Genomic DNA, 48,280 nt, shown 5'->3' with positions numbered 1-48,280 from the left:
CCGTTTTTCCCCCAATGGCGCCGTAGTCGGCGATCAGGCGCAGGGTGGCATCCAGCAGACACCACTCTTCGTCCCGAATAGGGCGCAGGGGCAGAAAGCGAAGAGTGAAGATCTGGCCGGCTTGAATCTGGTTCTGAATGGCTTGGCCGTTTTCTCCCAGAACCATCAGGTTCTGAATGACTTGGCCGTTTTCTGCCAGAACCATCAACCGAAACTTCCGCGCCCAGCCGGTGCAGCCGAAGAGTTCGCAGACAACACAGTGTTTCCCTTCTCTGTCGGGGCACCGAACAGGGGGAGCCGCAGGATCGCACGCCTTGCCTCCCAAGCCCCGCACCAGCACCTCGAACCACCATCGGATGGACCCGATTAGTCCGGTAGGGATAAGACGGTCGCCGCTTTGGTCGGCATCCCCGGTCCATATATCGGTCAGGGCTTTGAGCTTCCATTCTTTCATGTCTTTCATAGTGATCCCTCCAGCTGTTCGGGCTGAATTCGATAATGCTCAATCTTCACGATGGGCTCCCAATTGAGGCGGAGGGGGTCCTGGACCGGGATGAGGCGCGGACGGGTGGCGCAGTCGAAGACCACGTAGAGCCAGTAATCGCCTCGCAACCGTTCGGCCGTCTTGTATTCGTTGGGCGTGAGCGCCACCGGTCCCTCCCCGGCCCGGCCTTTGACCTCAATAAAGCGCACGCTTCCGCTTTCGGGGTGGCGCGAAAGGATGTCAAAGCCCCGATCCTCGGCGGAAACGTCCTCGGGCACCCAGCCCCGTTCCCGCTCGTAGCGCATGGCCTCCTCTATGGCGATGCGTTCCACTTCTTCGTCCCGCACCACGGGCGCGAACTGCTCCCGTTCCGGGTGTGGCAGGACCAGGGCCGAGCCCACGGGTGTGAGGTCGGCGATGGCCAGCTCCCGCTCCCGCCGAAGCTCCTCCCGCCGCCGCTCGAGGCGCGTGTTCAGCTCCTCCAACCGCTTCTCGGCCTCGCTCAGGGCCAGCGCCACGTCCTCCCCTTGTTGCTGCCGCTCCAGAAGTTCGGCGATCTGACGCTGCTGGCGGTCGATAAGGGTAAGCAGGCTCACTTCTACATGCCGGGCGATGAGGTTTAGCTCCTTTTCCCTTTCCTTTCGAACCTCCGCGAGGAAGGATTGAAGCCCCTTTTCCAGCAGAAAACGTTCGACTTCGGTCCGATCCATGGGGAGGGGAGGGGGATCTATCGCCTCAGACCCGGCGGGGATGAGGTCCAGAAAAAGCGTGGGCTGGCGCAGGCGCATCTCCCCTGAAGGCCCCACCTCCACCACGAAGAGCTGCCGATGGAGGGTGTTGCCCCGCCCGTCGGCGATGGACGCCGCATACACCTCAAGACGGGATGGCTCAGCCCGGTGCAGGTCGTAGAAGATGGCGCCTCCCTTCAGGTCCGCCTGGGCTTTCTCCCACACCTCCTCCCGGACGGCCTCGAAGAGCGGGTGGCCTGGAGTGATCCATTCGAGGGTAGGGTCCTCCGTCAGGCGCCGCTTGTCGAAGGTGATCCGTCGATACTCTTGCCCCAGGGGTCCGAAGCGGGGCTTCAGTCGCTCCGCCACGAGCTGCAGGTGGCGCGGGATGCGCCCCACCGTGTAGACGCCGGCGCGGCCCTTCGGCGCAGGGAGGCCGGCGACGGGGGCCGCCTGCAGAAAGAAGGCTTCCACCACCTCCGGCACCAGCCGCCGCTCCTTCGCCTCGGCCGTCCGTCCCAGGATGGCCGAGAGGTTGAGCTCCCGCTTCGCCAGCCCTTCCAGTGTGGACCGGCAGATGCGGGCGAAGCGTTCCCGATCTAGGTCCTGGACAACGCGCTCGAGCGCCGCCTGCGGGGTGAGGCGCCCGGCGTAGAGATCCCGGAACAGCCGCTCCAGGTAATTGGCCGGGATGACCTCGCCCACCACGTCGAAGACCTGGTCGCTACCCAACTCTTGACGGATCTTCTGGAGCCGGTCCAAGAGGCGCTCCAAGACCTGTCCCTCGCGGGTGTTGGCGGCCACGAAGTTGAAGATGAGGCAGTCGCGCTCCTGGCCGTAGCGGTGGATGCGCCCCATGCGCTGCTCCAGACGCATGGGGTTCCAGGGGAGGTCGTAGTTGATCATCAGCCAGCAGAACTGGAGGTTGATGCCCTCGCCGGCGGCTTCTGTGGCGACCATGATCTGGGCTTCCTCTCGGAACTCCCGCTCCGCGTAGAGCCGGGTGCCCGGCGTGTCCCGGTCGCCGATCTTCATGCCGCCGTGGATTTGAGTGACCCGGAATCTCCAGTTCCGGAGGGTGGCCACGAGGTAATCCAGGGTCTCCTTGAACTCAGTGAAGATGAGAAGCTTGGTCCGGTGGTCTTCAAAGAGCCTCTGCTCCACAAGCACTTGCCGCAGTGTGGCCAGCTTGGAGGAGCTGTCGCGCTCCTCCAGGGCCCGCGCCTGCTGCACCAGCGCCCGCAGCGCCTGAATCTCCTGCCGGATCGCCCGGTCCTCGGAGGGCAGAGAGGCCTCTTCCGTTTCCTCTTCAACCTGGACCGCTTCTTCCTCGGGCAGCTCATCCAGGTTCTCTAGGCCGGACAGGTCCACGACCAGCTTGGGTTGGGGGCGGCGCAGACGGTCCTCCAGCTTTTCCAGGCGCCGTTCCAGGCTCCGGCGAACGGCGTGGATGCTGGAGGCAAAGCGGCGCTGGTACATGGCCATGGTGAATCCCAGGGCCCGCCCGCGGGCCGACGGATCGGCGGCGGCGGCGATGGACTGGTCCTGCACGTAGCTGGTCAGGGCGTCATAAAAGGCGAACTCCTCCCCATCCAGATCAAAGCGGACGGTGCGCACCTCCCGGTTGGTAAAGAGCCGGCGGCCCTTCCCCGTTTCAGGGTCGGGAAATGTCACCAGCGCCTCTTTGGTGCGGCGGAGGTAGAAGGGCGCGTGATTGCGCCGCATGGCCTCCTCCAGACTCCGCACGTCCGCATATACGTCTCTGTCCAGTAACTGGAGGAAGATGCAGAAGTTCTCCGGGTCCCCTTTGTGGGGTGTGCCGGTAAGGAGCAGCAGATGATGCGTTCGCTGGGAGAGGAGTTCGCCAAGCCTGTAGCGCTCCGTTTTGTGCTCCGGGTCACTGGCGCTCATCCGGTGGGCCTCGTCTACGATGATCAGGTCCCAGGTGGTGCGCCGGAGGCTCTCGAGCACATCCTCGCGCTTGGCGAAGTCCACTGAGGTGATGACCTGGGGCTTATCCTGCCAGGGATTGACCCCATAGGCGTGTTTCAGGTCCACCCCGCGCACGATGTCGAACCGCTCCCGGAAGCGATCGCGCAGCTCCCGCTGCCACTGGAACATCAGGTTTGCGGGGGTGACGATGAGGGTGCGGGAGACCAGCCCGCGGAGTTTGAGTTCCTTCAGGAGCAGGCCGGCCATGATGGTCTTGCCGGCGCCGGCGTCGTCAGCTAAGAGAAAACGGATGCGGGGAAGCGGCAGGATGTAGTGATAGACGGCTTCCAGCTGATGAGGCAGCGGGTCCACCCGGGCGATGGAAAGAGAAAAGTAGGGGTCGTATTCATACGCCAGCCCCAGGCGGGCCGCCTCAATCCCCAGGCGGAAACGGGCGGCATTGCCATCAAAGGGCGCTTCCGCTGGGAGGATCCGCAGGCGGCCGATCTGCTCCGGGGTCAGCAGGCGCTCGTGGTATTGCCGGGTGCGAAGCCCATGCCCGCCCACCCGGAGGTTCGCGCCTAAGGGCTGCGCTAGCAGCACCCTGATCGGCTCCGGGAATATCTCGCCCTCAAGGATAACACCAGGTTGAATGTTGTTCACCATTACACCTGCCCTTGAAACTTGAGGACAAGAACGAGTTCATCATCAAAAGTGAATCGCCCAGGATCAGGCGGTTCGCCCAGCCCACCTCGTGGCTGTAGAATTCAATCTGCTGGTCGGCGGGCATTGGCGTCTCGCCGAAGAGATCGGGCTGGATCGGCTGCAGTCGGCGGACGGCATTCAGGATCGCCTTTGTTGAGATCCGCTCGTGGATGGGGAGCGAGACAAGGTCCACCTCAAAGGAGGTGTGCTCCGCTTTGCCCGCCCAGACAAGCACGGGCTCCTGGGCTCTCTTGAGAGTGGCCAGGGCTGCCTTCGCTTCCTCTAGGGTCTGAGCGGCCAGCCCCCGCTCGATGACGTCGACCAGCTCATCGCGCAGCTTCTGTCCATCGAATTCTGTCCATCGAAGCTCAGCTGCGGGTCCAGGTAGGGGTCGTAGGCGTAGCGAGTGGTCTGGCGCTGTGGCACTTCGTAGGTGGGTGCGATGCCGGCTGCGGGATTGTTCTTGCGTCGGGCCTGTGCATGGCGGAAATCGCGCACATGATTCGGAACGGGGCTGCCGTTGTTTCCTTCCTCGTGGCATATGGTACGTTCCCTGAGGCCCAACATTGAGTCCACGTTACAATTTGGCAGCGTTCTCTTTTTCTCAGCGGACTAGTCCGGTTGCAGACGGCTTAGCTACGCGGCGGCAAGCCACCCTCTACCCCTTTCCAACTGTGTCCATCTTTGTCTGCCACTGTCCGACAGTCAAGAGTGGATAGGGAGCAAAAATCCCAGCGGTTATCGCCAGTGTAACGCGAACCGAGCCGCGCGACCTTTGCCGAAAATGGCCAATCAATTTTCCCCGCTCCATAGAATGCCACGGCAGCGCACGCCGTTGCGTAGCGTTTCGGATTTTCGCGCAATTTCTCGTGCCCCAATGGCACAAAAACCGCCTCGCAAAACCAGAGCAAAACCGTCCCGCAAAACCAGTTCGCCACCCATTCCCCAACCCCGGCTATTCACCGTCCGCAGGTCGCGGCGGTCTTCGGTTGTTCGATGGAAGGGTGAATCCACTAATGATCAAAAGTACAGTACCGACGAGGAAGCATCGCTGATGTACGAGCCTCGAAAGCTCGATTTCAAGGGGGAGTATCGCAACGCCAGCAACGAACTTAATACCAACTTAATACCGTTGTGGCCCGCTGGAACCGTCCCGAGGGCAAGGGAATCCGCCCGGTGCACAAAACCCCCGCCGGTTGGAAACACGGGGCGTTGCCGGCCCCGAGAATCCTCTATAGGCTCCCGGAATTGCTGCCGCCCCCGATGACGTTCCGGTGGTAGTCTGTGAAGGGGAAAAGGCCGCCGACGCTGCTGACGACGATGGGCGGTGGCTCGCGTGAGGGTGAGGCAAAGCAGTGCGGCTTCCGCGTCGTGGTTCTGGTGGACTTCGATAGATGGAGCGAGTGGCGCTGCCCACAGTGTGGGACGTTATTTGCTTAGGTGTAAGATTTTGTAAGATTTTGTCGGGGCGCACCAGGCCGGATCCCCGCACGCCAAGCCCGTTCGGTATGCTCTTCAGAGAAACACGTACCCTGATGGGACACGAAATAGTGCCCTACCTTCCCGCTTTGGTTGCACCTATGGTTGCACCAAACTGGGCCTGTAAGAGGTTTTTTTCTGTCTCTAACTTGCATGCAAGTTGTTCTTGACACAACATTATGGCGCAAGCAAAAACCCCGTGAAACCCATCACTTACGTGGGAAATCACGGGGTTTTCTATCCTACTGTGTCATTAGGCCCGGAGGGATTCGAACCCCCGACCAAGGGATTATGAGTCCCCTGCTCTCACCGCTGAGCTACGGGCCCACCACCACAACGGCGGGATTAGCTAGGTCCCTTTATTTGCTAACGTCGTTATCACTGATCTTTCCCTACTGATTATAGCGGGTGATCACCGTCGCTGCGATATTTGCTCTGTGCGGTCCGGTCAGTTCCTCAAACCTCCAGTGCGCCTTCTTCCACAAACGGTTGACGCGGCCCCGGGGCTCTGTCTCATACTCGATGCGCTTGCCGAACTAAGATCGATCTTCGCACCCCGCTTGTTTGACGCCGTCCGCGAGTGGTGTTTAATGAGGGGATTGCGGCAAAATCACATCGGGGCAGAAAGTTCCCATAGAAAATCGTGGACGCACTTCGGGGAATAACCCCAAACGCGGTTAGGAACGAACTGAGAAAGGTGCGGTCTATGCGACTGATCGTGCTTGGCAGCGGCGGTTATCACCCCAGTGAACGGCGCCATACTTTGTGTCATGTCATTCCCGAGGCCGGCGTGATACTGGATGCCGGAACGGGCTTTTTCCGTGTGGGCCGGTTTCTGGACGAACGCCCATGGCACATTTTTTTAACGCACGCCCACCTAGATCACATTATTGGATTGACCTATTACTGGAGCCTCGTGCGAGATCGATCGGTCGGTCCAATCACGGTTTGGGGAAGTGACAAGACCATCGAAGCGGTGAAACGGCACCTGTTTTCGGAGCCGCTGTTCCCCAAGATGCCTCCATACGAGTTCGCGCTCATCCTGCCTGGGGAAAAGGTTACAGTGGCGAGTGAGCGGGAGGTCGGGGAGTTCACGGTCACAAGTTTTCCGCTGAGCCATCCCGGGGGTGCGCAGGGGTATCGGTTTGATTTTCAGGGCCGGTCGCTGGCTTATGTCACCGACACGACAACGGCCGCCCGCCCGACATACGCACAAAGGATCACGGGAGTGGATATCCTGATCCACGAGGCATATTTTCCGCCTGGCTATGAAGATCTGGCATTGCAGACGGGACATGTTTCGTCTGTGCAGGCCGCTGAGGTGGCACGGGACTGTCGAGCGAAGAGGTTGCTCCTCGTGCATGTGAATCCTATAAGCGAGGATTCCGATCCGGTCAGGATCATGGAGGTCCGGGCTGTGTTTCCCAGTGTGACCGTGGCGGAAGATGGAATGAGCCTGGCATTTTAGGTCGGGATTTGCTTGTACATCTCGAGAGGGGGTAGTTGCGGGTTGGTTGACGGGTGGGCGGGTGTTTATGTACAATTCGGCCAGACTAAAATATTCCGTCCTCAACCCGAGAAGGCCTGCCCTATGTTGCCCGCCTCGTGCTTGTTTTCCTTCACGCCACGGCATTGTGGGACCGATCGTGGGGTGCAAGGGTTGCCTAACTGGGCCGACGTTGCACCGGCGGAGCGAGCCGGAGGTGGTTCCGGAAGCCCTGCAGCACGTCTCGCCGGAGTCTGGTTGATCCTCCAGGGAGGTCTTTTCTTGGTAACGGTTCTGGTGGGAGGGGGACGCCTTTTGGGCGGTGACCCTGGAGTGGTGGATTTCGACCGCCAGGTCCGACCGATTCTTTCGGATAACTGTTTCGCGTGTCATGGGCCGGATGCAGCGGCCCGGCAGGCTGATCTGAGGCTCGATCTTCCCGAGGGCGTGTTCGGTTCGTCCGACTCACCCGGGGTAGTCATTCCGGGGAAAAAGGATGAGAGCGAGCTGTTTCGGCGGATTTCGTCGCAGGACCCCGACGAGCGGATGCCACCTCCGAGCAGCGGGAAGGAGCTGACGCGGGAGCAAATTGAGCTGATCGGTCGATGGATTGACAGCGGGGCGAAATGGCAGCCGCACTGGGCTTTTGTGACGCCGCAGCGACCGCCCCTTCCCGATGTATCCCGACCGGGGTGGTGTCGCAATCCCATTGACCGGTTCATTCTTGCCCGGCTGGAAAAAGAAGGGCTTGCACCCTCCGAGGACGCGGATAAGGTCACCCTTCTCCGCAGGGTGACGTACGATCTGACAGGGCTTCCGCCCACGCCGGACGAGGTGGATCAGTTTCTTAACGACGATTCTCCCGAGGCCTATGAAAAAGTTGTCGATCGGCTTCTGGCGTCTCCTCATTACGGAGAGCATCGGGCGCGCTATTGGCTGGACGTCGCCCGGTACGGCGATACGCATGGACTGCACTTGGACAATTACCGTTCGATGTGGCCTTATCGCGATTGGGTTATCAGAGCCTTCAACGAGAACAAGCCTTACGACCAGTTTATCATTGAGCAACTGGCGGGAGACCTGTTGCCTAATGCAACGCTTGATCAAAAAGTGGCGTCGGGATTCAATCGGTGCAATGTCACAACCAGTGAGGGTGGGGCCATCGATGCGGAGTTTCTCGTCCGGTATGCCGTGGACCGCACGAGCACGATGGGCACAGCCTTCATGGGATTAACAGTGGGTTGCGCGGTGTGCCATGACCACAAGTATGATCCCATCACGCAGAAAGACTTCTACCGCATGTACGCGTATTTTTACAGCATGGCTGACCCGGCTATGGATGGAAACAGCGACCGGACCCCGCCTATCGTGAGTCTCCCCACGCCAGAGCAGGCAACCAAGAAGGCGGCGCTGGAGGAGGAACTCGCAGCCATCCAGAAGCAAATTCGCGAGGAGCTGGCTAAGGTCGATTACCACGATCCCGGCGAGGCAGAAACCGGTGCTGCACCGGGCCCAAAAGAGATCGTGTGGATTGATGATGAGGTACCCGCGGGAGCTCAGTTGTCGGCAGATGGACATCCGTGGGAATTTGTGGAGGCCGCTGAGCCGGGGGCTTTCTTGGGCAAAAAGATTATGCGGCGGACGGCGGAAGGCCTCGCGCAGCACTACTTCACCCAGGCCGCACCACCACTGGTTGTGGCAGATGGCGACACGTTGTTCGTGCACGTCTATTTGGACCCCAAGAATCCACCACGGGAGATCATGCTCCAGTGGAATGACGGCTCGTGGGAACACCGGGCATTTTGGGGTGAAGACCTCATCGAGTGGGGGCAAAGCGGTACTCCCAGCCGAAAACGGATCGGCGATCTCCCAGCCGTCGGACAATGGGTTCGCCTTGAGGTGCCGGTCAAAGAGGTAGGGTTGGACGCTGGAAAACAGATCAACGGTTGGGCCTTCACGCAGTATGGGGGAACGGTTTACTGGGACGCCGCGGGGATTGTGACGACGGCCATTCAACCGGGCGAAAAGTTTCGCAGTCTGAAACGGTGGGAAGCAGTCGTGAAGCAAGGCAAGCCGGACACCTGGCCGAAACCCGTGGCTGAAATCCTCAAAAAGCCGCCGGATCAGCGGACTGCGGAAGAGCAAGCCAAACTGCGAGATTATTTTGTGGAGTTTGTTTATGAAGAGACGCGAGCGGTGTTTGATCCGCTCCATGGCCGGCAGGCTGATGTGGAAAAACAGCTTAAGGACTTGGAGAGCGAGATCGCGGTGAGTTTGGTGTCGGCCGACCTGCCGCAACCTCGGGAAGCATTCGTTCTAGAGCGAGGTGACTACGAGAAGCCACGGGAGAAGGTAGAACCGGGGGTTCCCAGCGTGCTGCCGCCGCTGCCGCCTGATGCACCACCGAATCGATTGGGCCTGGCACGTTGGCTTGTGCAGCCGAACCATCCGCTGACGGCCCGGGTAGCGGTCAACCGGTTCTGGCAGGAAATCTTCGGCACGGGGTTGGTCAAGACCTCCGAGGATTTCGGAACCCAGGGGGAACGCCCCAGCCATCCCGAGCTTCTGGACTGGCTGGCGGTGGAATTCATCGAGAGCGGCTGGGATGTGAAACATCTCTTCCGGTTGATGGTGACCTCGGCGACGTACCGGCAGAGTTCCCGCGCCCGTCCCGAGTTGCTGGCGAAAGATCCTGAAAATCGGCTGCTTGCCCGGGGACCACGGTTTCGGCTAGATGCGGAGGAAATCCGCGATACGGCTTTGTTTGTGTCGGGGCTGCTGGTGGACAAAATCGGTGGGCCAAGCGTCAAGCCATATCAACCGGAAGGACTCTGGGAAGCGGTCGGTTACACGACAAGTAACACCGCGAGGTTCGTTCAGGATCACGGCGAAAAGCTTTACCGGCGGAGCTTGTACACGTTCTGGAAGAGAACCTCGGCCCCACCAGGACTGGTGCTCTTCGACGCTCCCAATCGGGAAGCATGCGTGATGCGACGGGCTCGAACAAACACACCGCTGCAAGCCCTCAACTTGATGAACGACGTGCAATATGTAGAGGCCGCCCGAAAAATGGCGGAACGCCTGCTGCGTAAGGGACACAGTGATCCCGGCGACACTGCGAAATACGGTTTCAAGTTGGTGACATGTCGCGAACCCAAACCGAGCGAACTGGCTGTGCTCTTAGATCTTTACCGGTGGCAGCGGGATTACTTCGAAAAGAACCCACCGGCTGCGGAACAACTTCTCCAGGTGGGAGAGTCGCCTCGTGACGAGCAGCTTCCCGCACAAGAGCTGGCCGCCTGGACGATGGTATGCAACGCGCTTCTGAATCTGGACGAAACCATCACCAAGCCGTAAGCCGAATCGGATTGATACTGAAAATACGGTCGATTGTTTTTGGCCGGAGAGAATGCCATGGATCCCTTCGAAGAATATCGGCTTCTGGAAACGCGACGGCAGTTTTTCGGGCGGCTGGCGCGGGGGCTCGGGCCGATCGCGCTGGCGTCTTTGCTTAATGAAAATTTGTTCTCGTCAGCCGCGGGATCGGTTCCCGAACATCAGCCGGGTCGATCAGGGGTGCTGCAAAAACTTCATTATCCGCCGCGGGCCAAGCGGGTCATTTACATGGTGATGAACGGGGCTCCTTCACAGCTTGATCTGTTTGATTACAAGCCGAAACTGCTCGACATGTTCGACGCCGATCTGCCCGAGTCGGTCCGGATGGGACAGCGTCTCACCACCATGACGTCGGGCCAAAAACGCTTTCCGCTGGCTCCGTCAATCTACAAATTTGCTCAATACGGGCAGTCGGGAGCGTGGATCAGCGAACTGCTTCCTCACCTGGCCACCGTGGTGGATGAAATTGCCATCATCAAGAGTATGTACACGGAGGCCATCAACCATGACCCGGCCATCACTTATCTGCTGACAGGCTCGCAGATACCAGGACGTCCCAGTTTGGGAGCGTGGCTGTCATACGGACTGGGATCCCTCAATCGTGATCTGCCGACGTTCGTCGTGCTCCACTCCACATGGAGTGCCAAACGCGATGCCCAGGCGATCTATGAGCGGCTGTGGGGGGCAGGTTTTCTGCCCTCGTACCACCAGGGTGTGAGCTTCCGATCAAAAGGGGATCCCGTGCTCTATTTGAGCAATCCGCCCGGTGTGTCGGCGGAATCGCGAGAAAAAACCGTTCAGGCGGTGGTTCAGCTCAATCGCGAGCTCTACAACGCACTGGGGGATCCGGAGATCCAGACCCGCATCAGCCAGTACGAGATGGCGTTCCGCATGCAGTTTTCCGTGCCCGAACTCACCGATCTTTCCCAGGAGCCGGAAGAGACGTTCGAACTCTACGGGGAAGATGCCCGCAAACCCGGCACATTTGCCGCCAATTGCCTCCTCGCACGGCGGCTTGTCGAACGGGATGTGCGATTTGTCCAGATCTTCCATCGCGGCTGGGACCACCACTACGACCTTCCGCGGGACCTTCCCCTCCAGTGTCGCGACATCGATCAGGCCTGCCGGGCTCTCATCATTGACCTCAAGCGCCGAGGGCTACTAGAAGACACGCTTTTGGTCTGGGGTGGTGAATTCGGTCGCACAGTGTACTGCCAGGGAACTCTCACCAAGACGAACTACGGGCGTGACCACCATCCCAGGTGCTTCACGATGTGGCTGGCGGGCGGAGGTGTCAAACCGGGTATTGTTTATGGGGAAACCGATGATTTCAGCTACAACATCATCAAGGACCCGGTCCACATCCACGATCTGAACGCTACCATCCTCTATCTCCTGGGGATCGACCATACCAAATTGACGTATCGCTTCCAGGGCCGGGAGTTCCGCCTCACAGACGTCGCCGGAAATGTGGTGCAGGGAATTCTGGCCTGAGCGTGCCGGTTCTTGGCTACGGCGTCTGTGAGAGTTTCTCGAGAAATTGCACCGTCTCGTCAGGGAGTTTGCGGTCTGCATGGGGGGTGATGGTGTGCAGCCAAAGGGCTGTTTTTGCCGCCTTTTTGGCTCCGTCGGGGTCGCCGATGGTGCGAAGGAGCTCGGCGAGCCCGGCGTGATAGCGGGCCTGGTGAGGATACAGCTCGATGGCCCGGCGGGCGAAGGAAACAGCCCTCGCGAGAGCCCGACGATCGTTCGTTTCCCGAAACAATTGCTGATAGGCAAGAGCCAGAATCCACGAAGCTGCGTGGTGGTTGGGGGCCCGTTGCAGGAGTGCAGCGGCGTAGCTGTCGAGCTCCTTTGCCCGCTCCTGCGGAGACGGCCGGTTGGCTTTCTGGAGGAAGGTAGTGAGGTCCGCAACCTCGGGCTTGCTGTGGAAGGATTCTCCGGTCTTCGCTGGGGGCGTGGGACCCTCCGCCTGCCACAATTCCACCAGCCGCATCCAGGGCTCGAACGCCCAGGGATCGGCCTCGGCTGCCAGCCGACAGAATTGCTTGGCACGATCGATCGAAAACCGCCGCGCCACGGTTGCTTGGCTGAGAAGGCCCCGGGCCTGGAGAACAGGGGAGTAGGCCGTGATGTAAAACGCGGCGAGCACCAAGCCGAAAAACACCAGGATGGCCAATCCTGCCCAGGTGGGAAGCGTCACGGAAAAGCCCTCAGGGGCCGTAAGCTGTTGGAGCCGGTGCGACCAGCGGGTGGATGGTTGGTTCTCTGTGGGCGGTTGTTTGCCGGAGTAGTCGGTCGGAAAGTCAGTTGCCAGCACCCAGAGCAGCCAGAAGCTGCCCGCCACGCCGGGGAAGGTGAGTCCGCCCGCCGCCAGCCAGTTGATGCTGATGGCGGCAATCGCTGCGGCGACGATCCCAGGGACCAGGGGGCCCGCCTGAATCCACGGCCAAAGTCCCAGCCCGACGAGCGCAGCAGTAGGAAGTCCTACCAGTAAGAACGTCAGGTCCTGAGGGGCCGAGCTGAGCAGCCCCAGCCAGTAACCCGCAGGCCAGGCCAGCACCCATCCCATTGCAATCGCCCATAGTTGATCGCGGGAGTGAAAAACAGTTTTTCCCGACACGCCTGCGAGCGGGACGGTCGAGGAAGGCGGTGAACCTGCCGACGAGCTGAGACCCCAGGCCGATCGCGAGTGCTTGAGGTGCCAGAGAGTCAGGCCGATCGCCAACAGAAAAAATGCCCCAGCGGGAATGCCCCCGGTGGCAACGACTTCTAGAAGAAAATTGTGCGGGTCGGAGATTTCTTCACTCGCTTCGGGAAGCTTGTATCGGGTGTAAGCATAGCGAAAATTCCCCGGTCCGCAGCCTAGCAGGGGATGATCGGCGATCATGCTTGTGGTGGCCTGCCAGTATTGCCAGCGATAACCGAGGGATTTGGTGGCCTCGGAAAGAACCTGCCAATCGAGTCCCCGCGTGGCGGTGGCCACTCCAAAAGCGAGTGCCAGGAGGACCATTATTACGATAACCATACGCCGTGCCACCTTGCCTCGGAGGGAGATTCCCGTGGCCAGAAGAACTGCCAGACCACAAGCGAGGGCGATATAGGCGGAACGACTCTTGGTGAGAACCAGGCAGCACAAAAGACCGACCATCCCGAGAATTGATACTCCCAGAGCAGCCCAGGCTAAGCGACGTGTGGGTTTGCACAGACGTCCATCCTGGCGAGTGTTGTGCGGGCGCGACGGCGAGAGGAGGGACGGAGTCTCGATGCTGGTGTCAAAAAGTGATTTAACGTTGCCGACGATTGCCGCAAGGAAGACGAGGCTCCAGGGCAGAAGAAAACCGGCCAGCGAGTTGGTCAGCGCAAAAGTGGCGAGGGGTTCCCGACTGAAGAGCCGATTCTCAAACTGAGCCAATCCAACCGGATCTTCGAGCAGGTCGTCCCAGCCGAGCTCATGAAGGAGTTCGGTACGGCGAGTCTGGTAACCTGCGCGTAAATGGGGTAATTCCACGAAATATTGATAGAGTCCGTAACTAGCTACGCCCACGGAAAGCGCGGCCATTCCCGCGAGAATGGCGCGGCGTTCCCGATCGGTGAGATTCAATTGGCGGATAAGCTGCCAGAGCACATAGTATCCCACCCATACCCACAGCATGTTGATCGCGGGACGAGCTGTCCCCGAGTGGACAGCGCGAAGCGCAGCCAAGGCCAACCACACGACGGTCCCCAATAAAGCCAGATCCACACTCTGGAGTTTTACTCGCCACACAGATCGGCCCAGGCTGAACACGATCCCGATGAGCACAGTCCCGAAAACCAACATGGTGGGCGTGACATCGTCTCCCAGATCAGCGCCTTCGCTAGGAAAGAGTGGCCGAGCGACAAGAATGAGTGTAACCATCACGAGCAGAAACGCGCGCACCCTCCGAAGAGAGCACGGCTCCCGCTCGTCCGGGGAGGGTGTTTTCCCGGAGAAATCCTGACCGCGTGGTTCACGCTTGGGCAGTATGCGCTGTTTACCCGTCATCGTGAATGCTGATAAATAGCAAGACAGTGCAATATTTTCTGGCCATGTGTTCCTCTGGCCTCATGGTACACTGCCCAGCCCGGCATTCGGAGGGGCACGCTCGTCGTGCCCGCTTTCCATAGGCCGATTTCCTGAAGCCTGCCCCAAATGCCCGGAAAATCATGCGGATACCCTGGCGCGACGCTGGTCTGGGCCCAGATTAGTGCGAGGAATCACCGCTTTGGGCAGGGAGCCGCAGGACAATATCTTTAAACCGGATGAGAAGCTTTCCGCCGGGGTGGATTTGCAGGGCGATATGGCCGCAAAGTCCCACGTTCCGTTTCTTGTGGAACTCGTCATCCAGCCGACCGGCGCCATTGTAATCAGCAATGGGGACTCCGTTGACCCAGGTCTGAATCCGCAAGCCCTGGCAGACGATACGGACATCGTTCCAGGCGTCGCGACTTTCCGGAAGATCGGCATGATACCATTTCCACCCGGCGGGCGCGTGTTCCGGTTTCGCATTGGCGGGGCGGCCGACGTCCGGCCAGAGCCACACCTGGGCACCGCGTGTTTCGTCGTAGATGAAACCGCAGCGCCATGGTCCGGGCGGATTGATATCCACTTGGGGCCCATCCATGTAGTGGGCGGTGTCATCGTAGCGGCTCCGCACCTGAATTCCGCTGTTGCCTGTCGAGGTGGAATACGTCTGCACCTTGACCCGAAGTTCAAAGTCGCTGAATTCCTGATCCGAGACAAGCCAGATGTAATCGTGTTTGCTGTTGGGTGGGACCTCGGCGGTGATGGTGCCATCGACAACTTTCCAGTAATGACGCTTATCTTCGTCCTGAGGTTTACACTTGACGGTCCAGCCGTGAAGCGTGGCGCCATCAAAGAGGGAAATTTCTCCGGGATCGCTTGCGGGAGGCGAAGCATTTTGGTCGTCGGCGAGAGTCAGAGAAAGGCAGCAAGCGAGCCACCACGTCATTGTCAAAACGGCTGGATAAAGCAGGAAAGCGCGATCTCGTGGCATTTCAGCAGTCCTTATAACGGATGGAATGAGAGGGAATGGGACGTTTGTTTACAACCAAGCGGTTAAAGCTGACCGAGCAGACCGTTCACCGGAGCGCCCCCGGTCGGCCTTGGGAGAAAGCGTTTCCGACGGATAGTGTGCCAACGGATTGGGCGAAAGTCAAATGGTCCGGAGGGGCACGCTCGTCGTGCCCGGTGAAGCGGGATGAATTATCCAATTTTGACGGGCGGAAGTGACAAACACGTCCCTCCGGAAACGGACCTGACAAGCAGGTCCCTCCGGAAACGAACGTAAGCGAACCCGAGCCCGGTTTTGAGTGTCCCTCAACCAAGCCGTGTGCTGAGACCCCGGCCGGGTGGTCTGGTGGGGCTGGCCATCACTTGTCGCAGCCTCCCCCCAAGGTTAGGATAGCGCTTTTACGGACAGACGGACGAGGATACTATGCGACACATACTCTCGGCCCTTGTACAGAACGTACCGGGCGTGCTCTCCCATATTGCGGGGATGCTCGCCTCACGTGGCTACAACATCGACAGCCTGGCGGTCGGTGAGACAGAAGATCCGCGCCTTTCCCGCATGACATTCGTCGTGGTCGGGGACGATGCCGTTATCGAGCAGGTCCGAAAACAATTGGAGAAGATCGTCACCGTCGTTCGGGTGGACGATATCAGCTCCCGAGATTATGTAGAGCGCGACCTCATGCTCATCAAGGTGTCGGCCCCGCCGGACCGCCGCGGAGAAATCCGCGAACTGGTGGAAATTTTCCGCGGACGGATTGTTGATGTTGCGCCGGAGAGTATGATCATCGAGATTTCCGGTCAGGAGAAGAAAGTCGAATCATTCATCGAGTTGATGCGCCCATTCGGCATCCTTGAGCTGGTGCGAACGGGACGCATCGCGATGGTGCGAGGGAGTGATTCGCTCAGGAATTCTGACAACCACGACGGTCAAGCGTTGGCGGATTCTCGTTCCCCCACTGGTTCCAGGTGAAGTCGATCACGATACCCGAGGGGTACAGCCCGAGTTTGAATCAGGAGCAAAACCATGCCAGCCAAGATTTACTATGACCAGGATGCGGATCTGTCGTTGCTGCAAAAGAAGACGGTAGCCATCATCGGATACGGCTCGCAGGGACACGCCCATGCCCAGAATTTGAGGGACAGTGGCGTTCGGGTAGTGGTTGCGGAGTTGCCGGGAACTCCGAATTACAAGCTGGCGGTGGAGCACGGTTTTCAACCGGTGTCTGCGGAGGAGGCCACTAAGCAGGCCGATGTCGTCACAATCCTGCTCCCCGATGAAATTCAGCCCGACGTGTTTCGGACGTCGATTCGGCCTCATCTGAAACCCGGAAACGTCATCGTGTGTTCCCACGGGTTCAACGTGCATTACGGGCAGTTTGATATTCCCGAGGGCGTAGCAGCCGTCCTGGTAGCCCCCAAGGGCCCCGGACACCTGGTGCGCTCGGAATTCGTGAAAGGAGGCGGCGTTCCCTGTCTCGTCGCCAATGGGCCGAATGGTACCGAGGAAACTTTCAAGCTCGCCCTGGCCTACGCGAAAGGAATTGGAGGCACCCGGGCAGGCGTCATCGAAACGACCTTCGCCGAGGAAACCGAGACCGACCTCTTCGGCGAACAGGTGGTCCTCTGCGGTGGGGTCAGCGAGCTCATTTGTGCAGCCTTTGAAACACTTGTGGAGGCCGGTTATCAGCCCGAGCTGGCGTACTTCGAGTGCATGCACGAACTCAAGCTGATCGTCGATCTCATGTATCAAGGCGGTCTCAGCTACATGCGCTATAGCATTTCCAACACCGCAGAATACGGCGATTATACCCGCGGCCCGCGGATCATCACCGAGCAAACCCGGGCGGAAATGAAAAAGATCCTCAAAGAAATTCAGACTGGTGCATTTGCCAAAGAATGGATCCTGGAAAACAAAGCCAATGCACCGATGTTTAAGGCCCTCCGGAAGAAGGCGCGCGCCCACATGATCGAAGAAGTGGGGCGCAAATTGCGCAAGATGATGAAATGGATCGACGCCAAGGAGGTTTAAGGCCTTATTTGGGGCATCCGCCGGGGTAAAAAGTCCTTTCAGAGGACGTGCGTATCACGTCCGTTCCCGGAGGGACCTGCTTGTCACGTCCGCGCATCGAAATTGGACAACTCATCCCGATTCCTCGGGCACGACAAGCGTGCCCCTCCGAATGCCGGAGGGACCTGTTTGTCAGGTCCACCTCTCACCATTGGATAATCCATTCCGTCTCGCCGGGCACGGCAAGTGTGCGCCTCCGGGCTCGCACATGGGGGATGCGGTTTACTCCCGGCAACCCGTATAATGACAGGGCGGCCGAATCACCTGCGTCCCGACCGAAGGGTTGGCCCACGAAAGGCGGAATCGGACATTCGAGAATCCAACCATCTTCTCCAAAAGAGGTTGTTCCGTCATGGCTCAAGGCTCATTCAATGGGAGTGGCTTTCAGTGTCCGTTGCCGCTTAGCTCCTCGGACACCATTCAACTGGCGCACGGCGGGGGCGGCCGACTCATGCGACAACTGATCACCGAGTTGTTTCTGCCCCACTTCCGTCACGCCGGCGAGACGAGCGAAGGGCTGCGCGAGCCACCCCACGACAGCGCGGAGATCCGTCTGGGCGATGGCACGCGGATGGCTTTCACCACCGACTCATTTGTGGTCAGTCCGCTTTTTTTCCCGGGCGGGGACATCGGCAAACTGGCCGTGTTCGGCACAGTGAATGATCTGGCGATGTCGGGGGCCAAACCGCTCTGGCTGAGTGCTGGTTTCATTCTCGAAGAGGGGCTCCCTTTGGAAACGCTTCGTCGAGTGGTGGAATCCATGCGACAGGCGGCGGAGGAGGCAGGGGTTCGCATCATCACGGGCGACACGAAGGTTGTCGATCGCGGTAAAGGAGACGGCATTTACATCAACACGACGGGGCTGGGCTGGATCCCCGAAAACGTCCACATCTCCCCTTCGCGGATTCGACCGGGAGACAAGATTCTGCTCTCAGGCGATGTCGGCCGACACGGCATCGCCATCATGTCTGTTCGAGAAGGTTTGCAGTTCGAAAACGCCCTGCCGAGCGATTGTGCGCCGCTTCACCGAGTGGTTCGCGCGATGGTCAAACACTTGCCCGACGCTATTCATTGCTTGCGGGATCTCACACGCGGTGGGCTGGCTTCTGCGCTCAATGAACTCGCTATCGACGCCCATGTGGCGATGATTATCCACGAGCAGGCGATTCCCGTGGAGCCGTCGGTGGCGGCAGCCTGTGAACTCCTTGGGCTGGATCCCTATTACGTGGCGAATGAAGGTCGTTTCGTGGCGGTGGTGAGGGCGGACGCAGCCGAGGAGCTTTTGGCGGTTTTGCGTCAGCAATCGGGATGTGCCAATGCCCAAATCATCGGCGAAGTCCAGCCTGCCCCGGCCGGTGTGGTGGAGTTGCGGACGGCCTTGGGCGGCTCGCGTGTGTTGGATCTCCTCTCAGGAGAGCAAATGCCGCGGATCTGTTGAAATCAACTGCACTCCCTCGCCACGTGTGCCTTTTCCGGGGTGGGTGGCGTTGTCAAAATAAAGGGCACGGTGGGAAGCTTGCCTGGCAGTTGTCGATTCCTGATGGCCCTGTTGCTGTTCGTTCGAAAGGAGCTCATCCAATGCGTGCCTGGGTGTGTGGTATCCTCGGTCTGGCCGCCGTTGTTGCGATGTCGGGTGCGAAGGTGATCTGGGGTGAAAGCGGGAATGTGATCTTTGCGGATCGCTTTGATGGAAAGCTGGCAGAGGGCTGGAGGTGGCTCCGGGAACAGCCAGGAGCATGGCGAATCCGGAATGGTGGCCTGGAAATCCGTGCCCTACCCGGTGATGCCAACACAGTCAAAAACGCCCTTCTGCGACCGGCGCCGGACCGTTCGGCTGGTGCTTTCGCTGTGGAGGTCACTGTTTCGAATCTCACACCACCGACCGTTCAGTACGAGCAACTGGGCATCACCTGGTATGTGGACGGTAAACCTGTATTCAAGCTGGTCAAAGAACGGATTGACGGGGGTATTTACATCATTCCCGGACGGAAGCCCGTGGAAAACGTTCCCGTCCGCCTGCGGCTAATTGTGAAAGGGGACCACTGGATCGCACAATATCGCCCAGCGGGAGAGAAGGAATTCCTCACTGCAGCCGAGGGCACGCTTCCCCAGCCCAACAATGACGAGATCAGCCTGCAGTGCTACCATGGCCCGGAAAACGAAGAGCACTGGATGCGGTTCGAAGACTTCCGAATCGTGCATTGGTCCCAATAGGGTTAAAACAGGGGAAGGCAAGCAAACTGTTTTGGTTGTATTTTACAGAAAAGACGCGCAACCGAATCGTTTGATGCGGAATTGAATGGCTTCTCAATGTACGAAGAATGCCCGTCCGAAAAAATTTCTTGTTGGTCCGACTTGCAAAGGGCCGTTGGGTGTGTACACTAACAGCAGATTTTTCGTTATGGCTGCCAAGTCAATACCTGCCTGATTCGAGACGGAGCTGGACTGGCGATCACGGTTTGGGTCGCAGGGACAGGACACCGTCACGGTCGTCGGTGTGAAATGGGGCTTCGGGTGAGAGGCACGACGCTTCCCGCTCGGGCGCGCAGACAGCGATTTGACGGAAAGCTGTATCTGTACAATGAAACGGCCGCGGGGCACCGATTGCGTCAGCCTAGAGCATCTGGGATGTGGTTCGCCGAGTCTTCCCCACGCAGGATATGCACCTTTGAGCTGGGCTGACGGCGGTTTGTCCTCAAGGAAACACCAGGGTCACGGCGGTAGCACGGCAAGCTCGTCTTCGTCCGTGCGCTGACCCTGCCGCCGAACCCGCTGAGTCGGCACCTGTGAGTCACCCTTGAGGCGCCCCCGGCCTTTTTCTTTTTATCAGCAAATAGTGTCGCGTCACGATCTTGCGCGGGAGGAACACGCTTGAGGGCAATCGGCGAGGGCGCTCAGGCCGGAGGGGAACGCTTGTCGTGCCCGATGAGGCTCCGGGATCGAGACGACCTGTTGCGATGTAGCGTGAAGCCTCAAGAAAGTCACGCGAAGGCGAGATCGTGAACCGTGGGGACGGCTAAGGCGTTATCGGCCGCGCTTCTCTTTGCGGCGGCGCTTGAGTTCTTTTTCGCGAAGTTTGCGGAGCTTGGCTTTCTCTTCGGGCCGGAGCCGCTTTCCTGTGCTGCCTTTCACGCCCCGGAAAATGACGCCGGGGTCTCTGGCTGCCTGGGTCATGAGCTGGTACATCATTTGCATTCGGCCACGGAGTCCCTGGCTGGCCATTTCCCGCATAATTTGTGAGATGGGCTCAAACAAGCGAACAAGCTCTGCGACCTCCTGGGGTTTGACGCCCGCCCCGGCAGCAATCCGACGACGGCGACTGAGATCGATGATCTCTGGTTTGCGGCGTTCTTCCGGAGTCATGGAATCGATGATGCCGCAGAGTCGCCGGAAAGCGCGGTCCGTGTCCACCTCGTCACCCATGTCGTGAAGCAATTGGGACATGCCTGGCACGAGCTGGATCACCTGGTTGAGCGGCCCCAGTCGTGTTGTTTGCTCCAGAAGGCGGCGGAAGTCCTCAAGAGTGAATTCGCCTTTTTGCAGCCGTTCTTGCTGCCGGAGTGCTTCTTCCTGATCAATTTTTTGCCGCGCCTGTTCGATGAGCGTCATCAAATCGCCCTGGCCGAGGATTCGGCTGGCGATTCGTTCGGGATGGAACTCCTCGAGAGCGTCGGTCCCCTCACCTGTTCCGATGAATTTGATGGGGACACCGGTGACGTATTTCACAGAAAGAGCGGCGCCACCTCGCGCATCACCGTCGAGTTTGGTAAGGATCACGCCGTTGAGAGTGAGGGCTTCGTGAAACGCCCGCGCACTATTCACGGCATCCTGACCCGTCATGGCGTCCACGACCAGATAGACCTGATCAGGCTGGATGAGGCGGTCGATGGCGGCCAGTTGATTCATGAGGGCCTGGTCGACATGGAGTCGGCCGGCGGTATCCAGAATCGCCACATTGGCTCCGAGGGTGGGCATCTGTCGGAGGGCGTTGCGGCAGACGACAAGAGGATCGGTGGCACCTTTTTCGACATACACAGGGGCACCGATTTTCTCGCCAAGGATTTGGAGTTGTTCGATAGCAGCGGGACGCTGCAGGTCGGCCGCCACAAGCATCGGTTTATAACCGCGTTGTTGGAGATAACGTCCCAGTTTGGCCGCCGTAGTTGTCTTACCAGACCCTTGAAGACCGCACAGCATAATTGTGGAACCTGACGGTTTCAGATGAAGATCGTGGTCCACGGGGCCCATCAGGGCAACAAGCTGCTCATAAACGATGGTGAGGAGCTGCTGGGTGGGGCGCAGCGACCGCATGACCCGCTCGCCCAGAGCCTCCTGTGAGACTTTCTCAATGAAGGCCTTGACGACGGGCATGCTTACGTCGGCTTCAAGGAGGGCCTGCTGCACAAGCCGCAGCCCTTCCCGCATATTCGATTCAGTGAGCTTGCCCTGACCGGCCAGGGTGCGGATCGCTTCGTACAGACCAGCCTGGAGTTTTTCAAACATAAACCAGAATCCTCACCAGTGTGCCCCTCAGAAAATCGGAGAAAACGACGCCCAGTGACACACCCCTACGGGGTGGTGAAGGCGGCCCATCACCAAAGGATACGTCCGGTGCCCAACACGTTTCCCCCGGCCTGGGAAGGTCCCACCGCGTCAACCGCGCACACTTTCCGTTTAAGCTCATCATACTCGGGGCTGGGGCAGGCTGACAATTGGCAAAATGCCAGCGATTCGCTAGCCGTCCGACACTGCGGCTGGAAATGCCGATCGGGACGTGCGGATAGCCAGATGCCCAAACCAGATCGTGGTGGCCGAGGTGTGATCCAGGTTCGCTGGACCGGCCTTGAGTTGCTAGCACCGCAGCACCGGGAGGCCGTGTATTTCCAATTGTTTGACGCTTGTTGTTTTCTGCTCCCCAACTGGGCGAACTTCAACTTTGGTCACCGGCAGCGCGGGTGGGAAGTTTAGGCTGCGTTTGAATTCTCGTTCGCAATCAAAGATTCTCGCCCGACAACGCTTGATTAGCCCCGCGGTCCAGCGTAAGATAATGGCAGGAAAAATGAGAATAAGTCTCACTAGCTGATGGTTGTTGAGACATAAACGGCAATTCAGTTCCAAATTACATGAAAGTCTGTGTCGGGGTGTCGCCTCTGGGTCGGAGGTCGCTCCCTCGTGTTATCCAACCCCGCTGTATACGCTATATCCCGTGATGATAACTCACTGACGAGGCCGCTATGATCGGATTTGCCTGGAGAAGAGGAAGATTCTGGGGGGATGTGGGCCAGCCTGGCGATACATTACTCGCCGACTTGCGGGCTGGACAGGCCGCTCGCATCACAGCCCTGGATGGACCTCCGGAGGTGGTGCATCGCTTGCAGGAGCTGGGGCTTCGGCCGGGGGTGGTGGTCCGCGTCTTCCGTCCGGGAAATCCCTGCATCGTGTGGCTAGGAGGGAGTAAGCTGGGTGTTCGCATGGATGACGACGTGCGAATCCTGGTAGAAGCCCTACCGGGACATCACGGGCATCCTCACCGGCATCGGCGGGGGTGGGACGTGGCTCAGTGGTCGCAAGCGGAGTCGGTTTCGGCATCTTCGGGTGGGACTCCCGAGAATACTCCGGCCGACACACCTCGAGAATCGCAGGCACCTTGAGATTTCGCCGTTTTGCTGAGCGGAATCCCTGGGTGTATCTTGTGGCCCCCGGTTTAAAGCGCTGCAATTATGAGGTTCCCGGTCCAGAACGCGCTGGTGTAAAAAACATTCTGAAATCTGCTCGAGGCCGGTTGGCCTGCCATGACACGCGTGACTTCACCTAAAAAGTGCGTCTCGGTCGCCCTTGTCGGGAATCCCAACACGGGAAAATCCACGCTTTTCAGCGCGCTGGTCGGGGTTTATCAACGGGTGGGAAACTATCCCGGGGTGACAGTGGAAAAGCGGACCGGCCGATTCGAGTTCCAAAACCACACATTCGAGATCATTGATCTTCCTGGCCTGTACAGCCTCTCGCCGCGTTCTCGGGACGAACTGGTGGCCGTCAATGTGTTACTTGGCCGAGAGCCCGGGGTCGAACCCCTCGACGTGATTCTTTGCGTGGTGGATGCCTCCAATTTGGAGCGGAATCTTTATCTGCTGAGCCAGCTTTTGGAGTTGGGGTTGCCCATGGTGGTGGCCCTGACGATGGTCGATGTTGCGGAGCGTCAGGGGATTCAGATTGACGTAGAGGAGTTGAGTCGCCGTCTGGGTGTGCCGGTAGTCCGGGTTCAGGCCCATCGGGGGATCGGGGTGGGCCGGGTTCGCCAGGTTCTTCGTGAGGTAATCGAGAAGGAAGGATCAGCGGCGCCTCGCTCGCCACTGCCCCGGGAGGTACAGTCGGAGATTGACCGGATTTTTGGCGACCTGGAACGTCGTGGCCTGCTCACGCAGATTTTCGAACCGGCCAGGGAGGCGAGTCGCTCCACGGATTCCGATCGCAATCCTGCCATTCTGCGGTTCTGGCTGGAACGACTCCTTTTGGATGCCAGCGGCTTTCTCCGTCAAAATGTTTTGGACGGCAAATATCCGGACGTTTTGAAACTGTTTGTGGAGTCCCAGGAGCGCCTGGAACGAGCGGGCTTTGCCGTTCCGGAGGACGAGACGCATTTCCGCTACGAGTGGGTTCGTCAATTACTCGAAGGAGTCGTCAAAGCTTCGGAACAGCCCCGCATCACGCTGACGGACCGTCTGGACGCCGTACTCACCCATCGTGTGTGGGGGCTGATGATTTTTGCCGCCATCATGCTGCTCATGTTTCAGGCGGTGTTCCGGCTGGCAGAGCCGTTCAATCAAGTGATTGATTTCGGGGTGCAAAGCTGTGCTGCTCTGATAAGAACACAGCTCCAGCCGGGTGCTTTCCGGGATCTTTTGGTGGACGGTGTCATCAGTGGGGTGGGAGCGGTCCTCACGTTCATCCCGCAAATAGCCATCTTGTTCATCTTTATCGCCATTCTGGAGGATTGCGGTTATGTGGCGCGGGCGGCGGTGCTTGTGGACCGGTTCATGTCTCGAATCGGTCTGAGCGGCAAGTCGTTCATCCCGATGCTTTCCGGCTTTGCGTGTGCGGTGCCCGGCATCATGGCCACGCGGACGATCGACAACGAACGTGACCGGCTGACGACGATCCTGGTGACGCCGCTTTTGACATGTTCCGCTCGGCTGCCGGTGTATGCCCTGTTGATTGCCGTCTTTATCCCGGACTATCGATATTTGGGTGGTTTTGTGGGACTACAGGGATTGGTCCTGGCGAGTCTATATGTGCTGGGGGTGGTCACCGCGGTGACGGTGGCTCTGCTTCTCAAGCGGACGATCTTTCGCGGGCGTTCCCCCACCTTTGTGATCGAGCTTCCCAGCTACAAATGGCCGTCTCCGCGGACGGTTATCTTGCGGGTTTGGGAACGGTTGGTGGTATTCCTGCGAAATGCCGGCACGATTATTGCCGCGATTTCGGTGCTCGTTTGGGCAGCGCTGTATTATCCGCATGATCCCGCTAGCATTGATAAGCATCTGCTCAACCGTCAGGGCGAGTTGCAGGCTTTGGTGGAGACCCTTCCCCCTGGATCACCGCAACGGGAGGCGTGGGAAAAGGAGCTCGATCAGATCGCTCGAGAAATCGCGGCAGCTTACCAGCGAAACAGTATCTTGGGTCGTGTAGGGCGGACGATTGAACCGATCTTTCGCCCGTTGGGTTGGGACTGGCGGATCGGGACGGCGGTTCTGGCTTCGTTTCCTGCCCGGGAAGTGGTCGTTGCGACTTTGGGGGTGATGTTTAATCTGGGGGATATCTCCTCGGCCGATCTCACGTCCAGCCAGGAGCTTCATGGGCGGCTGCGCTCTGCCACTAGGGAGGGAAGCGATCGGCCCGTGTTCAACATCCCTGTGGCCCTATCTCTGATGGTCTTTTACGCCCTATGTGCCCAGTGCGCTGCCACTCTGGCGGTGATCCGTCGGGAAACGAATAGCTGGCGCTGGCCGGCCTTCACGTTCGCCTACATGACAACGCTGGCCTACATTGGGGCCCTTGCCACCTATCAGTTGGCCAGTAGAATTTTAACAGGTGGAGCTTGACAAATTAGTGGCATCCTTCTTTGCGGTGGAGTTTCTGAATTGTGAGCGAGTTGGGCGCTTACGTGAACATCATGTGGCAGGACGTGGCGGCTTGGTTGACGGTCGTCGTGGCGGCGGTGTATGTCATCTGGTATTTCCGCCGAGGGGAAGGAGGGCACTCGGTGGGATGCAGTGGTTGCAGTCACTGCCCGATGGTCAGTGAGTTCCAGCGCTGAAGCGGTCCACCGCTAATTCCTACAAAGCCGCCTCCAGTCTCTTCATGTTTTAGGCTCCTTCCCATTTTCTTTGTCGGCCCGGTACCTCTTTTGTTCCTCCGAGTGGGAACGGTCGTCTGGTTTCATCGATGCTGCGGAAATGCAACCTGTGGGGAATTTGCAGGGTGGGCGAGGGTTATCTTTTTCCGAAATAGGGCCAAGATAGCGGCGCGTGCAGGGAAAGTATTCTAGACTCTTTTGGAGCACCTTCCCGGATGAAGGAGGAATACAGACCAACCAGCATAATCATACCGAGGCCCGTTTCGAAGCCGAATGCATCCACCGTGGGAAAAGACTTTTGATTGGCTGGGCACCACCGGAAACCGCGCCGCGGTGGAGCTTCTCCTTCGCGCGTTGAAGTCTGAAACACCGCAGATCCGTCGGGTGGCTCTCCTCGCCCTGATGCGAAGACCCGAGAAAAACGCCCACCTTGTCGTGCTGCAGGAGATCGACCGCACGGACGATTGTTGGCGGGATTCTTTCAGGATTCTTCCCGGCTCTTTCCAGGAGTTTCTACGGGACCGACTGGTGCACGGAGAACCCGATCAGCGGCAGGAAGTCTGCCGATTTCTTGTGGATACAGATCAGTTCGACTTTGTGCCGCTCCTGGCTCATCTCCTCGAGAACCGCAAGATACAGCCGCGGGATGCACTTGCCGGCACGCTTCAAGCCCTGTGCCGTAAACTGGGGACGCTGATGGAAGTCGCCTCGGAAGGGAATGAGGCGACGCAGATCATGCGGACTGCCGAGCAGGTTCGTCGAGCCCTAAATATCGCGGCAGATCGCTATGCCAAGCATGAAGCTCCCGAAGTTCTGGAAGGTTTGCTCTTGCTTTCGGCGGGCTATTCTCGCTTGTTTTTGGAGATCATTCGGCAGCCGGGCCATGCCGCGCGGGGTGTTTTACTCCATCTTTTGACGACCGACACCTCGTCGGCGACGCTGAAGGTCCTGTGCGATTTTATCAATCAGCCGGACGCACCTCAGGAAGTGTTGCGGATCATTTCGCAGCGGGCGGATCTGCCGTTTCTCCGCCATTTGCTCCATACAGTAAAAAGGCCTTTGTCTGCCACGGCTCGACGCCACCTAAAATCCTTGCGGTCTTTGAAATTGCTGGACAATCTGGAAGGCTTGCTCCCGAGCCTCGACGAAACGGAACAGAGTGCGCTGGTGGAAATAGCTGTTCATTCCGGGGTGCCGCGACAGGAAGCACTTCGCGTTGTTGGCAAAGTTCTGACCGAGGGGTTGCCGGGGGCACGTCGCACCGCGGCCGAGACGTTGGTGAATTTCCATGGTGCCGAGGCCAACGAGTTGGCACTGCGGGCGATGTCAGACCCTGATCCGCTGGTGCAGGCGGCGATTTTGCCCCAATTGCGACAGCGTGGTGTGGTGGGAGCTTTACCCCACATCATTCGGCTTCTGGAAAGCCCCCATCCTGCCGTTCGGAAGGCTGCCCGAAAAAGTCTCCGCGAGTTCAGTTTCTCGCGATTTCTTCAGGTGTGGGACCTTCTGCCGGCCGATATCCGGCAGAACACGGGAATGCTGGTGAAGCGGGTGGATGGCCGAACCTCGCTTTTGCTCAGGGCGGAGTTGCTTTCGCCATTCCGGTTACGGCGGTTGCGGGCCCTTTCCGTGGCCCAGGAACTCAATTTGGTGCCGCGGGTGGAGTCTGCAATCATCCCACTTTTGAAAGACGAAGACCACGCCGTACGGGCGGAGGCAGCGGCTGCTCTCGCCCAAAGCGATTCGGTTTGGAGCTACCAGGCCCTGGTCGATGCCCTGGAAGATCCCAACGCGGTGGTGCGGGCAATTGCTCAGCGAAGCCTCGAAATGCGGCGACAGCGGCAGGAGTCGGCGGAGCGGGCTGCCAAACAAGCGCAAGACTCCCCGCCTTCTCAAATGGCGCCGCCTGTTCCGTCCTCTGCCGATGTTGCCGGACTCACCCCGGAGAACGCCCCCGGTTCATAGGACGGTCACCATGGTGCGTAAACGAAATCTCTTGCCTTTACCACTTTGCCAGTTGTATCAGGGAATCACGCGGCAGGCTGCTCTTCTGGGGCACGGCCTATTGGCACTGGTTTTCGGATTTTTGTTCTCTAGCGCCGAGGCATGGGGCCAACGCAGGGCTCCACTGGAATTCCTGCGGCGAGAGTTCCAGCGGCGGCAGGCGGGAGAACTGGTCCCCTCAACCCAATGGTACTGGTATCTCTTGGGACTTCTGGTGTTTATCGTGATGCTGGGGGCGGTCGCGTGGGTGGTGGAGCGATTCCGGAATCGCCGCCCTTACAATAGCCGCTGGCTTCTCTTTTTGGAACTTTGCTGGGTGCACCGACTGGGATGGCGACAGATCTGGGAGCTTTGGCGATGGATTCGCCAGGAAAAAATTTATCCTCCGGCCCGGGTATTCTGCGAACCTGAACTGTGGGAGGACCACGTCGATTTTGTGACCCTGGCCGCAGGTGGGCGGGATGGTTCCCCGTGGACGGCACTCTACGAGCGGTGTTTTGGTCGGCTCATCCCGACCGCGCAGACTCTACCTCGATCTGGCCCCAGTAGCGCCGAATCGCCGTCGTCGGCGGATTCTAAGTGACTTGCTGGAGGCCAGTAATACTTCGAGGCCACACGCACTACACCGGGAGTTGCCTTAGTAAGCTTTCGTTTGGCCTGGCATGGCGCAGGGGTAGATCCCGTCTGGGCCCGGTTTGGGTTGCGGGATGCTGTCCCACGTGTAGCCCGACGGTGACAGATCCACCTTCGAATTGATCGCCTCATCCCATGTGACGATCTGGCCGGAATAGGTCGCCATGCGCCCCAGGATGGCGGTCATGGTTCCCAGGACGGTGTGGTCGACTTCGTTATAAGGTTGTCCTGCCTGGAAAGCGGCGAGAAAGTCGTTCCATTCCAGCTGATGTCCATCCGGGCCGCGCTCGATTCTCAGAGGTTCTTTCCCTTCCACGTGGATGATGGCGTGGCCGTGGCCCTCGATGCTCACGTAGCCCTTTGTTCCGTGAGCGTGTTCGGAGAAACTGTCCCAGCACCCAGGAATGTGGCGGCAGTAACTGTAAGCGCGGGTACCATCCTCGTAGGTGAATTCCACGGCGTGATGATCGTAAATTTCTCCGTAATCTTTTCCGATGCGGAACTGGCGGCCGCCCATCCCCTGCGCGGAGACTGGATGCTTGTTGCCCATCATCCAGTTGAGGACATCGAGATCGTGGACGTGCTGTTCCACGATGTGGTCACCGGACAGCCAGGTGAAGTAGTACCAGTTATTGACCTGGTACTGCATCTCGGTCTGTCCTGGTTTGCGGGGGCGCACCCAGACACCACTGGAGTTGAAGTATGCCCGCATGTATTTGATTCGTCCGATCTCGCCATCCCAGATACGGCGGATCATTTCCTTGTGTTTGATCTCGTGTCGGAGGTGGTGCCCCACCGCCACGCGGAGACCTTTTTTCTTGGCCTCTTCGTTGGTGGCCATGATGCGGCGGACACCCGGAGCATCCACGGCCAGGGGCTTTTCCATGAACACGTGTTTTCCGGCTTTAACAGCAGCCTCGTAATGAATCGGCCGAAATCCCGGCGGACTGCAAAGAAGGACAATATCGGCGTCGGTTTCCATGAGCTTTTGATAACCGTCCAGGTCGGTGAAGCGGCGCTCCGGGGGAACGTCCACCTGATCGCCGAACCGGCCTTTCAGGGCCTGGAAACATGCTTCCACTCGTTCGGGAAAGGCGTCATGGAGAGCAATGAGCCGGACCTGCACGCCGGCTTTGTTCGACAGCGCATCGGCTGCCGCGCCTGTTCCCCGGCCGCCGCATCCGGAAAGGGCAATCTTTATGACGTCGCTCCCTGCGGCGTGCACAGCCGGAATGTTCTGCGACAACAAAACCAGACCTGTGGCCAGCGAGCCGTTCTTGAGGAAATTCCGCCGTGTGTCCCGTGTGCGCTGGGTGGGAAACTCGTTCATGGGGATGCCTCCTCATGCGATCGAAAGGGAGAGTCACAAGGTTGGTGAAGGACGGAAGTTGTTGCTAGTTTTAACACTACGGCGGATAAAAATCAAACGGCGTGCACTTGCCGTGCCATGTTTTGTGACCTAGAGTACTCATAGCGAGTGGAACGGTCATCGAAGTTGTGGGGAAGAATAAGAGGGCTAGCGTTCGCGGTGTAGATTTCCCCGCGGACGCGATGCCTGCCATGAGACGGGATTCGTCGCCTCACGTGTTGGCTGTGAATCGTTTTCACTGCGACTGAGAATAACAGTAAAGGTCGGCAACGATTGCGTCGACCAATCTTTTCGAATCGGAGGGTACAGCGACCGGGTACTCACAGAGTTTCCTCTGTCGTGGCGATTCCGAAGCCGAAAAGGGCTATCCCCGCGCGCGGTGGAGCGTTTCGCCACTTGGAAACAACTTCTGATTGTCTATGGAATCCCCTCGGCACACCCCTGGCAGCATGGAGCCCCGCGAGGCGGTGGACCGCTGGCTCAACGAAATGCTTGCTGGCCAGCGGGAGCTGCAGGCCGTCATGGAGGATGCCTTTCAAGAACTGGGAGCGGCGGTTGAGGACTGGCGGAAAATCCAGGCTGAACGTGAAGCGGGACTGCGGGATCGGGAATCCGCACTCGCTCAAAGAGAGCAAGAGGTGGCGGCCTCGCTGGCACGGTACCGAGAAGCGCAGGAGGAACTTGCGCGTCTCCGGGAGCAAACTGAGATTCGAGCGGCCGAAGTCGAACGCCGCGCCCGGGAGTTGCAGGCTCGAGAAGAAGAGTGGCAGCGGCGGCTCCTGCAGTCAGGGGACCACGAAAAGGAGCTCGCCAGGCTCCGCGAATTGGTCAGCGAACTCCGCGCTGCCGCACAACCGGTGACCGCCACTTCATCTTCGGAACAAACAATCTCCCAGCGTGAACTGGCTCACTGGCAGCAGAAAGTCGAGGATCTGGAAAAGCAACTGGCCGAGGTACAGCGTCAGAAAGACCTCCTGGAAGCGGAGGTCAGCATCCTCCGACATCGCGCGATGGAGTGGCTGGAAATGCTGGCTGATCAGCGGCGACAGCTTATTGAAGAACGAAATCGCTGGGCTGGTGAGATCCGCCAGTTCCGCCGACTGATCGAGGTGCTTCTCGACCGTCACGTGGAGCCCTTGCCGGAGGGACATGAGGAACACGAATCGGCCGCACCGCGGGTCATTCCCTACGAGCCGCTGGAGGCCCGTCTAACGGGGACGGGTGACGCCTTTCTCGATTCCCTTTCCGCGCAATTCGAGCAACTTCGGAAGGAATTCGATCACCGTCGCGGAAAAGTGGAGTGATGCCGACTCTCAAAAAGCGTGCTGGTGACGCGACTCATGAGCCGAAGTCATCGTCGGACCAGTCTCCTCCACCCAGTTGCGGCAAATCTTCCAGACTCTGCAGTTTGAAAAGCTCCAGAAATCGCGGCGTGGTGCGGTATTGCGCGGTGCTTTTTCGAGCGTCGCCATCGGGATAGGTGACGGAGATGAGATCCCGCCGCACAAGCTGCGCGAGGATCGCCCCGCTCGGTTTTCCCCGCAGCCGGTTCACTTCTTTCACAGTGACTGGCTGACGATAGGCCACGATCGCCAAAACTTCCAGGGCCTGCTGAGAAAGCCGCACCTGCCGGACCTTGCCGAAGAAACCCTCGCGGAGGCTGTCGAATTCGGGGAGGAGCTTCATGCGGTAACCGCCCTGCTCGAAGACGACTCGATAGGGCCGACCGCTCGCCTCGTACTGGGCGTTAAGCTCGGCAACAAGCCCTGCGATCTCGTCGGGGCGAACACCGCGCATGATTTCGGCGGCCTGGCCGGGGGACAGTGACTCGTTGCGGGGATGCCCCACGAAAAGGAGGGCCTCCAAAATACTTTTGGGGTTGACAGGCACAGCCGACGGTGTCGCCGGTGCACCGACGGGTTGGCTGTCAGAAGAGGGGGCTTTGGATTCGGTCTCTGGAGGGCTTGCCTCAGCGGAGGGAGCCTGGTTGCTCAAAGACTGACCGGTGGCCTCGGCAAACGCCCGAGCCAGGTCCTCCAGCGTCACCGCTTCTTCCGGAAGGGATTCGTCGGGGGGAGGATGGAAATCGCCCGCCTGTGTCACCGCCAATCGGCCTCCTTTCCTTTGCCGTCCGTTAAGGTGCGGTCGTTATTCAATGATCCGCTTGATCAACAGTCCCTGATCGACGTTGAGATCGTAGCCCCGGCGGAAGCCGACCGGGATCGAACGGTCGAAGAGGAAAAATCCGCGATGCCGTTTGATGTCGCCGGTGTCACTGCCCAGCTCCTGTCCCAGCGTGTATCCGTCGGGATAGATGTCAAGAATCTCCTGTGGAGAGAGGCTGACACCGTTCACCAGGTAGTTGCCCGGTGCCTGGGGATCTGGTTGCATGACCTCAGCAACGGGCTGCACGTCGAAGTAGCCGATGGTCACCCAAATGGCATAGACATTGGACCGCGTGGTGACAAGGTTGCCCAGTCGCATGAGGTCCCGGTAGCGGAAGAACGGATTGCGATTGATGTCGCAGTACTCGTATTCATGGTTTTGTGAGGGATTCTGCGGATCGGTGCTGGGCGCCTGGAACAGGGGGACGTGGGTGAATTCCATTTGCCCCGTATTGGGATTTGGGACGACCTTTTCGCGCAGCAGTGTAGCGTTTACCTCCCGGCCAATGATGTCCTGGAGAGTCGGGTTGGTGGGATTCACCGGACTTGTGGGCGGAACGTTGCTGAACCCGCCGAAGCTGCGGAAAGGATTGCCAAACCGGGTGGGATAGTCCGGGTTATTGACGAGAAGTCGGGTGTATGAGTCCGGCATTAGAGAGCCACTGTTGGGGACGCTGGGGGGTAAGCTTGGGAAGCCCTGATTGGGCGGCACATAGAATCCCCGGCGGCTGTCCAGAAACTCGTGCCACAGTGTGACATAAGGATGCGTGGTATCAAACCAGTTGGCGGGAGGATTGAGCATGAGCTCGGGCCGGTTCATCAGTCCCGCCCACACCTGAGGTGCATAAACGGTATTCAAATTGATGCGCCCCGGGTCCCGGAAGTACGGAATTGTGTGGTTGGGTGGGGTGAAACGATGGGGCGGAGAGCCCGGCGGAGCCGGAGGCGAAATACGTTGTGCTTTCTCCGGATTCAACTGGAGTTCCGTATCCACGAACGGGGAGGGCACCCGCACGAATTCCAGGACACGATGGAACTCAGGGGCCGTCGGACTGTTGCCCGTGCCCGCACCAACAGACCAGAAGTAATTGGTCAGGTGAGGATAGGGATCGTAAGCAGCCGCCGGGTCGCTGATCGGGTCGGCTTGGGGATTTGGTTGGTAAGGATTGAGGTCCTGTGCGGGATTTGTGCCCTCCCGTGGCACGCGGTAGTACTTGTAGTAATTGTTGGAATCATAGGCGAGTAACCGCGAACTGGGCAAAGCCGGTACCAGGAGAAGCTCTGTGGCGCTGGTGTAAGGCCGATTGAGCCACGTGAGCCATGGGAAGGGACGTTGTGGATCACCGTTATAGGGTGCCGGACCCGGCCGTGGTCCACCGAAAGGATCACCCAAATAGCCCAGTGTGTGCTTGAGCCTGCGGTTGAAGACTCCGATGGGCACGGTGTCTCCGTCATCCTCCACCGGTTTGTCGAGTGGTTCCTGTTTCCACAGGATGAAATCGCGGTTAATGTCCTCGATAACGACGTTATTGCTGTTGTCCCGAGACGGTAGATCGTCATTGCGCTCGCCGCGCTGACGGGTGTGGAACATAATATCGCCGGGAGCAAGCTGCTGGGTGCCATCCTTGGAGTAATCTTCGTCGTTCGTGCGGCTGTTGAAGCACGTTAGATCCACCGGCGCGGAATCGATTGTCCGATAGGGATTGAGGATCGGATCATAGGGCTGAGTAGGATCGGCCAGCCGCTGCAGGTGAATGACGCGGAATCGGGTCCGGGTTGTATTGTGCCCAAAGAGCTGATCCCAATCCTCATCCGCCTGGAGATCAGTCCGCTGGGCATCGAGGGGTTGATCGATCACCTGCGGCGATCCCGGAGGATCTTCATAGCGTCCTGTGGCGGGGTTGTACTTGATAGGCTGGCCGGCCTCGTCGGTTTCTGTTGCTTCCAGCTCATCGTATCCAGTAGCGGGCTCGGAGACGCTTAGCCGGATTTCCTTATCGCCGGCCAGAGCGCCGATCGTGACGTAACCCCGGTCAATGCGAATACCCACAGGGGAATTGATGCCCGGAGGTACAGTGTCCCCGTTTTTGTCCACGATGACCTGGTTCCTCAGGATGCGGATATATCGATCGGTGTTGGGATCGCCCTGATTAAGCTGAAAGCCGATGAATGTGATGTCGCCGTCAGGTCGGCCTGCCGGGCCAATTACCGCATACCGCCCCGGCAAAATCTTATCGATCTCGCCCGCATAGGTATTGCTGGGGTAATAGCTGACGGGGATGTTGGCCTCTTCCGGAAAGCCATTGTTGGGTCGCGGAACAAAATAGATGGCCCGTTCGATTTGCGGGCGTTTGGCGGGATCAGGATCGTCGGGATCCTTGGCCAGGCCGAGCTGGTTCGGGTCCGCATCTGCTCGAGTGACGATGATTCGCCAGATCGGCTGCCCGACGGGATTCAGTTTTGCCAGATCAACCCCCGGCCGGGGTTCCGGCTGGGTCTTGTTGGGATCGTCGAATTCTCCGGGACTGGGTTCGTTTTCAAACCAGGGATTATACAGCTCGATAAACAGCGAGCCCTGCGGCCGATAACGCTGATCTAGGTCTTTTATCTGATCTCCCCGGTCCTCTTCTTTAGGGTCGTTGGCATTTGGGGGATATGCGTAGCCGTAAGCCGACAGGTCTTCCGTGCGCCGGTCATGGAAGGCGAGTGTTTCGGTAATGAGGAGTTCGGGCCGTTCACAGCCCCACACTGTGTGCTGCGGGTCGGGGGTTGGATTCCAGCCGTCAAACGGATTTTCGTCGAAAACAAACCGCGTCATGATTGAGTCGCGATCGCGAAAATCAACAGTGTTAACGGCCCACTGGGCAATCATCCGAGCTGTGTTGAGGCGGCTGCCGGTAAGGGTATCGAGGAAATTCAAATCAGCCACCGACATCATAAGGACGTAGAGATGCCTGGCCAGAGCCTGGTGGGGGTCTTCAGTGGCTCCGGGGAGGCCGTCACCGTCGTAATCGAAGGGAATGGCACCGGTCGTGCCGGTGGCCGTGCGGTAGGCCCATTGATCCTGGCCGGCAAGGGCTTCGCCAGGTTCGTCGATGACCCCGTTATTGTTGTTATCAAGACCATCTCCTAATGGCCGATTGATGTTGAGCCGCAGACCGGCCAGCACGTCCGATGGGAAGAGCACCCACAGGTCCTGCGGTGTGGTGAGGTTGAACCGCTGAACGATGCTCTGAAGGAGTTGGTTCCCCAGTTGCTGGCGCCAGCGGTAACTCCCGGCCAGGGCGGCGACTGGCAGGTCCCAGCTCTCCGTCGTGATCATGTGCCGCACACGCACCAGATCGGGAATCAGCTTGCGGAGGCGCTGCGGGAGATCCCGGCTGTCCTGGTCGAAGGGGCGGAGGATCGCTTCCAGTTCGGCCGGTGTGAATGGGGCATCCACTGCGTCCTGCTGGCCGGATTGGATGATGCCCTTTCCGCCACGGCGAGTCAGTTTGATCTTGTAGGGATTGTCCGTGACTGCCGCCGCCCAGAGGTTCTGCGGTTGCACATAAATCGGTCGGCCACGCAGATCAAGGCCGACACACATGGCACCCATCATGTCGGGCGGGCTGCCGTAGATGGTAGGATTACCTGGACCGAATGGCTGAGGAAGCGTGGTCCGCCAGTCGATCGGGTAGGTGAAGAATTTGTTGGCCAAGAGTGCGTCAGGCTGCCCGGCCATTCCCGCTGCCGGAAGAGGCGGTGGGGATATCAGGCGTGTTCGCTCTCCATAACGGCCCACGATCGGGCCCAGGAGCGGATCGGTCCTTCCCACAAGCAGGATAGCATAGAGATTCTGCCAGGGACCGGGAGAGCCACCACTATTGGTCAGCAATTCAAAGAGTGGCCCGAGGTTGATCTCCGCGGGGCCAAAGCCGAGCCCTCGGAACCAGTGCCGCAGCGCGTCGGGCGCCGTGGCGAGATTGGGAAACAGGACACTAGGGTTCTCGCCATCCGGGAACGCATCGGCATTGCTGTCCGGTCCCGCGGCGAGAATCCAGTTCGCACCCAAAGGAGCGCCGTCCACATTGAGGGTGTCCTGCTGATAATACCGCGGATCAGCCTGGACAAGCGAGCCGTGCGCGTTGAGGTTGAGTCGGCCGTCCAGATCCACGCAGAGGATGGCGGCCAAAGGTTTATACCGTCGTCCGTCGGGAAGTTGCCGCACGGGCAACCCCACATCGACCCAGACGCTATCCGGCACACCATCGCCATCGTTGTCCACGTCCCATCGCCACGAGTTGGGATTGATGCTCAGTAGCGAATCCGGTTGACCGTCGTTGTTGGTATCATCAAACCCCAGCTGGTAGGTCGGATTACTGCCATCGAAGTTAGGGTGAAATACGCGAAGTGGTCGCAGAATGAATTTCCGCTCAAACAGTGCAACTTGACGTTTCAATTGCGGGTCGGGGATTGTTTCGGGCCGAAGAAGGTAATTGAACCTTACGGCCGGGTCGCTCACCGGCCCCCAATTAATGATGTTGCCGTTGATCGCCTGGTTGAACCAGTAGGCGATAAGCGACACCCGATGGAAGGACGGTTCCGGCACAAGCGTCTCTCCGGTGGCCGGGTGAGGCAGCACCATCGCCAGAAACATATTCTGGTAGTCGGCCGCATCGTAATCTTCGTTGGCAGAGAGAAGGCCATCATCTGCGGTGCCGGGCACGCCGTCAGGCCCCGCATATTGCTGCAGAAATTGCCTGACCGCGGCATTCGGTGTGAGTGCATAAGGCATTCCCTCAGGATCGGTGGCGGCAAGCCGATTCGTGTTATTAAATCCAACGCCCGTGCCCGAGAACGCCCGACCATCGACGAGATAATTGATGACCTGGCCACTCTGCAGTTTGTTTTGTACAGCGGCAAAGGAAATGCTCTCGGGAGCCACCACGATAAGCCGATTGTTAACGGCATCATAGTCCACGATTCGCGTGGTGATTCCGGCCACAGGAGGTGTGAGGAACGTGAGCGGGCACCCGACCCATCGTTCGGGATTTAGGAAATTAGGGGGAAAACCCCAGAGCTGTCCACCAGCCACTGGTACAAACGTGGGAGCTGCGGTGATCGCCCCCGCCACCCATTTTTCTCCGTAGACGTCTTCCAGAAGGCTGTGGCACCAGATGGAGGAGTGGGGATTATTAGAGCCGCGGATCACTTCCAGGGCCACCTGCATGACAGTCTGGTCGGGTGGATCGTACTGCTCCTGGAAGCGTTTGGCGGCCTCCGCTCCTCTCCGCGTGTGTCCCGTCAGAACCACGTAGGCCAGCACAATCAGCCCAAACACCGAGAGGATCGCCAGCGTCAAAAGCAGGACAACGCCTTTTCGTGGTGTCGGTTTTGCCTGGATCCTCATATCCGTATACCTCAAGGTTTGTTATCTGGTCCGCTTGCCCTGGGGGACCAGAGATTGCTCTCGGGCTCTCATTCAAACATCCGGGATGGGTTCGCCGTTTGATATGTCCTGGCTGCCGTGAATACTTTTCCGCGTGTCTGGCCGGTGCGTCCAAGCATCTCGACGGGGACCCACCCGCCGGGAAGCTTCACCGAGCGGCGAACGACGCGCGGCTCAGGACTTCCGGGTCGATCACTTCGGTGTACACACCATAGACGTTAGTGCACAGCACGGCCTGAGTTTCGACGGGCACGCCATCCCCATCGGTATCATTGTTGGTTTGGACACACCATGCGATATTCCAATCTGGTCCCGCGACGGTAACTTCTCGGAAATAATTCTGGTTTTGATTAACCAAGTCTCCCGAGGCCACAACGCGATACCACAAAAATACGTTCTGCATAACAGGCGGATTGCTGCTAACGAGGGCACGACCGGCCAGGAGGAGGTACTGGCCTTCCGGAACCCTCAAGTATTCGTCGGCCTGGGCAGCATCTTTAACACGACTTGCGGGGATGGAAAGCCGCAGGTCGCCCCCGCCCAGGAAATTCGCTGTGGCCACACGCTCTCCGGGGACTTCCACCGTGGGATCGTCGCGCCACAGAAAATTCCGATCGCGAAACACCACAGCAGAAACGAGATATTTCTGGGTGCCGGAGGGGATTCTCGGCACCTGAGGAACCACCGTGATCATCCAGGAGTACATCCCCTGGTAATCGGCATAGAGCGGATTGCCAGACCCGGTATCGCCAGGCAAGGGGGGCAACGGAACTGCCGCCCCTGTGTCGGTTCGAAACAGCAACCGTGGCCGGGATAGTCGGCTTGGGTCGAAGACAAGGTCGTCCTCACTTACCACAATGCGTTTCCAAATTTGAGGATTCATGAGGATCGCCTGGACGTTGGCCGGCGCATTCGGATTGGCCGCAATGTTGACGGTGATCCGTTGCATGCTCACAGCGGTCCCGGGCGGATTGTACGGGAAACGAGCCAGGTCCGGGGACAGGGCGTTCGGCACCGCTCCTTGCCCATTGTTTATCTGGGCGATGTATAGGGGGTCAATGCAGAAGGACTCACCGACCGGCAAAGGCTGATCCCGACTTGAGACAACTGGTGAACCCTGAACGGTGACCCATCGCACCGGATCCAGCCAATCGCGAACACGGACTTCGGAAAGGGCGTTGCGCCCGACGACGGCCGTACGATCTGCGATGAGCGCCCGCATCGCCGACATATTGCCGATCACCACCACGGCGGCGATCCCTAGCATCCCTACCGTGAGGATAAACATGGCGATGAGGACTTCCAGCAAACTGAAGCCGCCACGCTTCCCCGCGGGGGATCGCTCCGGGCGGGTTGCCGTTGGCATCAGAGTTGTCCCGGGATCAATCACCTCAGCGTCCTCCCACGCCTTTCATCAGTCGGGCATCGTTGCGAGCCGCGTACACATCGTTGGGAACTTTGACGTTGTTGACCATCGTGGTGCCACTCACCGGGGCGGTGACAGCCAGGCCGGTATTGGGATTGATCACCAGCCAGTAATTGGTGATGTCCTGCCAGTTGTAAAGGCCATCCTCGGCGAGGGAAGGCCCCCGCGCAGCCGGCGGTGAACTTGCCATGGCGGGCATCCGTTCCCAGCGACCAATAAGGAGATAGATGGGCTCTGTGACCGCCGATTGAGTGTTCTCATAAAACACCCGTTGCACGCGACCATCCGGCGCAAAGAGCACAATGACGGGTGTCGGATCTTCGATTTCGGGAGTGCTCGTGTTGTGGTCCACAGGGACAAATCCGCTGGGATTCCCCATCAGGACCATGCTGTCGGTGCCCGAGGAATACAGGTCGATCACCGTTCCCGTCGGCAATCGGACGGGGGCCGCCGCGGTCGATTCAGGCCGCCGATAGATCTGGAACGCCACCGGCCGGGAGCCAATTCCAGTTCCGGGGTTTTCAGGGGGGAACGGAGCTGAGGGATTGCTGGTTGCCGGCCAGGGTGTGTCCGCTACATCCTCGAGTTTCACCAAGAGCACGGCAAACGGTGTGCTTTGAACCGGGAAGTTAGGATCACCGATCAGATTGTCGGAGTCGGTGTCCGCGCTGCCGTCTCCGTTCAGATCCAGGCCGACAATCCGGTAACGTATTCCCTGCGACTCAAACGTGATGACATCCCCCACCGCCACCGGAAGCGTCTGAGTAAGCATGCTTGCGACTTCGGCTGTGTTGAGGCGGACCTGAAAGAGTGGGCTTGTCCCCAGCCGCCGGACGATGGCACGGGCTCCGATGACATCTCCCGCGTAGGCCGGGGGTACTTCCACCATCCGCAGGGTCACGGCGGCCTCGGGCTGGACTTTCAGGCGTTCGATAGCTACCCCGACCGGCCGACCGATTTCCATCGCGCGGTTGCGGGCGGCATAAAAGAACGCCGACACCGTTCGGGATGCCTCGCGAATCCGTCGCTGCTCCATCATCGGCCGCAGTCGTGGCACCATCACCGCAAGAAGAATGAGCAAAATCGTGATGACGACGAGCAGCTCGATGAGCGTCACGCCGCGCCGCCCCTCGCGAATCAGCTTTTCATGCATAGGATTCCTCGCCCCCCAGCCGGTCATGGCATGGTCTCCGCACGGTGGTTGTGGATGTTGTCCTGATGGCACCCGAGGTAGTCGTCAGGATTATTTGGATCGTCGGCGGGCGCTCCCACAGGGAATGTGTACCATGTATCCCAGTTGGCGAAATATCCAAGCTGGCCTTGAAGGTCCAATCCGTAAAACCCGTCTGGACCGGCGGAATAAATGAGCGGGACCACCCGCCACGCTCCCGGATCGACGCGCAGCGGATCAAACGGATCGTGATCGGCAGCCTTTTCCTCCGCCGTAGCTGTTGGTGGTAGTTGAATATCGGAGTCCGGGAAAGCCACCGGGCAACGGATGAAGTAGATGGGATGTCCCCAGCCGTCCACAAATTCGAAATATCCGTCCCCGTCGGTGTCCGCAATTTCGTTCTCCGCGAAGAGTTCCCGGCTGCCTGGCGTTCCTTCTGTGACGATCAGATAGAGCAATTCCGCCGGCGAGTGCTGACCGCTCGGCATGCCCTGCAAGAATCGGCGGAAATACCGTCGGGCAAGGGCCGTCCGCGTCATCGAACGCGTGACCTGTTGCCCATTAGGCAGGGACAGTGTGAGGGAGATAGGGAGGTTCTCGTCGGCAGGGGTCAGGTTGCTGGGATTATTCGCCGGCCAGGTGACGTCGCTCAGCCGATCCGGCATTTCCCAGGCCATGATGCAGCGAATGGCCCACAGGCGGAATCTCGCTGCCACAAGCGGGGGGAGCCCCCGGGTGTCGATGGGGACCCGACGTGTGCGGTACGAGTCGTAGCGCTCCATAATGATCTGGTTGATCTTGGCGATCGTGGCCTTGGTTTTTGCCACGCGACCTTGCTGCCGCACGCGGAGAATCGCTCCCCAGGTGATGCCCATCAAAATGCTGATAATCACGATGGTGACGATCAGCTCGGCCAGCGTGAAGGAGCCTCGCCTTCGCCCGAGGAGAGACCGGATTGGGATGGTTCGCATCTTCCCCATCATTTGATTTCATTCTCCAGCCGGGTGGCGAAATTCGTGATGTTGTCGTAGTCACCTTTGGTGAAGTTGACACCGTTATCGCTGATCGGCCAAGTGGTTGGATCGGCTTGCCGCGGCCCCCCGTAATCACCATCCAACCCTGGATGGATGAGCTGGAATGAGTCGGGATTCCGCCAGTTTTCGCTGGTGCTCACCCGATACGGCACACAGCCCAGCGGCAGGAGATTGACTTTGGTGGCGTAGGTACGAGTACCGTCGGGAGCTCGCTCGGAACGGAAGTACACCACGCTCGGCGGCTGGTTCGAGTCGGAGACGATGCGGGTGTCGGGGACGTAGGTCATGACGGAAATCGGTGATCCCGTCCAGGCGACTTTGGTGGGATCGAACTCGAAGAGGCTGCCTGTCCGCGGCTCGCCCCGCTGGATAGGATTCGCCTCATCCCCGTGAAATCCCACCGGCTTGTACACGCTGCCCGGTTGCAGGAAGGGATCGCCCGGCTTGATATCGGGCAAACCCCCGAGCCAGAAGACGAGAGCACTGCGGGCATCGAGAGCGTCCAGGTCGATGTTGTACTCGCTGGCGAGCCGGAGCTTCAGCGTGTCGTAAAGCGGGGTGGGCGAATTGATGACAGACGGATCCACTCTGAACCGCGGCCATCGCCGGCGGATGTGACGCTCGATATCGAGATTGCGGTTGGGGCCCGAAAAATCGGGAGGAAACTCGCCGAACTGGTTCTTATATTCCATGAGGGCGGCTTCCAGTTGTTTGATCTGGGTGTAGATGGCGGCCTCGCGGGCCCTAGCACGGGCGGTGATTGTCGCCGCCGAGATAAGCGCGATCAAAATCCCGATGATCACAATGACCGTGAGCAACTCAACCAGGGTGAAACCCCTGTTTTTCCGCTGATGCTCCGGCTGCATCCGGGTTGTCGCCATTTCAACACCGTTCATAACCGATCTCCCGAGTTGTCCCTGTGTGGTCTCCACGATCATTGTAAAGGCACCTGCCTTATCAGGCGGTCTATGTCGCCAAAAAACCGGTGATGTGCGGCGCTGTTGTCCCCGATCCTGTGTGATTCCGTGAACAATCAGCAAGTCACTACCAGCTCACGCACCGCGGGAAATCGTCCCGTCCTCCTGGTCGGCAAGGGAAAGAACGCTTCCCGCGTCCGGGCGAAATTCTTGTGTTGCAAAATGGACACGATCTCCCGACCGGAAAGGTGCCCTTGCCCAGGCACCATCGGTTGCTGGCTGGCCCGATGAGTTGTCCCTCCGTGCCGGTCTTCTGTCAGAAGACCCTGTTTCTCAACCGGATAGTTTTTGAATCAGTGCGATCAACGGCAGGAAGAGGGCGATCACGATAAATCCCACCATGCATCCCAGCACGATGATCAGCACCGGCTCAAACAGGCTGAGGAGGCTTTCGGTGATGATCGCCACTTCCTCGTCGTAGTTGTCTGCGATCTTGTAAAGCATCGTGTCGAGCTCGCCCGTCTCCTCACCCACATCCACCATGTTGATGGCGATGTCTTCCATGATGGGGTTATTCCACCGGGTAAGGTACAGGAGAAGGCCAATCGGCCCACCCAGGAAGAAAAAGAACCAGAACGCGGTAATCGGGTGGAAGCCAGGCCGGGAATTGTCCTTCAGCGGCTTAGCTATCGTTTCACCTTCTCGAATCGCGTCCAGCACGCGCTGGTAGAGCCGCTCAAACACCGCGTTGGTGGCGGTGTCCCGCGTGATCGTCAGGGCTTCCAGGATGGGCACGCCGCTGGCCACCAGGGTACCCAGAGTCCGCGTGGTTCGCGCGATGATGTTCTTTTCCACGAGCTGCCCGAAAATCGGCAGCCGCAATTTGAATAGATCCCATCCGTAGCGACAGTACGGGAACATGTTGACCAGTTTGACGAAGAGCCAAATACCCAGCGGAATCCCCGGCAGGAGGAACCACCAGTGGATGACCGTCTGGGAAACGTTGATCAATATCTGCGTGGGAACAGGAAGATCGGTCTCAAATTCTTCAAAGATCTTCTGGAATTGAGGCACGATCTTGATCATGATGAAGGTCAGAATGAGGCACGCGAACACGATCACAGCGATCGGATACACCAGCGCGCCTTTGACCTTCCGCTTCAACCAGAGCGAACGTTCCTGAAATTCCGCGAGACGGCGGAGAATGACTTCCAAGGCGCCACCGGCCTCACCCGCCTTCACCATGTTAACATAGAGCCGATCAAACGCTTTGGGCGCCTTAGCCATGGCCTCAGAGAGCGTGGCTCCACCCTCGATTTCTTCAATGACGTCGATAAGGCAGTTTTTGAGGCTTCCGAAGATGGAGGGTTTGGCCTGAGCCTCCAGAATTTTCAGACTCCGCAGAATGGGCAGCCCTGCGTCTTGAAGGACCGAAAGTTGCTTGGTGAATGTGGTCAGTGTCTTGGCGTTGACCCGACCAATCGAGAACGTCTTCCGCGATTTAGCTTTAGCGGTCTTTTCCTTTTTTTCCTTCTGTGGAGCGATCCGCGTGATGTAATAACCCATCTGGCGGATCGTCTGTTCGGCTTCCTCCTGGGTGGCCGCTTCGATGACGTCCCGGATCTCCTGTCCGGTGGCGTCCATTGCTTCGAATTGGAACTTCGGCATGGCCTGGTCCTCACACTGCGGGGCGGGGACACCGGATATGCCCCCTGGCCCAACTTAGCCGATCCGACTCTTTCCGAATCGCTTGCCTCTCTATTATTCGCTGCCGCTCGCTCGGATGATGCTCAAGCCACGAAATCCGCCTTCATCACGCTTCAATGGTCGTTTCCCGTACGACCTCCTCCACCGTGGTGATCCCCTGGTAAATCTTTTCCAGACCGTCTTGCCGTAGGGTCTTCATGCCTGCGCGGATGGCCGCATCCCGGAGTTCTTCGGTGGACGCCCCCCGGTGGATGAGCTCCCGAATTTCGTCCGTGATGGGCATCAGTTCAAAAATGCCCGTACGGCCTTTGAAGCCGGTGTTGTTGCAGTTGGCGCAGCCGCGACCGCGGTAAAAGGTCTTGCCCACCACGTCCTCGGGCGTCATTTCCAAGTCCGCCAGGGCTTCTGTGCTGGGCACGGTCAGTTCCCGGCATTCCGGACAAATCTTGCGGACCAACCGCTGGGCGAGAATGGCTTCCACCGTGGCCGTGATGAGGAACGGTGGCACGCCCATGTCGCGAAGCCGGGCGATCGAACTGGGCGCGTCGTTGGTGTGCAGGGTGCTGAACACCATGTGCCCGGTCAATGCCGCTTGCACGGCAATTTCCGCCGTTTCCAGGTCACGGATCTCGCCCACCAAAATGATATCCGGGTCGTGCCGCAAAATGGCCCGAAGCAGATTGGCAAACGTGTTTCCAATGTCCGGATCGATGGGAATTTGCACGAGGCCGTCAATCGTGTATTCCACTGGGTCTTCGGTGGTGATGATTTTATCTTCGATCGTGTTCAGCTCGTTGAGTGCCGCATAAAGGGTGGTGGTCTTTCCCGACCCGGTAGGACCGGTCACCAGCACGATCCCGTGCGGTCGGTGAATCACCTCCCGGAACTGGGCCAGCGTGGTCGGGTCCATCCCCACCTGGTTGAGGTCGAGCATCACCACGGATTTGTCCAGAACCCGCAGCACGCAGCTTTCTCCGAACATGGTGGGCAAAACGCTTACCCGCAGATCGACGGGATGGCCGCCCACCGTGAGGCGGATTTTGCCGTCCTGCGGCAGACGGCGTTCGGCAATGTCGAGGTTGGCCATCACTTTGATCCGTGTGGTGATGGCAAAAGCCAGATGTCGAGGCGGCGGGACCATCTCATACAGCACGCCGTCAGAGCGGATGCGGATCCGGAATTCATTCTCGAACGGCTCAAAGTGCAGGTCGCTGGCGTGCTCCTTGATAGCCATGAGGAGCACCATGTTGAGAAGTCGCCGCACCGGGGCACTCTCCGCGAGGGCTTCCACACTGCTCAGGTCGATGGGGCCGTCCTGCTCCAAACTCTGGGCCGCTTTGACCAGCTCCGTATCTTTCTCCAGTTCCTCGATGATTCCCTCAATGCTTTCCGTGCCCGAGTAATAGCGCTGAAGGGCCTGGTTGATCTGACGCTCGGTGGAGACGACCGGCCGGATCTCGTACCCCAGAAAACTCCGCAGTTCGTCGATCACGGACAGTTTCTGAGGTTCGCACATCGCGACCGTCAACGTGTTGTCGTGAAAAGAGATGGGCACGATCTTATATAGCTGGGCCATCGGCTCCGTGATGCGGTTGAGAACCTCCGGAGGGATGGTGAGTTCGTTCAGCTGAACCACCGGTAGGTTGAATTGTTCCGCCAGCGCCTGGGCAAGCTGATCCTCGTTGATCAATCCCATTCGAATAGCGATTTGTCCGAGGAGCTCACCTTTATGTTGCTTTTGCTCCTCGAGAAGCATTTCGAGCTGGGATTCCGTGATGAAGCCCAGGTCCACAAGAATTTGACCAATCCGCCGAAGAGCCATCCGCTTGTCCTACTATCCTGCGATGTGCTTTCAGTTGACCAAACCGCCGACGAAAACACCCCCTGGACCGGAAAAATCTGTTTTCCCGGTCCACACTCTATCTTAGCCAGTCGGGCTGATTTGTCCAAACACCGACAATTGTCTTATCTTCGCCCGTTTTGGGCCATTTCCCGTTCCAGGCGACGCCGGGCTTCCTCCTCGTCTTCGAGGATCCCGCGTTCGGCTGCCGCAATTCGGGCCGCCAGTTCGTCCGGGCTGTTCGCCCGAAGAAGCACTTCCTTCTTTTCACAAATCCCATCCCGCCACAGCCGGAAAAGGTGATCGTCCAAAAGCTGCATCCCTAGCTTGTGGCCGGTTTGGATCGCTGAATTAATTCGGTAAGTTTTATTCTCGCGGATCAGGTTTGCAATAGCGGGGGTCACGACGAGCATTTCATAGGCAGCCACTCGACCACCGCCGATTCGCGGGAGCAACTGCTGGGACAAAATACCAATGATGGATGTGGAAAGCTGCGTGCGGATTTGCTCCTGCTGGTTGGTCGGAAACACGTCGATGATGCGGTTCACCGTGCCCTGCGCGCCAGTCGTGTGCAGGGTTCCGAACACGATGTGGCCTGTTTCGGCGGCCGTGATGGCGGCCTCGATGGTCTCTAGGTCACGCATTTCACCCACAAGGATGATGTCTGGGTCTTGCCGCAACGCTCGGCGGATGGCCTCCGCAAAGCTTGGAACATCCACACCCACCTCTCGCTGGTTAACCGTGCAGCGCTTGTGGGTGTGGTAGAACTCGATGGGATCTTCAATCGTGATGATGTGGTGATCTACGTTGTTATTGAGATAGTCGATGGCCGCCGCGAGAGTCGTCGATTTACCTGATCCGGTCGGCCCGGTGACAAGGATCAGACCCCGCGGTCTCATGATCAACTCTTTGAAAACCGGCGGCGTGCCCAACTCCTCGAACGACATCAGGCGGTTGGGGATTTGCCGCAGCACCATCCCCACATAGCCTTTTTGCTTGAAGACCGACACCCGGAACCGGCATTTGTCCCCGAAAGCGAAGCCAAAGTCGGATCCCCCCACTTCTTGGAGTTCCCGCTGGCACCGTTCCGGGGTAATGCTCTTCATCAGAGCGACGGTGTCCTCCGGTTCAAGGACCTTAGTTTCCAGCCGGACAAGTCGGCCGTCGATCCGAAGAACCGGCGGCTGCCCCACGGCAATATGGAGGTCGCTGGCCTTCCGGGTGACCACGGTGTTGAGAAGCTTGTCAATTTGAAGCTGTGACATACCCCGCCTCGATTCCTAAACGAAAACTGGTACCTTAGCTGGCCCTGCTAAACCACGCGACCGATACAACCCCTCCCCTGACGAATTATTCTGGCGATCGACACCCCAAGAAGGCGGTAACGCTCCAGAGCAGCGATGGTGCGAACACTGAGGGGGAGATCAGCGGAGCTCTTCTTCTGGACGCGCCACCGACAGCAACTCTTCCAGAGTGGTCTTTCCTTTGAGGACTTTCTGGAGGCCGTCCATATAGAGGGTCTTCATGCCCTCCTGAATAGCTACACGACGAATTTCCGCCACGGGGGCATTCTTGAAGGTGAGCTCTCGGATCTTCGGCGACATGATCATCAGCTCGAAAATTCCCATTCGGCCACGGTAACCTGTGCCGTTGCATCGGCTGCATCCTTTACCGCGGTAGAAGGTGGCACCAGCCATCATTTCGGGGGTTACACCGGCCATCTCCAGGACGGCATCACTGGGCTGGTAGGGCTGCTTGCACTGTTCGCACACCACCCGCACAAGTCGCTGCGCCATGATCGCCACGACGCTGCTTGCCACCAGATAGGCGGGGACGCCCATATCGATGAGACGTGTAATAGAACTGGGCGCATCGTTCGTATGCAGCGTACTAAAAACGAGGTGTCCAGTCAAAGAAGCCTGGATTCCCATCTGAGCAGTTTCAAGGTCGCGCATCTCACCGACGAGGATCACATTCGGCGCCTGCCGCAGCATCGCGCGAATCACCCGCGCGAAATCCAGACCAATCTCGTGCTTGATCTCTACTTGGTTGATCCCCGGCAGGTAGTACTCGACGGGGTCCTCCGCGGTGATGATCTTCCGGTCGGGAGTGTTCAACTCGTTGAGGGCCGCATAGAGCGTGGTGGTCTTCCCCGAGCCAGTGGGGCCCGTTACCAGAATAATTCCGTTCGGCCGCTTGATGAGCTGCTTAAATTTGACATAATCTTCCTCGGAAAATCCGAGTTGGCGCAAACCGATCTTGATGTTGTCTTTGTCCAAAATCCGCATGACAACGGCTTGCCCCCACGTGCTGGGGAGAATGCTGACCCGCAGATCGAGCTGCTTCTCGCCGATGTTCATTTTGATCCGGCCGTCCTGTGGGCGACGTCGTTCAGCAATGTCCATCTTCGCAAGAATTTTGATACGCGAGAGAATGGCACCTAGGAGCCGGCGGGGGGCATTATCCCGCTCAACTAGGTATCCGTCGATCCGGTACCGGATCCGGACGCGATCCTCGAATGGCTCGATGTGGATATCCGACGCTCGAAGCTGCACAGCCTCCGAAATGATGAGGTGGACCAACCGCACGACGGGAGCGCTCGACTCGTCTATCTCCTGGACGGTTCCTGCGTCGATATCCACCTGCGTGAAATCGATAGCCGTGTCCGTCAGTTCGGTGATCACCGTGTCGCGGCTCTCGCCCGACGTCTGGCCGTAATAGCGGTTGATCGCCTCCTGAATGGCTTCGCGGGGTGCCAGGCAGATCTCAATGCGCTTGTTGAGAATGAAGCGCAATTTGTCGAACGTAGCAAAGTCATCGGGGTCACTGACGGCTACCTTGAGCTGGCCGTCTTCCTCGGCCACGGGAATCACCACATTCTCACGGGCAACCG

The 48,280-nt window shown here is 58.9% G+C and carries 30 protein-coding genes and 1 tRNA gene; 13 read left to right on the top strand and 18 right to left on the bottom strand.

Annotated elements, in window-relative coordinates:
* From cmr1 to ABJK56_RS00980, 4 genes are all read right to left on the bottom strand, one after another.
* Positions 1 to 463: type III-B CRISPR module RAMP protein Cmr1 (cmr1, locus tag ABJK56_RS00995; protein ID WP_347242801.1), on the bottom strand; the 463-nt coding region annotated here is incomplete at its 3' end.
* Positions 460 to 3,810 carry a DUF3883 domain-containing protein gene (locus tag ABJK56_RS00990; protein WP_347242800.1) on the bottom strand — a complete coding sequence of 1,117 codons (3,351 nt, stop codon included), beginning with the start codon at positions 3,808 to 3,810 and terminating at the stop codon, positions 460 to 462. The genes ABJK56_RS00990 and cmr1, both read right to left, overlap by 4 nt.
* The gene (locus ABJK56_RS00985) at positions 3,776 to 4,084 is read right to left on the bottom strand and encodes a hypothetical protein (protein WP_347242799.1); all 309 of its coding nucleotides are present in this window, start codon (positions 4,082 to 4,084) and stop codon (positions 3,776 to 3,778) included. Before ABJK56_RS00985 ends, ABJK56_RS00990 begins: the two co-directional genes overlap by 35 nt.
* A 1,498-nt stretch (positions 4,085 to 5,582) precedes the next feature.
* Positions 5,583 to 5,655 (bottom strand) — tRNA-Ile (locus ABJK56_RS00980).
* Positions 5,656 to 6,034: 379 nt separating this feature from the next.
* On the opposite strand from ABJK56_RS00980, the gene ABJK56_RS00975 reads away from it, so the two are divergent.
* The 3 genes from ABJK56_RS00975 to ABJK56_RS00965 all read left to right on the top strand — a co-directional run bounded on the left by ABJK56_RS00975 (position 6,035) and on the right by ABJK56_RS00965 (position 11,704).
* A complete protein-coding gene (locus ABJK56_RS00975) occupies positions 6,035 to 6,796 on the top strand; it encodes an MBL fold metallo-hydrolase (RefSeq protein ID WP_347242798.1) in 762 nt (253 codons plus the stop codon).
* A gap of 300 nt (positions 6,797 to 7,096) precedes the next feature.
* A complete protein-coding gene (locus ABJK56_RS00970) occupies positions 7,097 to 10,171 on the top strand; it encodes a PSD1 and planctomycete cytochrome C domain-containing protein (protein WP_347242797.1) in 3,075 nt (1,024 codons plus the stop codon).
* Positions 10,172 to 10,228: 57 nt separating this feature from the next.
* Positions 10,229 to 11,704, top strand: coding sequence for a DUF1501 domain-containing protein (locus tag ABJK56_RS00965; protein WP_347242796.1), 1,476 nt, complete (start codon positions 10,229 to 10,231; stop codon positions 11,702 to 11,704).
* A 16-nt stretch (positions 11,705 to 11,720) separates the two neighbouring features.
* Here the strand turns inward: ABJK56_RS00965 and ABJK56_RS00960 are convergent, their stop codons facing one another.
* Both ABJK56_RS00960 and ABJK56_RS00955 read right to left on the bottom strand, forming a co-directional pair.
* Positions 11,721 to 14,237 carry an O-antigen ligase family protein gene (locus tag ABJK56_RS00960; RefSeq protein ID WP_347242795.1) on the bottom strand — a complete coding sequence of 839 codons (2,517 nt, stop codon included), beginning with the start codon at positions 14,235 to 14,237 and terminating at the stop codon, positions 11,721 to 11,723.
* Positions 14,238 to 14,436: 199 nt separating this feature from the next.
* Positions 14,437 to 15,249 carry a DUF1080 domain-containing protein gene (locus ABJK56_RS00955; RefSeq protein WP_347242794.1) on the bottom strand — a complete coding sequence of 271 codons (813 nt, stop codon included), beginning with the start codon at positions 15,247 to 15,249 and terminating at the stop codon, positions 14,437 to 14,439.
* 441 nt (positions 15,250 to 15,690) lie between these two features.
* Between ABJK56_RS00955 and ilvN the strand changes: the two genes are divergently transcribed.
* The 4 genes from ilvN (at position 15,691) to ABJK56_RS00935 (ending at position 19,551) form a co-directional block, all read left to right on the top strand.
* Complete coding sequence (gene ilvN / locus ABJK56_RS00950; RefSeq protein WP_347242793.1) at positions 15,691 to 16,239, top strand: acetolactate synthase small subunit; 549 nt, start codon at positions 15,691 to 15,693, stop codon at positions 16,237 to 16,239.
* 54 nt (positions 16,240 to 16,293) lie between these two features.
* Positions 16,294 to 17,298, top strand: coding sequence for a ketol-acid reductoisomerase (gene ilvC / locus ABJK56_RS00945; protein ID WP_347242792.1), 1,005 nt, complete (start codon positions 16,294 to 16,296; stop codon positions 17,296 to 17,298).
* 391 nt (positions 17,299 to 17,689) lie between these two features.
* Complete coding sequence (gene hypE, locus ABJK56_RS00940; RefSeq protein ID WP_347242791.1) at positions 17,690 to 18,775, top strand: hydrogenase expression/formation protein HypE; 1,086 nt, start codon at positions 17,690 to 17,692, stop codon at positions 18,773 to 18,775.
* 140 nt (positions 18,776 to 18,915) lie between these two features.
* A complete protein-coding gene (locus ABJK56_RS00935) occupies positions 18,916 to 19,551 on the top strand; it encodes a hypothetical protein (RefSeq protein WP_347242790.1) in 636 nt (211 codons plus the stop codon).
* An 810-nt stretch (positions 19,552 to 20,361) separates the two neighbouring features.
* Here ABJK56_RS00935 and ffh read toward each other — a convergent pair.
* On the bottom strand, positions 20,362 to 21,840 hold the full coding sequence (gene ffh, locus ABJK56_RS00930) for a signal recognition particle protein (RefSeq protein WP_347242789.1): 1,479 nt from the start codon (positions 21,838 to 21,840) through the stop codon (positions 20,362 to 20,364).
* A 731-nt stretch (positions 21,841 to 22,571) separates the two neighbouring features.
* Here ffh and ABJK56_RS00925 point away from each other — a divergent pair.
* The 5 genes from ABJK56_RS00925 to ABJK56_RS00905 all read left to right on the top strand — a co-directional run bounded on the left by ABJK56_RS00925 (position 22,572) and on the right by ABJK56_RS00905 (position 28,277).
* Positions 22,572 to 22,988, top strand: a complete 417-nt coding sequence (locus ABJK56_RS00925) for a FeoA family protein (RefSeq protein ID WP_347242788.1) — start codon at positions 22,572 to 22,574, stop codon at positions 22,986 to 22,988.
* Between the two features lie 141 nt (positions 22,989 to 23,129).
* Positions 23,130 to 25,436, top strand: a complete 2,307-nt coding sequence (gene feoB / locus ABJK56_RS00920; protein ID WP_347242787.1) for a ferrous iron transport protein B — start codon at positions 23,130 to 23,132, stop codon at positions 25,434 to 25,436.
* A 41-nt stretch (positions 25,437 to 25,477) separates the two neighbouring features.
* Positions 25,478 to 25,651, top strand: coding sequence for a hypothetical protein (locus tag ABJK56_RS00915; protein WP_347242786.1), 174 nt, complete (start codon positions 25,478 to 25,480; stop codon positions 25,649 to 25,651).
* A gap of 312 nt (positions 25,652 to 25,963) precedes the next feature.
* The gene (locus ABJK56_RS00910; protein ID WP_347242785.1) at positions 25,964 to 27,655 is read left to right on the top strand and encodes a HEAT repeat domain-containing protein; all 1,692 of its coding nucleotides are present in this window, start codon (positions 25,964 to 25,966) and stop codon (positions 27,653 to 27,655) included.
* 10 nt (positions 27,656 to 27,665) lie between these two features.
* On the top strand, positions 27,666 to 28,277 hold the full coding sequence (locus ABJK56_RS00905; protein ID WP_347242784.1) for a hypothetical protein: 612 nt from the start codon (positions 27,666 to 27,668) through the stop codon (positions 28,275 to 28,277).
* Between the two features lie 54 nt (positions 28,278 to 28,331).
* Here the strand turns inward: ABJK56_RS00905 and ABJK56_RS00900 are convergent, their stop codons facing one another.
* Positions 28,332 to 29,657, bottom strand: coding sequence for a Gfo/Idh/MocA family oxidoreductase (locus tag ABJK56_RS00900; RefSeq protein WP_347242783.1), 1,326 nt, complete (start codon positions 29,655 to 29,657; stop codon positions 28,332 to 28,334).
* A 458-nt stretch (positions 29,658 to 30,115) separates the two neighbouring features.
* Between ABJK56_RS00900 and ABJK56_RS00895 the strand changes: the two genes are divergently transcribed.
* The gene (locus ABJK56_RS00895; RefSeq protein ID WP_347242782.1) at positions 30,116 to 31,000 is read left to right on the top strand and encodes a hypothetical protein; all 885 of its coding nucleotides are present in this window, start codon (positions 30,116 to 30,118) and stop codon (positions 30,998 to 31,000) included.
* A gap of 34 nt (positions 31,001 to 31,034) precedes the next feature.
* Here the strand turns inward: ABJK56_RS00895 and ABJK56_RS00890 are convergent, their stop codons facing one another.
* The 10 genes from ABJK56_RS00890 to ABJK56_RS00845 all read right to left on the bottom strand — a co-directional run.
* Positions 31,035 to 31,799 (bottom strand): SMC-Scp complex subunit ScpB, encoded by a 765-nt coding sequence (locus ABJK56_RS00890; protein WP_347242802.1) that lies wholly within the window; start codon positions 31,797 to 31,799, stop codon positions 31,035 to 31,037.
* Positions 31,800 to 31,844: 45 nt separating this feature from the next.
* Positions 31,845 to 37,253 (bottom strand): hypothetical protein, encoded by a 5,409-nt coding sequence (locus ABJK56_RS00885; protein ID WP_347242781.1) that lies wholly within the window; start codon positions 37,251 to 37,253, stop codon positions 31,845 to 31,847.
* Positions 37,254 to 37,440: 187 nt separating this feature from the next.
* Positions 37,441 to 38,658, bottom strand: coding sequence for a prepilin-type N-terminal cleavage/methylation domain-containing protein (locus tag ABJK56_RS00880; protein ID WP_347242780.1), 1,218 nt, complete (start codon positions 38,656 to 38,658; stop codon positions 37,441 to 37,443).
* Between the two features lie 25 nt (positions 38,659 to 38,683).
* On the bottom strand, positions 38,684 to 39,871 hold the full coding sequence (locus ABJK56_RS00875) for a prepilin-type N-terminal cleavage/methylation domain-containing protein (protein WP_347242779.1): 1,188 nt from the start codon (positions 39,869 to 39,871) through the stop codon (positions 38,684 to 38,686).
* Between the two features lie 23 nt (positions 39,872 to 39,894).
* On the bottom strand, positions 39,895 to 40,872 hold the full coding sequence (locus tag ABJK56_RS00870) for a prepilin-type N-terminal cleavage/methylation domain-containing protein (RefSeq protein ID WP_347242778.1): 978 nt from the start codon (positions 40,870 to 40,872) through the stop codon (positions 39,895 to 39,897).
* Positions 40,869 to 41,819 carry a prepilin-type N-terminal cleavage/methylation domain-containing protein gene (locus tag ABJK56_RS00865; protein WP_347242777.1) on the bottom strand — a complete coding sequence of 317 codons (951 nt, stop codon included), beginning with the start codon at positions 41,817 to 41,819 and terminating at the stop codon, positions 40,869 to 40,871. The genes ABJK56_RS00870 and ABJK56_RS00865 overlap by 4 nt, the downstream gene beginning before the upstream one ends.
* A 354-nt stretch (positions 41,820 to 42,173) precedes the next feature.
* Positions 42,174 to 43,508, bottom strand: coding sequence for a type II secretion system F family protein (locus ABJK56_RS00860; RefSeq protein WP_347242776.1), 1,335 nt, complete (start codon positions 43,506 to 43,508; stop codon positions 42,174 to 42,176).
* Between the two features lie 145 nt (positions 43,509 to 43,653).
* Positions 43,654 to 45,369: an ATPase, T2SS/T4P/T4SS family gene (locus ABJK56_RS00855; protein ID WP_347242775.1), complete on the bottom strand. Its 1,716-nt coding sequence runs from the start codon at positions 45,367 to 45,369 to the stop codon at positions 43,654 to 43,656.
* Positions 45,370 to 45,512: 143 nt separating this feature from the next.
* Positions 45,513 to 46,652: a type IV pilus twitching motility protein PilT gene (locus tag ABJK56_RS00850; protein ID WP_347242774.1), complete on the bottom strand. Its 1,140-nt coding sequence runs from the start codon at positions 46,650 to 46,652 to the stop codon at positions 45,513 to 45,515.
* A gap of 159 nt (positions 46,653 to 46,811) precedes the next feature.
* On the bottom strand, positions 46,812 to 48,280 hold a 1,469-nt coding region (locus ABJK56_RS00845), incomplete at its 5' end, for a GspE/PulE family protein (protein ID WP_347242773.1).

Source organism: Thermogutta sp. (genome assembly GCF_039793925.1).
Taxonomy (GTDB): domain Bacteria; phylum Planctomycetota; class Planctomycetia; order Pirellulales; family Thermoguttaceae; genus Thermogutta.
Note: the sequence above shows the minus strand (reverse complement) of the source record. Positions and strands in the feature narration are given on the sequence as shown.

What these genes read in the sequence shown, in the direction of transcription:
- ABJK56_RS00865 (WP_347242777.1), bottom strand. Translation starts at nt 41,819, where the DNA reads ATGAACGGTGTTGAAATGGCGACAACCCGGATGCAGCCGGAGCATCAG.
- ABJK56_RS00900 (WP_347242783.1), bottom strand. Translation starts at nt 29,657, where the DNA reads ATGAACGAGTTTCCCACCCAGCGCACACGGGACACACGGCGGAATTTC.
- ABJK56_RS00960 (WP_347242795.1), bottom strand. Translation starts at nt 14,237, where the DNA reads ATGACGGGTAAACAGCGCATACTGCCCAAGCGTGAACCACGCGGTCAG.
- ABJK56_RS00850 (WP_347242774.1), bottom strand. Translation starts at nt 46,652, where the DNA reads ATGTCACAGCTTCAAATTGACAAGCTTCTCAACACCGTGGTCACCCGG.
- ABJK56_RS00875 (WP_347242779.1), bottom strand. Translation starts at nt 39,871, where the DNA reads ATGCATGAAAAGCTGATTCGCGAGGGGCGGCGCGGCGTGACGCTCATC.
- ABJK56_RS00895 (WP_347242782.1), top strand. Translation starts at nt 30,116, where the DNA reads ATGGAATCCCCTCGGCACACCCCTGGCAGCATGGAGCCCCGCGAGGCG.
- ABJK56_RS00990 (WP_347242800.1), bottom strand. Translation starts at nt 3,810, where the DNA reads ATGGTGAACAACATTCAACCTGGTGTTATCCTTGAGGGCGAGATATTC.
- ABJK56_RS00880 (WP_347242780.1), bottom strand. Translation starts at nt 38,658, where the DNA reads ATGCCAACGGCAACCCGCCCGGAGCGATCCCCCGCGGGGAAGCGTGGC.
- ABJK56_RS00855 (WP_347242775.1), bottom strand. Translation starts at nt 45,369, where the DNA reads ATGGCTCTTCGGCGGATTGGTCAAATTCTTGTGGACCTGGGCTTCATC.
- feoB (WP_347242787.1), top strand. Translation starts at nt 23,130, where the DNA reads ATGACACGCGTGACTTCACCTAAAAAGTGCGTCTCGGTCGCCCTTGTC.
- ABJK56_RS00965 (WP_347242796.1), top strand. Translation starts at nt 10,229, where the DNA reads ATGGATCCCTTCGAAGAATATCGGCTTCTGGAAACGCGACGGCAGTTT.
- ilvC (WP_347242792.1), top strand. Translation starts at nt 16,294, where the DNA reads ATGCCAGCCAAGATTTACTATGACCAGGATGCGGATCTGTCGTTGCTG.
- ilvN (WP_347242793.1), top strand. Translation starts at nt 15,691, where the DNA reads ATGCGACACATACTCTCGGCCCTTGTACAGAACGTACCGGGCGTGCTC.
- ffh (WP_347242789.1), bottom strand. Translation starts at nt 21,840, where the DNA reads ATGTTTGAAAAACTCCAGGCTGGTCTGTACGAAGCGATCCGCACCCTG.
- ABJK56_RS00955 (WP_347242794.1), bottom strand. Translation starts at nt 15,249, where the DNA reads ATGCCACGAGATCGCGCTTTCCTGCTTTATCCAGCCGTTTTGACAATG.
- ABJK56_RS00925 (WP_347242788.1), top strand. Translation starts at nt 22,572, where the DNA reads ATGATCGGATTTGCCTGGAGAAGAGGAAGATTCTGGGGGGATGTGGGC.
- ABJK56_RS00870 (WP_347242778.1), bottom strand. Translation starts at nt 40,872, where the DNA reads ATGATGGGGAAGATGCGAACCATCCCAATCCGGTCTCTCCTCGGGCGA.
- ABJK56_RS00860 (WP_347242776.1), bottom strand. Translation starts at nt 43,508, where the DNA reads ATGCCGAAGTTCCAATTCGAAGCAATGGACGCCACCGGACAGGAGATC.
- ABJK56_RS00975 (WP_347242798.1), top strand. Translation starts at nt 6,035, where the DNA reads ATGCGACTGATCGTGCTTGGCAGCGGCGGTTATCACCCCAGTGAACGG.
- ABJK56_RS00905 (WP_347242784.1), top strand. Translation starts at nt 27,666, where the DNA reads ATGGTGCGTAAACGAAATCTCTTGCCTTTACCACTTTGCCAGTTGTAT.
- ABJK56_RS00885 (WP_347242781.1), bottom strand. Translation starts at nt 37,253, where the DNA reads ATGAGGATCCAGGCAAAACCGACACCACGAAAAGGCGTTGTCCTGCTT.
- ABJK56_RS00935 (WP_347242790.1), top strand. Translation starts at nt 18,916, where the DNA reads ATGCGTGCCTGGGTGTGTGGTATCCTCGGTCTGGCCGCCGTTGTTGCG.
- ABJK56_RS00910 (WP_347242785.1), top strand. Translation starts at nt 25,964, where the DNA reads ATGCATCCACCGTGGGAAAAGACTTTTGATTGGCTGGGCACCACCGGA.
- hypE (WP_347242791.1), top strand. Translation starts at nt 17,690, where the DNA reads ATGGCTCAAGGCTCATTCAATGGGAGTGGCTTTCAGTGTCCGTTGCCG.